57 protein-coding genes (1 of these 57 running past the window's edge) are annotated in these 54,194 nt (G+C 71.3%); 24 read left to right on the top strand and 33 right to left on the bottom strand.

What is annotated here, in order from left to right; all coding sequences use genetic code 11:
- The 4 genes from V6M57_RS15505 to apbC all read right to left on the bottom strand — a co-directional run.
- Positions 1-1,923 carry the 5' portion of a 4Fe-4S binding protein gene (locus V6M57_RS15505; protein WP_332815900.1) on the bottom strand. 168 nt of this gene lie to the left of the window's left edge, so only the first 1,923 of its 2,091 coding nucleotides appear in the window; it begins with the start codon at positions 1,921-1,923; its stop codon lies off the left edge, out of view.
- On the bottom strand, positions 1,850-2,488 hold the full coding sequence (locus tag V6M57_RS15500; protein ID WP_332815899.1) for a DUF3306 domain-containing protein: 639 nt from the start codon (positions 2,486-2,488) through the stop codon (positions 1,850-1,852). The genes V6M57_RS15505 and V6M57_RS15500 overlap by 74 nt, the downstream gene beginning before the upstream one ends.
- Positions 2,481-3,026: a DUF3305 domain-containing protein gene (locus V6M57_RS15495; protein WP_332815898.1), complete on the bottom strand. Its 546-nt coding sequence runs from the start codon at positions 3,024-3,026 to the stop codon at positions 2,481-2,483. Before V6M57_RS15495 ends, V6M57_RS15500 begins: the two co-directional genes overlap by 8 nt.
- Before the next feature lie 202 nt (positions 3,027-3,228).
- The gene (apbC, locus tag V6M57_RS15490) at positions 3,229-4,317 is read right to left on the bottom strand and encodes an iron-sulfur cluster carrier protein ApbC (RefSeq protein WP_332815897.1); all 1,089 of its coding nucleotides are present in this window, start codon (positions 4,315-4,317) and stop codon (positions 3,229-3,231) included.
- A 158-nt stretch (positions 4,318-4,475) separates the two neighbouring features.
- Here apbC and metG point away from each other — a divergent pair, with 158 nt between their 5' ends.
- A complete protein-coding gene (gene metG / locus V6M57_RS15485; protein WP_332815896.1) occupies positions 4,476-6,587 on the top strand; it encodes a methionine--tRNA ligase in 2,112 nt (703 codons plus the stop codon).
- Positions 6,588-6,597: 10 nt separating this feature from the next.
- On the opposite strand, the gene V6M57_RS15480 is transcribed toward metG, so the two are convergent.
- Positions 6,598-7,509 carry a LysR substrate-binding domain-containing protein gene (locus tag V6M57_RS15480; RefSeq protein WP_332815895.1) on the bottom strand — a complete coding sequence of 304 codons (912 nt, stop codon included), beginning with the start codon at positions 7,507-7,509 and terminating at the stop codon, positions 6,598-6,600.
- 104 nt (positions 7,510-7,613) lie between these two features.
- On the opposite strand from V6M57_RS15480, the gene V6M57_RS15475 reads away from it, so the two are divergent.
- The 3 genes from V6M57_RS15475 (at position 7,614) to V6M57_RS15465 (ending at position 11,232) form a co-directional block, all read left to right on the top strand.
- The gene (locus V6M57_RS15475) at positions 7,614-8,594 is read left to right on the top strand and encodes a tripartite tricarboxylate transporter substrate binding protein BugE (protein ID WP_332815894.1); all 981 of its coding nucleotides are present in this window, start codon (positions 7,614-7,616) and stop codon (positions 8,592-8,594) included.
- A gap of 8 nt (positions 8,595-8,602) precedes the next feature.
- Positions 8,603-9,451, top strand: a complete 849-nt coding sequence (locus V6M57_RS15470) for an N-formylglutamate amidohydrolase (protein WP_332815893.1) — start codon at positions 8,603-8,605, stop codon at positions 9,449-9,451.
- A gap of 149 nt (positions 9,452-9,600) precedes the next feature.
- Complete coding sequence (locus tag V6M57_RS15465) at positions 9,601-11,232, top strand: SulP family inorganic anion transporter (protein WP_332815892.1); 1,632 nt, start codon at positions 9,601-9,603, stop codon at positions 11,230-11,232.
- Positions 11,233-11,366: 134 nt separating this feature from the next.
- Here the strand turns inward: V6M57_RS15465 and bamE are convergent, their stop codons facing one another.
- Positions 11,367-11,864 carry an outer membrane protein assembly factor BamE domain-containing protein gene (gene bamE / locus V6M57_RS15460; RefSeq protein ID WP_332816127.1) on the bottom strand — a complete coding sequence of 166 codons (498 nt, stop codon included), beginning with the start codon at positions 11,862-11,864 and terminating at the stop codon, positions 11,367-11,369.
- A 42-nt stretch (positions 11,865-11,906) separates the two neighbouring features.
- Between bamE and V6M57_RS15455 the strand changes: the two genes are divergently transcribed.
- From V6M57_RS15455 to V6M57_RS15440, 4 genes are all read left to right on the top strand, one after another.
- A complete protein-coding gene (locus V6M57_RS15455; RefSeq protein ID WP_332815891.1) occupies positions 11,907-12,131 on the top strand; it encodes a DUF3460 family protein in 225 nt (74 codons plus the stop codon).
- 55 nt (positions 12,132-12,186) lie between these two features.
- Positions 12,187-12,984 (top strand): segregation and condensation protein A, encoded by a 798-nt coding sequence (locus V6M57_RS15450; protein WP_332816126.1) that lies wholly within the window; start codon positions 12,187-12,189, stop codon positions 12,982-12,984.
- A gap of 36 nt (positions 12,985-13,020) precedes the next feature.
- Complete coding sequence (nadB, locus tag V6M57_RS15445; RefSeq protein WP_332815890.1) at positions 13,021-14,589, top strand: L-aspartate oxidase; 1,569 nt, start codon at positions 13,021-13,023, stop codon at positions 14,587-14,589.
- Between the two features lie 237 nt (positions 14,590-14,826).
- Positions 14,827-16,269: an MFS transporter gene (locus V6M57_RS15440; RefSeq protein ID WP_332815889.1), complete on the top strand. Its 1,443-nt coding sequence runs from the start codon at positions 14,827-14,829 to the stop codon at positions 16,267-16,269.
- A 36-nt stretch (positions 16,270-16,305) separates the two neighbouring features.
- Here the strand turns inward: V6M57_RS15440 and V6M57_RS15435 are convergent, their stop codons facing one another.
- From V6M57_RS15435 to nadC, 3 genes are all read right to left on the bottom strand, one after another.
- Complete coding sequence (locus V6M57_RS15435; RefSeq protein ID WP_332815888.1) at positions 16,306-16,536, bottom strand: hexameric tyrosine-coordinated heme protein; 231 nt, start codon at positions 16,534-16,536, stop codon at positions 16,306-16,308.
- Positions 16,537-16,640: 104 nt separating this feature from the next.
- The gene (nadA, locus tag V6M57_RS15430; protein ID WP_332815887.1) at positions 16,641-17,759 is read right to left on the bottom strand and encodes a quinolinate synthase NadA; all 1,119 of its coding nucleotides are present in this window, start codon (positions 17,757-17,759) and stop codon (positions 16,641-16,643) included.
- The gene (gene nadC, locus V6M57_RS15425) at positions 17,756-18,619 is read right to left on the bottom strand and encodes a carboxylating nicotinate-nucleotide diphosphorylase (RefSeq protein WP_332815886.1); all 864 of its coding nucleotides are present in this window, start codon (positions 18,617-18,619) and stop codon (positions 17,756-17,758) included. Before nadC ends, nadA begins: the two co-directional genes overlap by 4 nt.
- Before the next feature lie 84 nt (positions 18,620-18,703).
- Between nadC and V6M57_RS15420 the strand changes: the two genes are divergently transcribed.
- Positions 18,704-19,021: a thioredoxin family protein gene (locus V6M57_RS15420; protein ID WP_332815885.1), complete on the top strand. Its 318-nt coding sequence runs from the start codon at positions 18,704-18,706 to the stop codon at positions 19,019-19,021.
- Positions 19,022-19,026: 5 nt separating this feature from the next.
- Here V6M57_RS15420 and V6M57_RS15415 read toward each other — a convergent pair whose 3' ends face one another.
- From V6M57_RS15415 to V6M57_RS15395, 5 genes are all read right to left on the bottom strand, one after another.
- The gene (locus V6M57_RS15415; RefSeq protein ID WP_332815884.1) at positions 19,027-19,698 is read right to left on the bottom strand and encodes a hypothetical protein; all 672 of its coding nucleotides are present in this window, start codon (positions 19,696-19,698) and stop codon (positions 19,027-19,029) included.
- An 87-nt stretch (positions 19,699-19,785) separates the two neighbouring features.
- Positions 19,786-20,778 (bottom strand): NAD(P)H-dependent glycerol-3-phosphate dehydrogenase, encoded by a 993-nt coding sequence (locus V6M57_RS15410; protein ID WP_332815883.1) that lies wholly within the window; start codon positions 20,776-20,778, stop codon positions 19,786-19,788.
- A 16-nt stretch (positions 20,779-20,794) separates the two neighbouring features.
- Positions 20,795-21,259 carry a protein-export chaperone SecB gene (gene secB / locus V6M57_RS15405; RefSeq protein WP_332815882.1) on the bottom strand — a complete coding sequence of 155 codons (465 nt, stop codon included), beginning with the start codon at positions 21,257-21,259 and terminating at the stop codon, positions 20,795-20,797.
- A gap of 88 nt (positions 21,260-21,347) precedes the next feature.
- Positions 21,348-21,614 (bottom strand): glutaredoxin 3, encoded by a 267-nt coding sequence (gene grxC / locus V6M57_RS15400; RefSeq protein ID WP_332815881.1) that lies wholly within the window; start codon positions 21,612-21,614, stop codon positions 21,348-21,350.
- 27 nt (positions 21,615-21,641) lie between these two features.
- Entirely contained in the window at positions 21,642-22,049 is a 408-nt protein-coding gene (locus V6M57_RS15395; protein ID WP_332815880.1) for a rhodanese-like domain-containing protein, read from the bottom strand.
- A gap of 80 nt (positions 22,050-22,129) precedes the next feature.
- Here V6M57_RS15395 and gpmA point away from each other — a divergent pair, with 80 nt between their 5' ends.
- The 3 genes from gpmA (at position 22,130) to V6M57_RS15380 (ending at position 25,417) form a co-directional block, all read left to right on the top strand.
- Positions 22,130-22,873 (top strand): 2,3-diphosphoglycerate-dependent phosphoglycerate mutase, encoded by a 744-nt coding sequence (gene gpmA / locus V6M57_RS15390; protein WP_332815879.1) that lies wholly within the window; start codon positions 22,130-22,132, stop codon positions 22,871-22,873.
- A 224-nt stretch (positions 22,874-23,097) separates the two neighbouring features.
- Positions 23,098-24,540, top strand: a complete 1,443-nt coding sequence (locus tag V6M57_RS15385; RefSeq protein ID WP_332815878.1) for a S41 family peptidase — start codon at positions 23,098-23,100, stop codon at positions 24,538-24,540.
- A 124-nt stretch (positions 24,541-24,664) separates the two neighbouring features.
- Positions 24,665-25,417: a HesA/MoeB/ThiF family protein gene (locus tag V6M57_RS15380; protein WP_332815877.1), complete on the top strand. Its 753-nt coding sequence runs from the start codon at positions 24,665-24,667 to the stop codon at positions 25,415-25,417.
- Positions 25,418-25,455: 38 nt separating this feature from the next.
- Here V6M57_RS15380 and V6M57_RS15375 read toward each other — a convergent pair whose 3' ends face one another.
- Entirely contained in the window at positions 25,456-27,663 is a 2,208-nt protein-coding gene (locus V6M57_RS15375; RefSeq protein ID WP_332815876.1) for an AsmA family protein, read from the bottom strand.
- 12 nt (positions 27,664-27,675) lie between these two features.
- Positions 27,676-27,816: a hypothetical protein gene (locus V6M57_RS15370; RefSeq protein WP_332815875.1), complete on the bottom strand. Its 141-nt coding sequence runs from the start codon at positions 27,814-27,816 to the stop codon at positions 27,676-27,678.
- Between the two features lie 233 nt (positions 27,817-28,049).
- Here V6M57_RS15370 and V6M57_RS15365 point away from each other — a divergent pair, with 233 nt between their 5' ends.
- Complete coding sequence (locus V6M57_RS15365; protein ID WP_332815874.1) at positions 28,050-28,430, top strand: response regulator; 381 nt, start codon at positions 28,050-28,052, stop codon at positions 28,428-28,430.
- 6 nt (positions 28,431-28,436) lie between these two features.
- Here V6M57_RS15365 and V6M57_RS15360 read toward each other — a convergent pair whose 3' ends face one another.
- Positions 28,437-29,069 (bottom strand): response regulator, encoded by a 633-nt coding sequence (locus V6M57_RS15360; RefSeq protein WP_013902425.1) that lies wholly within the window; start codon positions 29,067-29,069, stop codon positions 28,437-28,439.
- Positions 29,070-29,187: 118 nt separating this feature from the next.
- On the opposite strand from V6M57_RS15360, the gene V6M57_RS15355 reads away from it, so the two are divergent.
- From V6M57_RS15355 to V6M57_RS15335, 5 genes are all read left to right on the top strand, one after another.
- Positions 29,188-30,546, top strand: a complete 1,359-nt coding sequence (locus tag V6M57_RS15355; RefSeq protein ID WP_332815873.1) for a CHASE3 domain-containing protein — start codon at positions 29,188-29,190, stop codon at positions 30,544-30,546.
- A 195-nt stretch (positions 30,547-30,741) separates the two neighbouring features.
- Complete coding sequence (locus V6M57_RS15350; protein ID WP_332815872.1) at positions 30,742-31,044, top strand: hypothetical protein; 303 nt, start codon at positions 30,742-30,744, stop codon at positions 31,042-31,044.
- Positions 31,045-31,053: 9 nt separating this feature from the next.
- Positions 31,054-31,434, top strand: coding sequence for a phage holin family protein (locus V6M57_RS15345; RefSeq protein WP_332815871.1), 381 nt, complete (start codon positions 31,054-31,056; stop codon positions 31,432-31,434).
- Positions 31,431-31,892, top strand: a complete 462-nt coding sequence (locus V6M57_RS15340; RefSeq protein WP_332815870.1) for a hypothetical protein — start codon at positions 31,431-31,433, stop codon at positions 31,890-31,892. The genes V6M57_RS15345 and V6M57_RS15340 overlap by 4 nt, the downstream gene beginning before the upstream one ends.
- 83 nt (positions 31,893-31,975) lie before the next feature.
- Positions 31,976-32,299 carry a BON domain-containing protein gene (locus V6M57_RS15335; protein WP_332815869.1) on the top strand — a complete coding sequence of 108 codons (324 nt, stop codon included), beginning with the start codon at positions 31,976-31,978 and terminating at the stop codon, positions 32,297-32,299.
- 6 nt (positions 32,300-32,305) lie between these two features.
- On the opposite strand, the gene V6M57_RS15330 is transcribed toward V6M57_RS15335, so the two are convergent.
- From V6M57_RS15330 to V6M57_RS15320, 3 genes are all read right to left on the bottom strand, one after another.
- Positions 32,306-32,800 (bottom strand): BON domain-containing protein, encoded by a 495-nt coding sequence (locus V6M57_RS15330; protein WP_332815868.1) that lies wholly within the window; start codon positions 32,798-32,800, stop codon positions 32,306-32,308.
- Between the two features lie 117 nt (positions 32,801-32,917).
- Entirely contained in the window at positions 32,918-35,362 is a 2,445-nt protein-coding gene (locus V6M57_RS15325) for a ligase-associated DNA damage response DEXH box helicase (protein ID WP_332815867.1), read from the bottom strand.
- Complete coding sequence (locus V6M57_RS15320) at positions 35,359-35,880, bottom strand: MarR family winged helix-turn-helix transcriptional regulator (protein ID WP_332815866.1); 522 nt, start codon at positions 35,878-35,880, stop codon at positions 35,359-35,361. The genes V6M57_RS15325 and V6M57_RS15320 overlap by 4 nt, the downstream gene beginning before the upstream one ends.
- A gap of 90 nt (positions 35,881-35,970) precedes the next feature.
- Here V6M57_RS15320 and V6M57_RS15315 point away from each other — a divergent pair, with 90 nt between their 5' ends.
- The 6 genes from V6M57_RS15315 to V6M57_RS15290 all read left to right on the top strand — a co-directional run bounded on the left by V6M57_RS15315 (position 35,971) and on the right by V6M57_RS15290 (position 42,019).
- Positions 35,971-36,936: a Bug family tripartite tricarboxylate transporter substrate binding protein gene (locus V6M57_RS15315; RefSeq protein WP_332815865.1), complete on the top strand. Its 966-nt coding sequence runs from the start codon at positions 35,971-35,973 to the stop codon at positions 36,934-36,936.
- Between the two features lie 27 nt (positions 36,937-36,963).
- Complete coding sequence (locus tag V6M57_RS15310) at positions 36,964-37,953, top strand: Bug family tripartite tricarboxylate transporter substrate binding protein (protein WP_332815864.1); 990 nt, start codon at positions 36,964-36,966, stop codon at positions 37,951-37,953.
- 76 nt (positions 37,954-38,029) lie between these two features.
- A complete protein-coding gene (locus tag V6M57_RS15305; RefSeq protein ID WP_332815863.1) occupies positions 38,030-38,554 on the top strand; it encodes a Bug family tripartite tricarboxylate transporter substrate binding protein in 525 nt (174 codons plus the stop codon).
- Positions 38,551-38,994: a Bug family tripartite tricarboxylate transporter substrate binding protein gene (locus V6M57_RS15300; RefSeq protein ID WP_332815862.1), complete on the top strand. Its 444-nt coding sequence runs from the start codon at positions 38,551-38,553 to the stop codon at positions 38,992-38,994. Before V6M57_RS15305 ends, V6M57_RS15300 begins: the two co-directional genes overlap by 4 nt.
- Entirely contained in the window at positions 38,991-40,334 is a 1,344-nt protein-coding gene (locus tag V6M57_RS15295) for a sulfatase family protein (protein ID WP_332815861.1), read from the top strand. Before V6M57_RS15300 ends, V6M57_RS15295 begins: the two co-directional genes overlap by 4 nt.
- Positions 40,335-40,366: 32 nt before the next feature.
- Positions 40,367-42,019: a SulP family inorganic anion transporter gene (locus V6M57_RS15290; protein WP_332815860.1), complete on the top strand. Its 1,653-nt coding sequence runs from the start codon at positions 40,367-40,369 to the stop codon at positions 42,017-42,019.
- Here the strand turns inward: V6M57_RS15290 and V6M57_RS15285 are convergent.
- The 13 genes from V6M57_RS15285 to aspS all read right to left on the bottom strand — a co-directional run.
- Positions 42,000-42,416, bottom strand: a complete 417-nt coding sequence (locus V6M57_RS15285) for a GtrA family protein (protein ID WP_332815859.1) — start codon at positions 42,414-42,416, stop codon at positions 42,000-42,002. The genes V6M57_RS15290 and V6M57_RS15285 overlap by 20 nt on opposite strands.
- Positions 42,413-43,882, bottom strand: a complete 1,470-nt coding sequence (locus V6M57_RS15280; RefSeq protein ID WP_332815858.1) for a hypothetical protein — start codon at positions 43,880-43,882, stop codon at positions 42,413-42,415. Before V6M57_RS15280 ends, V6M57_RS15285 begins: the two co-directional genes overlap by 4 nt.
- Before the next feature lie 8 nt (positions 43,883-43,890).
- Positions 43,891-44,937: a glycosyltransferase family 2 protein gene (locus V6M57_RS15275; protein WP_332815857.1), complete on the bottom strand. Its 1,047-nt coding sequence runs from the start codon at positions 44,935-44,937 to the stop codon at positions 43,891-43,893.
- Between the two features lie 135 nt (positions 44,938-45,072).
- Positions 45,073-45,903 (bottom strand): DUF429 domain-containing protein, encoded by an 831-nt coding sequence (locus tag V6M57_RS15270; RefSeq protein WP_332815856.1) that lies wholly within the window; start codon positions 45,901-45,903, stop codon positions 45,073-45,075.
- A complete protein-coding gene (locus V6M57_RS15265; RefSeq protein WP_332815855.1) occupies positions 45,900-46,331 on the bottom strand; it encodes an acyl-CoA thioesterase in 432 nt (143 codons plus the stop codon). The genes V6M57_RS15270 and V6M57_RS15265 overlap by 4 nt, the downstream gene beginning before the upstream one ends.
- A 20-nt stretch (positions 46,332-46,351) precedes the next feature.
- Positions 46,352-46,774, bottom strand: coding sequence for a BLUF domain-containing protein (locus V6M57_RS15260; protein ID WP_332815854.1), 423 nt, complete (start codon positions 46,772-46,774; stop codon positions 46,352-46,354).
- A gap of 2 nt (positions 46,775-46,776) precedes the next feature.
- Entirely contained in the window at positions 46,777-47,511 is a 735-nt protein-coding gene (gene folE / locus V6M57_RS15255; RefSeq protein WP_332815853.1) for a GTP cyclohydrolase I, read from the bottom strand.
- A gap of 48 nt (positions 47,512-47,559) precedes the next feature.
- Positions 47,560-49,305: an ATP-dependent DNA ligase gene (locus V6M57_RS15250; protein ID WP_332815852.1), complete on the bottom strand. Its 1,746-nt coding sequence runs from the start codon at positions 49,303-49,305 to the stop codon at positions 47,560-47,562.
- Positions 49,302-50,333 (bottom strand): ligase-associated DNA damage response exonuclease, encoded by a 1,032-nt coding sequence (locus tag V6M57_RS15245; RefSeq protein WP_332815851.1) that lies wholly within the window; start codon positions 50,331-50,333, stop codon positions 49,302-49,304. The genes V6M57_RS15250 and V6M57_RS15245 overlap by 4 nt, the downstream gene beginning before the upstream one ends.
- A gap of 3 nt (positions 50,334-50,336) precedes the next feature.
- Complete coding sequence (gene clsB / locus V6M57_RS15240) at positions 50,337-51,554, bottom strand: cardiolipin synthase ClsB (protein ID WP_332815850.1); 1,218 nt, start codon at positions 51,552-51,554, stop codon at positions 50,337-50,339.
- Between the two features lie 5 nt (positions 51,555-51,559).
- Complete coding sequence (locus tag V6M57_RS15235; protein WP_332815849.1) at positions 51,560-52,288, bottom strand: endonuclease/exonuclease/phosphatase family protein; 729 nt, start codon at positions 52,286-52,288, stop codon at positions 51,560-51,562.
- Positions 52,285-52,731: a dihydroneopterin triphosphate diphosphatase gene (gene nudB, locus V6M57_RS15230; RefSeq protein ID WP_332815848.1), complete on the bottom strand. Its 447-nt coding sequence runs from the start codon at positions 52,729-52,731 to the stop codon at positions 52,285-52,287. Before nudB ends, V6M57_RS15235 begins: the two co-directional genes overlap by 4 nt.
- Before the next feature lie 49 nt (positions 52,732-52,780).
- A partial coding sequence (gene aspS / locus V6M57_RS15225; protein ID WP_332815847.1) for an aspartate--tRNA ligase occupies positions 52,781-54,194 on the bottom strand: 1,414 nt, incomplete at its 5' end.

The raw sequence follows: 54,194 nt of genomic DNA, 5'->3' as shown, positions 1-54,194 counted from the left end.
GCGGATGCAGGCATAGGGCTGGGCCTCGTTGAGCACGCGCGGCTGCTTGCGTTCCGGGGAGGCCAGCAGCCGCGGCTGCAGGACGATCGCCTTCTCGGGGCAGGTGCCGGCGCACAGCCCGCACTGCACGCAGTTCTTCTCGATGAAGCGCAGTTGCGGCTGCTGCGGGTTGTCCAGCAGCGCGCTGGACGGGCATGCCCCCACGCAGCTCATGCACAGCGTGCACTTGTCGGCGTCGACCGCCACCGCGCCGATCGGAGCACCGGCCGGCAGGACGATGGCCTCGGGCTGCGCCGGCGCCTGCTCGATCAGGTGGTCGATCGCGAGATCCAGCGTCACGCGCTTGTCGGCTGCAGCGGCGAACCGGGCCCGCTGCTGCGGCACCGCGCCCGTTCGCCGGGCGAGCAACTGCAGGTCCTGGTCCAGGTCGGTGGGATTGCGGCTTTGCACCAGGCTCAGGTGGCTGCCGGCGTAACCCAGCCCCTCGAGCATGGCCTGCGCCACCTGCATCTGCTGCTGCAGGGCCTCGAGGTACTGCGGGGCTTCTTCCCCCGTGGCCAGCACCGCCACGTGCGCGGCGCCCTGGGCCACGGCCGCCAGCCACAGCTCGATGCCCGTGCTGGCCGCGTGCCACAGCGGCACCGGGATCACGTTCGCCGGCACGCCTGCGGCCGCGCCCACACCTGCGGCGCGGCCCAGTTCCTCGACCAGCTCGCGCCCGCGCTCCTGCGAGTGCAGCAGCAGGATGGGCGCGCGGCCACCCGCCTTCTCGTAGGCGGACAGCAGCGTGCGGATCTTCGCGCCCTGGTCCTCCGGCCGTGGATAGGCATAGGTCAGGGCCCCGGTCGGGCAGACGGTGGTGCAGGCGCCGCAGCCCACGCAGAGGTGGAAGTTGACCTTGACCTGCTGGTGCGTCCGGTCGCTGCCGATCGCCTCGGCCGAGCAGACGTCCACGCAGGCCGTGCAGCCGGTGCGCCCGTTGCGCGAGTGCGCGCACAGCTTCTGCTTGTAGGCGACGAACCTCGGCTTGTCGAACTCGCCCACCAGGTCGCGCAGGCGCAGCAGCGTATCCAGTGCCGCGGCCCCGGCGGCCTTGGCCGGGGGCAGGTGGAAGTAGCCCTGGGGCGGCGCATGCTGCAGGAAGCCGGGCTGCTCGCGCAGGTCCAGCACCAGGTCGAAGGCATCGGTGTGCGATTGCGGTTCGCGCCCGAAATCGATGGCACCGGCGGCCTGGCACACCTTCACGCACTCGCGATGGCTCCGGCAGGCCTGCAGGTCGACCTGGTAGTCCAGCCCGATGGCGCTTTCCGGGCAGGCGGCGATGCAGGCATTGCAGCGCGTGCACAGGTCGAGGTCGATCGGGTTGTCCTGCGTCCACGCCAGCTGGAACGCGCCGAGCCAGCCGCGCAGGCTGTCGATGCGCCCGGCCAGCACCGGCCAGCGGCGCTCCTGCGAGCCGCTGCCGCCGGTGGACAGGAGGGTCGGCCGCAGGCCCTCGCCGGCCAACGCCGCGAACCGCTCGGCCTGCTCCAGCGGGCCGATCACCAGCAGGCGCGCGGCGCTGCTGTCGTAGCCGACGGTGGGGACCGGGTCCGGCTCGGGCAGGCGGGCGGCGGCCAGCAGGGCGGCGATCTTGGGGCCTGCCGCCTTCGCGTCACGGCTCCAGCCGCCGGTTTCGCGGATGTTGACGAAGCGGACCGGCGAGACCGCCCCTTCGGTCTCGCGGCCGAGTTCGCCGAACAGGCGCTTCTCCTGCGTACAGGCGACCACCACTTCCTCGCCGCTGCGGATGGCCTGCTGGAAGGCGGCGGCCTCGCGGCGGCACAGGGTGGAGTGAAGCGTCAGCTTCTCATCCAGAGCCCGCCCCAGGGCCTGGGGGTCCAGGGGCATCGTCCGGTTGCAATCGCAGATCAGCGTGGCCATGGTCGGGTCCTGCTTGTGGCGGCGGCCTGCTGGACTCATCGGCCGCCTGGTCTTCGCCCGACTGTGCCACGGATGCGCGGGTCGCGCCGTCCTCGTCTTCCCTTGGGCCGCCGGCCGGCTCGTCCTTGCGCTCCTCCTCGCGGAACAGGCCGAGGAATTGCACGCTGGCGAGTTGCCGCACGACCGACTCGGGAAGCGGATCGGGCTTGCCGTAGTCGTCGATGTAGACGTCGAGGCCGTCCATCACATTGAAGTGCGGGTCGGCGAAGAGCTTCTTCAGCGCCGCGTTCTTCACCTCGGGCGCGACATCGGGGCGCACGAAGCGCGAGAAGTCGGACGCGGGCGTCAGGAACTCGGTGTCGGCGACGGTGGGAGGCGGCCGTTGCTCGGGAGCGACTCCGGACTCCGGCAGGGGGGAAGCCTCATCCGGCCGCGCTCCGCCCAGGGGTTGAGGGACGGGCTCGGATGCGGGCACGGCGGCCGCGACCTTCTCCGGCTCTACCGGCTCGCCCTTGCGCACCGCCTCCTTGCGCCTGGACCAGCGGCCCAGGAACCCGTCAGCCATGGCCGCCGCCCCCGTACTTCTTCTCGGTGGTCACCGAAGCCGGGTTGCCGAAGCGGTCTTCCAGCCGACGGAAGCTTTCCGGGCGCTTGCGCTTGCGCGGTTCCGGCACGTAGTGCTCGCCGACGAACGCGCCCATCCATTCGACGACCTCGGCCGGGGCCAGTACCTGCTCCACGATCTCCTGCGAATCCAGCCAGCGGGCGCCCTCGTTGTAGCTCAGCGTCACGATGAAGGGCCGCGCCAGCGGTTCGGGCGCGACGCTCGCCTGCTCCTCCATGCGCCACAGCACGAACCAGCAGGGCGCCGGCGAGGTGATGTTCAGGAAATAGCCCTCGGCCTCGTCGCGGTAGAGCTCCACGCGCAGCCCCGGGTGCAGCCAGGTCTCGCCGCCCTCGTCCTGGTGGAGCCGGCGCGGCCCGGTTCCGAAGGCCTGCTCGTTGAGCACGACGTCGGCCAGCTCCCAGCGCCAGGGCTGCCACTGGCTGGCCTGGCGCACCTTGCGCATGACCACGGCGACGTCGATGTGGGGGCACTCCATGGCCCCATTCTGACCTGCCTGCCAGCCAGCGGAATGGGGGAATCCGCGGGGTCTCGCGCGTACGGCCCGGGCTCGATCGACCCGTGTGCCGCGCACCGCGGCCGCTCGCCCCTTCTGCCCAGGGCCTGCGGGCGGCTCCACGGAGGTCGGCCCGCGGCTGACCTCGCCCCGCCGGCGGGCTGCCGGGCACCGGCAGGCTTCCTCAGGTGGACTTCGAGACGGAGATGGTCGGGAACTTCGAGGAGAAGTCCTTCGAGCGGGCCGCGATCTTCACCGCCACCTGCCGGGCCACGTCCTTGTAGATGCCCGCCAGCCGGCCGTCCGGGTCGGACACCACGGTCGGCTTGCCGCCATCGGCCTGCAGCCGGATGCTGATGTCCAGCGGCAGCGCGCCCAGGTAGTCGAGGCCGCGCTCGGCCGCGTAGCGCTTGCCGCCGCCCTCGCCGAAGATGTGCTCGACGTGGCCGCAGTTGCTGCACACGTGCATGGCCATGTTCTCCACCAGCCCCAGGATGGGCACGCCCACCTTCTCGAACATGGTGACCGCCTTCTTGGCGTCGAGCAGCGCGATGTCCTGCGGCGTGGTGACGATCACCGCGCCGGTCATGGGCACGCGCTGCGACAGCGTCAGCTGGATGTCGCCGGTGCCGGGCGGCAGGTCGACCACCAGGTAGTCGAGCTCGCGCCAGTTGGTCTGGCGCAACAGCTGCTCCAGCGCCTGGGTGGCCATGGGGCCGCGCCAGATCATGGCCTCGTCCTGGTTGACCAGGAAGCCGATCGACATGACCTGCACCCCGTAGTTCTCCATCGGGTCCATGGTCTTGCCGTCCGCGCTGGACGGGCGCCCTTCGATGCCCATCATCATGGGCTGGCTGGGTCCGTAGATGTCGGCGTCGAGCACGCCCACCGCCGCACCCTCGGCCGCCAGGGCCAGCGCCAGGTTGACCGCCGTGGTGCTCTTGCCCACGCCGCCCTTGCCGGAGGCCACCGCGATGATGTTCTTGACGTTGGGCATCAGCTGCACGCCACGCTGCACGGCATGGGCCACCACCCGGGTCGCGACGTTGACGGAGACGTTGGACACGCCCGGCACCGATCGGGCCGCAGCCACCAGCGCCTGCCGCAGCGCCGGCACCTGGCTTTTCGCCGGGTAGCCGAGCTCGACGTCGAACGCCACGTCGCCGCCGTCGACCTGCAGGTTCTTCACCGCCTTGGCCGAGACGAAATCGGAGCCCGTGTTGGGGTCCTTCACGGCCGCGAGCGCGGCCAGCACTTGATCGGATGTCGCCATGGCCCCATTGTTGCAGGCCGCGGAAATGTCCCGGCCGGCAGCCCTTTGCGACGAGGGGACTACGCAAGAGCAGGCGAGGCCGCGGCGGGCCGGGGCGGCCGGGGGGTCGCGCGGGGCGGCCCGCCTAAAATCGCTGGTTCCCTCCGCACAGGCAACCCATGCGCCAGCGCAAGCTTTTCGTCACCACCGCCCTGCCCTACGCCAACGGCAAGTTCCACATCGGCCACATCATGGAGTACATCCAGGCCGACATCTGGGTGCGCCACCAGCGCATGGGCGGGCACATGGTGCATTTCGTGGGCGCCGACGACGCGCACGGCGCGCCGATCATGATCGCGGCGGAAAAGGCCGGCCAGACGCCGCAGCAGTTCGTGGCGGGCATCGCCGCCGGCCGCAAGGAATACCTGGACGGCTTCCACGTCCGCTTCGACAACTGGCATTCCACCGACAGCCCGGAGAACACCGAGCTGGCCCAGGGCATCTACAAGGCGCTCAAGGCCAACGGGATGGTGACCACGCGCACCATCGAGCAGTTCTACGACCCGGTCAAGGGCATGTTCCTGCCGGACCGCTACATCAAGGGCGAGTGCCCCAACTGCCATGCCAAGGACCAGTACGGCGACAGCTGCGAGGTCTGCAGCAGCGTCTATTCGCCCACCGACCTGATCGAGCCCTACTCCACCCTCAGCGGCGCGCGCCCCGAGCTGCGCAGCTCGGAGCACTGCTTCTTCAAGCTGTCCGACCCGCGGGTGGTCGACTTCCTCAAGGCCTGGACCCAGGACGGCAAGCTGCAGCCGGAAATGGCGAAGAAGGCCAGCGAGTGGTTCGAAGCCGGCCTGGCCGACTGGGACATCAGCCGCGACGCACCCTACTTCGGTATCGGGATCCCGGACGCGCCGGGCAAGTACTTCTACGTCTGGCTGGACGCACCGATCGGCTACCTGGCCAGCCTGAAGAACCACTTCGACAAGGGCCAGGCCAAGGATCACTGGCACGCCCCGTCCCGCACCGACGCCGGCTTCGAGCAGTTCGTGGCCGACCCCGCCGTGGAGCAGGTGCACTTCATCGGCAAGGACATCGTCTATTTCCACACCCTCTTCTGGCCGGCCGTGCTGCGCTTTTCCGGCCGCAAGTTGCCCAGCCAGATCAACGTGCACGGCTTCATCACCGTCAGCGGCGAGAAGATGAGCAAGAGCCGCGGCACCGGCATCGACCCGCTGCGCTACCTGTCCATCGGCATGAACCCCGAGTGGCTGCGCTACTACATCGCCGCCAAGCTCAATGGCAAGGTGGAGGACGTCGACTTCAATCCCGACGACTTCATCGCCCGCGTCAACGCCGACCTGATCGGCAAGTACGTGAACATCGCCAGCCGGGCCGCGAAGTTCGTGCCGGGCGGGGCGCTGGTGGGTTCGTTCGGCGGCGAGGAAACGCGCGCCACGCGGCTGGTCGACGAGGTGCGCAACCTGTACGAAGGGCGCGAGTACGGCAAGGCGGTGCGCGAGATCATGGCGTTCGCCGACGAGGTGAACCTGCGCTTCGACGCGGCGGCGCCCTGGAAGCTGGTCAAGGAAGGCAAGGCCGACGAGGCCGCGCTGGTGTGCTCGGAATGCCTGGAATCGTTCAAGGTCATGACGGCCTGCCTCAAGCCCATCCTGCCGGCGCTGGCGCAACAGGCGGAGGCGTTCCTGCAATGCGACCCGCTGGATTGGTCCAATGCGGCGACGCCGCTGGGTGCCGGACACCAGGTCGGGGCGTACAGGCACCTGATGCAACGCGTCGAGGGCAAGCAGCTGGATGCGTTGTTCGAGTTGCCGGAAGAAGCGAAGGCGGCAGCACCGGCGCCGCGGCCTTCCGCTACCGGCGCAGGCCGTGCAAAGCCTCCTGCCGCGGTCGGAGCGCACGAGCCGGGCGGCGAGGCGCTGGCGGCCGAAATCACGATCGACGACTTCGCCAAGGTGGACTTGCGCATCGCGAAGATCGTCGATTGCCAGCCGGTGCAAGGCTCGACCAAGCTGCTGCAGCTGACGCTGGACGTGGGCGAAGGCCGGCTGCGCAAGGTGTTCTCCGGCATTGCCTCGGCCTACCAGCCCGGGCAGCTGGCCGGCAAGCTCACCGTGGTGGTGGCCAACCTGGCGCCGCGCAAGATGAAGTTCGGCGTGAGCGAGGGCATGGTGCTGGCCGCCAGCCACGCCGACGAGAAGGCCCATCCCGGCATCTTCGTGCTGGAGCCGTGGGAAGGCGCCCTGCCCGGCATGCGGGTGCGCTGAAGCGCCGGCATCACGCCGGCGCCGTACCCTCACTCACCGCTGCCTGCTCCAGCACCCACTCGGAGAACCGCTCCGCAGCCGGGTGCGCGCCCAGCGCGCGGCGCCGGCACAAGTAGTAGCCGCGGCCGGTCGAGGCGGCGCCCGGCACCGGCATGGCCAGCCGGCCCGCCGCCAGATCGCCTTCCACCATGCACTTCTGCACCACCGCCACCCCCATGCCGCTGCGCGCGGCCTCGATCAGGTTCATCACCAGGTCGAAGCCGGTGCCGCGCCAGCCGGCGGGCAGTTGCACGCCCGCCGCCTGCGCCCACAGCAGCCAGTTGTCCGGGTAGTTCGAGTGGTAGAGCAAGGGTTGCCGCACCAGGTCCGCCGCCGAGCGGATGCGGGCGCCCACCGGCGGCGCGCACACCGCCACGATCTCGCGGCCGACCAGGTACTGCGCCGCGATCTGGCGCGGCCAGGCCTGGCCGCGCTGCGGCTTGAGCGCGATCCACAGGTCCACGTCCTCGCGCTGGAAGTCCTCGTCGTGGTGGTACTGGCGGAACTCCAGCTCCACTTCGGGATGGCGCGCACGGAAATCCTCCAGTCGCGGCATCAGCCACAGGTTGCCCAGGCTGGTCACGACCGACAGACGCAGCCGCAGGCGGTCGGGCTTGCGCCGCAGGTCCGCCGCGGCCTGCTCCAGCGCGGCCAGCGGTTTCTCGATCCGGCGCAGCAGTTGCGTGCCCGCTTCGGTCAGGCGCACGCCGGCGCCCGAGCGCGCAAGCACGTCCACGCCGAGCTGCTCCTCCAGCCTCAGCACGGCGCGGCTGACCGCCGCCTGGGTGACGAACAGGCGATCGGCTGCCTTGCGGAAACTGCCGGTTCGCGCCACCGCCACGAAGGCGTGCAGCTCCACCAGCGAAGGACTGCGAAGGGCCATGCTGCGATTACAGCATGTCATCACCCGGAGCCCAAAAGTCGTTTGCCCGCCGGAGCCCGTGCGCCTACCCTGCCGCGCAGTTCCAACCACCCCGAACCCCATCCATGAAGACCCGGCACTTCCTCAAGACCCTGGCCTGCGCGGCCGCCCTCGCGGCCGCCGGCGGCGTGCAGGCGCAGGCGAACTACCCCTCGCAGCCGATCAAGCTGATCGTGCCGTTCGCCCCGGGCGGCTCCACCGACCTGGCCGCTCGCCTGATCGCCGAATACGGCGGCCGTGAACTGGGCCAGAGCATCGTGGTGGAGAACAAGGCCGGCGCCGGCGGCTCGCTGGGCATGGAGTTCGTCTCCAAGGCCAGGCCGGACGGCTACACCCTGGGCATGGCCACCGTCAGCACCCACGGCAGCAACCCGGCGGTGTACGGCAGCAAGCTCAAGTACGACCCGGTCAAGGACTTCGCCCCCATCACCAACGTGGCCACCACGCCCAGCGTGTTCGCGGTCAACCCCAAGGTGCCGGCGCAGGACATGAAGCAGTTCATCGCGGCGGCCAAGGCCAACCCCGAGAAGCTGAGCTTCGCCTCGCCGGGCACCGGTTCGCTGGGCCACGCCAACATCGAGCACTTCATGGCGCTGGCGCAGATGAAGATGCTGCACGTGCCCTACAAGGGCGCGGGGCTGGCGATGAACGACGCGCTCGGCGGCCAGGTCGATGCGATCACCGACAACCTGCCCTCGGCGCTGCCGCACATCAAGTCCGGCAAGCTGCGCGCGCTGGCGGTGCTGTCGGAAAAGCGCTCGCCCGCGCTGCCCGACGTGCCCACCTACGGCGAGCTGGGCTTCCCGCAGATGGGCGGCGGCGGCTGGTTCGGCGTGGTGGCGCCGCAGGGCACGCCGCCGGAGATCGTCGCCAGGCTGAACCAGGCCTTCCACAAGGCCATGAAGAACCCCGAGTTCATTCGCAAGATGGACGAGTCGGGCGCGACGCTGATCCCCAACACGCCCGAGCAGTTCGGCCAGCAGATCCGCCAGGCGATGGAGCGCTACGCCCGGGTGGCGCAAATGGCGAAGATCACCATCGACTGAGCACGCCTTTGAGTCCCTTCACCCTGCGGCGGCCGACCGGCCCCGCGGTGCCGCTGGTGTGCGACTCGCCGCACAGCGGCACCTGGTACCCCGACGACTACCGACCCGCCGTGCCGCTGCCGCAGCTGCGCGGCGGCGAGGACACGCACGTGGATGCGCTCTGGGGCGCGGTACCGGCGGTCGGCGGCACGCTGCTGGCCGCGCACTTCCCGCGCACCTACATCGATCCCAATCGCAGCGAGGACGATCTCGACCCCGGGCTGCTGGACGCCCCCTGGCCGACCCCGCTGGCGCCCGGCGAGAAGACCCGGCTCGGCTTCGGGCTGGTCTGGCGCAACATCCGCGCCGGCGTCCCGATCTACGACCGCAAGCTCTCCGTGGCCGAGGTGCAGGCTCGCATCGAGCGCTGCTGGCGCCCCTACCACCAGGCGCTGGCCGGCTGCATCGAGCAGGCCCGGCGCGATTCCGGCGCCGTGTGGCACCTGAACCTGCATTCCATGCCCAACGACGCCTACCAGCGGCTGCAGATCGACAGCCCGCGCCCGCTGGCCGACTTCGTGCTCGGCGACCGTGACGGCCGCACCTGCGAGCCGGCCTTCGTCGACCTGGTCGAGCGCGAGCTGCGCGGCTTCGGCTACTCGGTGGCGCGCAACGACCCGTACAAGGGCGTGCAGCTGATCGAGCGCATCGGCCAGCCGCAACTGCGCCGGCACAGCCTGCAGGTGGAGATCCGCCGGCCGCTGTACATGGACGAGGCCACGCGCGAGCCGAACGAGGGCTTCGCGCCGCTGCAGGCCGATCTCACCCGGCTGCTGCACACGCTGGCCGGCTACGTGCGCGCGCAGCTTGCGCCTTGAGGGCGGGGGGCGCCCCTTAGAATCCGGCCCCATGGCGCCAGCGCCCATCCTGCCCCTGACGCGCCGCAGGCGCTTCATCACCCGGCTGCACCACTGCGGCCCTCCGGCCACGAGCTGAACACCCGTTCGTTCGACTTCCGGAGCCTTCCTTGCCCTTTTCCTTCGCCTTTCGCCCGCGCATCGCGGATGCGCTGCGCGGCTACGACCGCGACCGTGCCGTGCGCGACCTCGGCGCGGGTGCCACCGTCGGCATCGTCGCCCTGCCCCTGGCCATGGCCTTCGCCATCGCCTCCGGCCTGACGCCCCAGGCCGGCCTGTGGACGGCCATCATCGCGGGCCTGCTGATCTCGCTGCTGGGCGGCTCGCACGTGCAGATCGGCGGCCCGGCCGGCGCCTTCATCGTCATCGTCTACGGCATCGTCGAGCGCTACGGCGTGGCCAACCTGCTGATCGCCACCGCCGGCGCCGGCGTGCTGCTGTTCGCCATGGGCCTGCTGCGCCTGGGGCGGCTGGTGCGCTACGTGCCGGTGAGCATCGTGATCGGCTTCACCAACGGCATCGCCCTGCTGATCGCCGCGTCGCAGATCAAGGACTGGCTGGGCCTGGAAATCGAGAAGATGCCGGCCGACTTCTTCGCCCAGCTCAGGACGCTGGGCGCGCACATCGACAGCTTCAACCCCTATGCCTTCGGCCTGGGCATCGCCTGCTTCGCCGGCCTGCTGCTCTGGCCGCGGCTGTGGAGCGCCCGCTCGCCGGTGCAGCGGGCGCTGGACCTGCCCGGCCTGGACCGTGCCAGCGAGGTCGGCGCCCGCATCCCGGGCCCGATCGTCGCGCTGGTCACGCTGACGGCGCTGGCCTCCCTGCTGCAGTTCCCGGTGGAGACCATCGGCAGCCGGTTCGGCAGCATCCCGCGGGGGGTGCCGCCCTTCGCCCTGCCGGAGTTCAGCTGGGAGACGGTCAAGCTGCTGTTCTCGCCCATGCTCACCATCGCGGCGCTGGGCGCGATCGAGTCGCTGCTGTGCGCGCGGGTGGCCGACCAGGTGTCCGGCCTGCCGCGCCACGACCCCAACCAGGAATTGATGGCGCAGGGGGTGGCCAACTTCGTGGTGCCTTTCTTCGGCGGCATGCCGGCCACCGGCACCATCGCCCGCACGGTGACCAACATCCGCGCCGGCGGCACGACCCCGGTGGCCGGCGTGGTGCATGCACTCACCCTGGCCCTGATCGTGCTGCTGGCCGCTCCGCTGGCGCTGCTGGTGCCGTTGTCGGTGCTGGCCGGCATCCTGTTCTTCGTGGCCTGGAACATGGGCGAGTGGCGCGAGTTCGCGCACCTGCGCCGCCACCCCACGGACTACCGGCTCAAGCTGCTGGGCACCTTCGCGCTGACCGTGGTGTTCGACCTCACGGTCGCGGTGCAGGTGGGGCTGCTGGCGGCTTGCCTGATGTTCATCCACAAGATGAGCGCGCTGTTCAACGTGGAGCGCACTGGACCGGACGATGGCCGCATGCACTACAGCCTGTACGGCTCGCTGTTCTTCGGCGCGACGGCCAGGATCGATCCCATCCTCGACGCGGTGGAGCACGGCCCCGACGGGCCGCAGGTGGTGCTGGATGCGCAGCACCTGGTGCACATGGACTCCTCCGGGCTGGACACGCTGCGCCAGCTGCACAAGGCCGTGGCGCAGAAAGGCGGCACGCTGCGGCTGGACAACCTGCACGAGCAGCCGCGGGAACTGATCGAGCAGGCGGGATTTGCGCAGGAACTGGGCATCGCCGGCTGACTCGCGCCGGGAGGCGCCACCCCACCAGGCATGTCATTGCGGCCTCGGGCCGCAATCCATCACCGGCACCCTGGACGCGTGCAACCGCTCGCAAGCCGCAGGAGACGGATCCCCGGCGTCGCCGGGATGGCCCGTCAGCGGCTCGGCCCGCCGCGGTTCTCCGGCGCCTCCGGATCCGGCCCGGTGGTCGTCCGCACCACCCGGTAGTCCCGGTCGAACCACACCGTGAACACCATGGACGTGTTGGGCATCTGCATCCAGCGCCAGTCCCAGGCCTCTTCTGCCTTGAGGGCGTAGGGTGTCTTCTTCGCCGGCTTGCCCAGCATGCGGCGCACCTGCTCCATGGCCATGCCCGGCTGCACTTTCGCGAACGTGGCCGGGTTCAGCACCTGCCGCAGCGCACTCATCTTCCCGTCCGGGGCTATGGTGATCATGTAGTTCTCGTGCCCCGCCGGGTTGCGGTTGTATTCCAGGGTGCGGGCGCCGCCCGGCTCGTCCCAGACGTTCTCGGGGGCGCCGAACTGCGCGCGCACGTCGGCCTCGGTGGACACGCCCTCCTCGAGCTTTTCGATGCGGCGCTGGTCGCAGCCGGCCAGTGGCAACAGGGCGAGCAGGGCGGCGAGGAATCCCATGGAGGCGCGCAGGTAAAATCGGGCGTTCACCGCGCACAGTCTATGTCCAAGTTGCTCCGCATCTTCCGCCGGCCGGACTACCAGTCCGACGTCACCCAGTTCATCGAAGGGCTCAAGGAGCAGCGGCCGCACATCGAGGCGCAGCAGCGCGCCGGCCGCGCGCTGCTGTGGGACAAGCACATCGACCGGGACGCGCTCGCCGAATGGAAGCAGGCGCGCGTGCGGCCCAACCCCTACGTCTACTACGGCAGGGCCGGCAAGTTCTGAAGTGGCAAACAGCAGCGAGGCCCTGCCGCAACCCGCTGCGCCGGAGGTGCCCGGCATGCCCGAGGTGGTCGACCAGGTCGCGCTCGCGCGCCTGTACGGCGAGCCGCTGTTCGCCCTGCCCACCGACCTGTACATCCCGCCCGACGCACTGGAGGTGTTCCTCGAGGCCTTCGAGGGCCCGCTGGACCTGCTGCTGTACCTGATCCGCAAGCAGAACTTCAACATCCTCGACATCCCGATGGCGGCGGTGACCCGCCAGTACCTGCAGTACGTCGAGGAGATCCGCTCGCGCAACCTGGAGCTGGCCGCCGAGTACCTGCTGATGGCGGCCATGCTGATCGAGATCAAGTCGCGCATGCTGCTGCCGCCGCGCAAGGCGGCGGAAGGGCAGGAGCCGGAGGATCCCCGTGCCGAGCTGGTGCGTCGCCTGCTGGAGTACGAGCAGATGAAGCTCGCCGCGGCGCGCCTGAACGAGCTGCCGCAGGCCGGGCGCGACGTGCTGCGCGCGCAGGTGTACATCGAGCAGTCGCTGCAGCCGCGCTTCCCGGACGTCCAGGTCGCCGACCTGCAGGAGGCCTGGCACGACATCCTCAGGCGCGCGAAGCTGGTGCAGCACCACCGGATCTCGCGCGAGGAGCTCTCGGTCCGCGAGCACATGAGCATCGTGTTGCGCAAGCTGCAGGGCCGCCGCTTCGTGCCGTTCGAGGACCTGTTCGACCCCGCTCGCGGCGTGCCGGTGCTGGTGGTCACTTTCATCGCGACGCTGGAACTGGCCAAGGAGACGCTGATCGAGCTGACCCAGGCCGAGGCCTTCGCGCCGATCTACGTGCGGCTCGCGTACCAGGCGGCATGAGATGCTGCTGGACCCCGCCCGCCTGACACCGAACGCATGAACTCCCTCGACTTCGACGTCGTCATCGTCGGCAGCGGCCTGGCCGGGCTGTCGGCGGCGCTGCACCTGGCGCCCACGCACCGGGTTGCCGTGATCACCAAGCGCGCCCTGGCCGACGGCTCCAGCGGCTGGGCCCAGGGCGGCATCGCCGCCGTGCTGGCCGAGGGCGACAGCTTCGACTCGCACGTGGACGACACGCTGGTGGCCGGCGCCGGCCTGTCCGATCCGGCGGCCACCCGCTTCGTGGTCGAGCACGCGCCGGAGAGCATTTCCTGGCTGCGCGAGCTGGGCGTGCCCTTCTCCCAGGAGAACGGCCAGCTGCACCTGACGCGCGAGGGCGGCCACAGTGCGCGCCGCATCGTGCACGTGACCGATGCCACCGGCGCCGCCGTGCAGCAGACGCTGATCGAGCACGTGCGCCGTACCCCCAACATCAGCCTGTTCGAGCACCACACGCTGGTGGACCTGATCACCAGCCGGCGCATCGGCCAGGCGCCGCCGCGCTGCCTGGGTGCGTACGCGCTGGACGAACGGGCCGACCGGGTGCTCACCTTCCGCGCCCCGCACACCATCCTGGCCACCGGCGGGGCCGGCAAGGTCTACCTGTACACCACCAACCCCGACACCGCCACCGGCGACGGCATCGCGGCGGCGTGGCGGGCCGGCTGCCGGGTGACGAACATGGAGTTCATCCAGTTCCACCCGACCTGCCTGTACCACCCGCTGGTCAAGAGCTTCCTGATCACCGAGGCGGTGCGCGGCGAAGGCGGCCGCCTGCTGCTGCCGGACGGCACCCGCTTCATGCCGCAGCACGATGCGCGCGCCGAACTGGCGCCGCGCGACATCGTGGCCCGCGCCATCGACTTCGAGATGAAGAAGCACGGCCTGGACTGCGTCTACCTGGACATCTCGCACCAGCCGCCCGAATTCGTGCGCGAGCACTTCCCCACCATCCACGCGCGCTGCCTGGAGCTGGGCATCGACATCACGCGCGAGCCGATCCCGGTGGTGCCGGCGGCGCACTACACCTGCGGCGGTGTGCACGGCGACCTGGCCGGCCGCACCGACCTGCCCGGCCTGCATGCCATCGGCGAGACCGCCTACACCGGCCTGCACGGCGCCAACCGGCTGGCCAGCAACTCGCTGGTCGAGTGCATGGTGTTCGCCCGGGCCGCCACGCGCGACATCCAGGCCACGCCGCTGCCGCCCGTGCCGCAGCTGCCGGCCTGGGACGTCAGCCAGGTCACCGACCCCGACGAGTCGGTGGTGATCTCGCACAACTGGGACGAGCTGCGCCGCTTCATGTGGGACTACGTGGGCATCGTCCGCACCAACAAGCGGCTGGAGCGCGCGGCCCACCGCATCCGGCTGCTGCAGGAAGAGATCCAGGAGTTCTACGCCAACTTCCACGTCAGCCGCGACCTGCTGGAGTTGCGCAACCTGGTGACCGTGGCCGACCTGATCGTGCGCTCGGCCCAGTCCCGCCACGAGAGCCGCGGCCTGCATTTCAGCCGCGACTACCCGCAAACGGCGCCGGTGGCCCGGCCGACCACGCTGGTGCCCTGAGGGCCCGCCGGCGCGCGGGGCATATGCCCAGCCCTGTCATTGCGGCCTCGAGCCGCAATCCATCACCCGGGCGCTGAACACGCGCTCGCGTTCGCCGGGGGTGGGAGGTCGATTCCGGCTTTCGCCGGAATGACTCTGGAATCCGGCGGACGACACCTGCGCCTGTCGTTGCGGCCTCGAGCCGGCCACCCCTCCTGCCTGGACCCATCCAGCCGGCTTTTCCGACATAGTGGCGGCGTGCTCCGCAGCGACATCCCCGCCCGCCTCGATCGCCTGCCCTGGTCGCGCTGGCACTGGAAGCTGGTTCTGGCGCTGGGCGTGGCCTGGGTGCTGGACGGGCTCGAGGTCACCATCGTCGGCTCGCTCGGCGGCGTGCTGGAGCGGCCCGATACGCTGGCCATGACCGCCGCCCAGATCGGCTGGAGCGGCTCGCTGTACGTCGGCGGCGCGGTGATCGGCGCCCTCGTGTTCGGCCGGTTGGCCGACCGGGTCGGGCGCAAGCGCCTGTTCCTGGTCACGCTGGCGGTGTACATGCTCGCGACGGTGGCGACGGCGTTCTCCACCGGCTTCGCCAGCTTCGCCGCCTGCCGCTTCGCCACGGGCCTGGGCATAGGCGGCGAGTACGCCGCCATCAACTCGGCGATCGACGAGCTGATCCCGGCCCGGGTGCGCGGCCGCGTCAACCTGGCCATCAACGGCAGCTTCTGGATCGGTGCGGCACTGGGCGCCCTGCTGAGCCTGGTGCTGCTGGATGCGCGCGTGCTGGGCCCGGAACTGGGCTGGCGCGCCGCCTTCCTGCTGGGCGCCGTGATGGCCGTGGCCATCCTGCTGGTGCGCCGGCACGTGCCCGAGAGCCCGCGCTGGCTGCTCGCGCACGGCCACCCGCAGGAAGCCGAACGCGTCGTCGCCGGCATCGAGGCGGCGGTGCACGGCGGCAGCGCCGCCACGGCGCCGGCCCGGACCTTGCCGCCGCCGGCGCGGCGCGCCACCGTGCCCAGCCTGGGCGAGATCGCGCACGTGCTGCTGCGCCGCTACCCGCAGCGCAGCGCCGTGGTGCTGGCGCTGATGGTGTCGCAGGCCTTCTTCTACAACGCCATCTTCTTCACCTACGCGCTGGTGCTCACCCGCTTCTACGACGTGGACGCGGCGCGCGTGGGCCTGTTCATCTTCCCGTTCGCCGCCGGCAACGTGCTGGGGCCGCTGCTGCTGGGGCCGCTGTTCGACCACGTCGGCCGGCGCCGCATGATCGCAGCGACGTATGCGCTGTCGGGCATCGGCCTGGCGCTCACCGACATCGGCTTCGTCGCCGGCACGCTGGACGCCGTGGGCCAGACGCTGGCCTGGTCGGCGGTGTTCTTCCTCGCTTCGGCCGCCGCCAGTTCGGCCTACCTCACGGTCAGCGAGGTCTTCCCGCTGGAGATGCGGGCGATCGCGATCTCGATCTTCTATGCCGTGGGCACCGCGGTCGGCGGCTTTGCCGCTCCGGCGCTGTTCGGCGCCCTGATCGAGACCGGGAGCCGCGCCAACGTCTTCGTCGGCTACGTGATCGGCGCCGCGCTGGTGCTGGTGGCGGCCGTCATCGCCCTGCGCTGGGGCGTGGACGCCGAGCGCAGGCCGCTGGAGGAAGTGGCGCCGCCGCTGGGGCTGCGCCCCCGGGAGCGGCCGCCGCCCAGCGACTGAACCGCCACACCGTCCCGGCGCGACGAGCCCGGTTCGTCAGGCGCGCCAGTAGTTGTTCGCAGCCGCGACGGTCTGGAAATTGATCGCCACCACCTGCGAGGCGGCGGTCAGCCCCTCGGCCGACTCGGCGTACTCGGCGCGCAGCCGCTTGAGCGTGTCCGTGTCCGGCTGGGTATAGCGCACCCCACGGCGGCTCAACGTGAGCGCCAGCTCGAAGCCCTCCTGGGGGGTGGCGGTGATCAGGGCAGCAAGCCAGACGTCGGCCATGTCGCAAGTCCTTTCGTTGACGGAAGGGACAAGGTAGCACCGACGGTGCCGGCAGCCGCCGTCGCCTCGCCAAAGGCCCGACAGCGGCCGGGTTGATCGGCGGCTCAGGCCGCGCCGATCTCCGGTACCAGCGCACCCGCCGGCTGGCCGTTCTTCAGCGCCGCGGTGAAGGTCAGCATGCGGTCGATCGGCAGCCGGGCGCGCACGCCGATGGCAGGGTCGACCAACACCTCGTTGGCGCCGGTCTCCAGCACGCGGGCGACGCCGGCCAGCCCGTTCATCGCCATCCAGGGGCAGTGCGCGCAGCTCTTGCAGGTGGCGCTGTTGCCCGCCGTGGGCGCTTCGTAGAACACCTTGCCGGGATTGAGGGTGCGCAGCTTGTGCATCATCCCCTTGTCGGTGGCGACGATGAATTCCCTGGCGTCCATCTCGCGCGCGGCCTTCAGGATGGCGGAGGTGGACCCCACGGCATGGGCCAGGGCCACCACGTCGGCGGGCGATTCGGGATGCACCAGCACCTTGGCGCCGGGATGCTCCTTGAGCATCGCCTCCAGCTCGAAGGCCTTGAACTCGTCGTGCACGATGCACGAGCCGTTCCAGAACACCATGTCGGCGCCGGTCTGGCGCTGGATGTAGCCGCCCAGGTGGCGGTCGGGCGCCCACAGGATCCTGTGGCCCTTGTCCTTGAGCGCGGACACGATGTCCAGCGCGCAACTGGACGTGACCAGCCAGTCCGAGCGCGCCTTCACGGCGGCGCTGGTGTTGGCATAGACGACCACCGTGCGGCCGGGGTGCTGGTCGCAGAAGGCGCTGAATTCCGTGATCGGGCAGCCCAGGTCGAGCGAACAGGTGGCGTCCAGGTCGGGCATCAGCACGCGCTTTTCCGGCGACAGGATCTTGGCCGTCTCGCCCATGAAGCGCACGCCGGACACCACCAGCGTCTGGGCGGGGTGGTCGCGGCCGAAGCGGGCCATCTCCAGCGAGTCGCTGACGATGCCGCCGGTTTCCTCCGCCAGGTCCTGCAGGTCCGGGTGCACGTAGTAGTGCGACACCATGACCGCGTTGCGCTCCTTCAGCAGGCGCTTGATGCGGGCCCTGAGATCCACCCGCTCGGCCGGGGTGGGCTCCGGCGGCACGCGCGCCCAGGCGTGCCGGGTGTCGCACGTGTCGCCGACCGGCTGCTCGTACTCGACGTCCTTGATGGGAATCACGACCGGGTTCATCCGATTTCCTGCAGGCGCATGGAATAGTCCGTGGCCTTCACGTCCTTGGTCAGCGCCCCGATGGAGATGCGGTCGACCCCGGTTTCTGCAAGCTCGCGCACCCGCTCCAGTGTCACGCCACCGGAGATTTCCAGCACCGCACGGCCGGCATTCAGGCGCACCGCCTCGCGCAGCATGGGCAGGTCCATGTTGTCGAGAAGGACCATCTTCGCGCCGGCTTGCAGCGCCTCCTGCAGCTGGGCCAGGGTCTCGACCTCGATCTCGACGAATGCGGCGGCGGCCGCCAGCCCGGCCGCCGCGCGCAGCACGGGCCCGACCCCGCCGGCCGCCGCGATGTGGTTTTCCTTGATCAGCACGGCGTCGTGCAGGCCGATGCGGTGGTTGGTGCCGCCGCCGGTGCGCACCGCGTATTTCTGGGCCAGCCGCAGGCCCGGCAGGGTCTTGCGGGTGTCCACGATGCGCGCGCGGGTGCCGCGCACGGCTTCGACGTAGGTGGCGGTGCGGGTGGCCACGGCGCTGAGCAGTTGCAGGAAGTTCAGCGCCGTGCGCTCGGCCGTGAGCAGCGCACGCGCGCTGCCCTCGATCTCGGCCACCACCTGGCCGGCCGCGCTGCACTGCCCTTCGCCGACGTGCCAGCGGATCGCCGCACCCGGCTCGAGCTGGTGGACGGCCGCGTCCACCCAGGGGGCGCCGCACACCACGGCGGCCTCGCGCGCGAGGATGCGGGCCCGGGCCCGGCCCTGCGCCGGCACCAGCGCCGCGGTGAGGTCGCCCGCACCGACGTCCTCGGCGAGCGCGCGCGCCGCATCCTGGCGCGCCAGCTCGGCCACTGCGGCGGGGCTGAAATCGAATCGATGCATGCGGTCGAGCATAGCCGGATCGCCATGCCTGGGTCGGCACCGAGGCTGACGCCGGTCAAGCGCGCCGCACAGGACAATCGTGGCATGGAAACGAGCTATTCGGAGCAGGCGCCGACCCGGGCCGAAGTGGACGCCTGGCAGGGTCCGGCGCTGCTGGATTTCGGCACCGACTGGTGCGGCTGGTGCCGCGGTGCGCAGCCGAAGATCGCACAGGCCATGGCCGCGCATCCGGGCGTGCGCCACGTCAAGGTGGAAGACGGCAGCGGCCGCCGGCTCGGCCGTTCGTTCGGCGTGAAGCTGTGGCCCACGCTGGTGTTCCTGCGCGACGGGCAGGAAGTGACCCGGCTGGTGCGGCCGGCGGACGCCGAGGCGATCCGCCGGGCCCTGGAGCAGATCGCCTGAGCCCGTCAGTCGGCCGCGAAGCAGTACATCAGCCCCGCTCCGCCCGTGCTGTTCAGGGCCGGCAGGCTGCAGCCGGACGTGCCGTGCGAGGAATTCCAGGACACGTTCGCCACCGGGTCCGGGTTGGTGCCGTCGCGGTCGTGGTGCCCGACGATGGCCGAGCCGGTGTCGCCGCTGGTCCAGTTGCGGCAGGTGGTGTCATTGGCCGCGGTCGACGCGCGGCCATCGGGCGTGGAGCCGGTCAGGATGTCGTGCATGTTGGGCGTGTCGCCGCGGCCGTTCACCACCGTGCCCTTCTCCGTCAGCGAAGTCTGCTTGCCCAGCCGGTTGCCGCTGCCGTGCAGGTCGGCCACGCTGGAGGCGACCTGCACGCCCTTGGCGTTGAGCCACGGTCCGGAGCCGATGCGGTCGCGCGCGTTCACCACGGCGCCGCCGCCGGCGGCGGTCGTGCTCAGGTAGGCGCGCCAGGTGCGCTGGCCCGCCCCCGCCGCGGTGGCCAGCGCCTGGCAATGCCGGTCGGCGCCGGCCAGCCCCCCCAGGTTCGCCCCCTGGCCCGGGTTCGCGCTGGTGATGAAGAAGCCCATCGGATTGGCGGACCGGGTCGGGTCGGACGTGCAGGCGACCAGCAGGCCCGAAGCCAATGCGGCGAGCGCCAGCGTGGGGACGGTGCGGTTCATGGGCGAACTCCTGGAAGTTGGTCTTGGACTTCCAAGCTAACCGAGGGTGCATGACCGTTCAAGCTGGGCCGTTGGCGCCGGCCTGGGCTACTGCCAGGGCATTTCGGCTGCGGGATCGCGCCCCATCAGGCGCGACACGGCCTGGTCCGGCGCCAGGCGGCCGTCCAGCAATTCCACCACGCTCTCCGCGATCGGCATTTCGACCTGCAACTGCCGCGCGCGTGCCACCACCGTGCGGGCGCTGTACACGCCTTCGGCCACGTGCCCGAGCGAATCCAGCGCCTGCTGCAGGCCGTGGCCCCGGCCCAGCATCAGGCCGACCTGGCGATTGCGGCTGAGGTCGCCGGTGGCCGTGAGGACCAGGTCGCCCAGCCCGGACAGGCCCATGAAGGTCTGCGCGCGCGCGCCCAGCGCGACACCCAGCCGCGTCATTTCGGCCAGGCCGCGCGTGACCAGCGCCGCGCGGGCATTGAAGCCCAGCGACAGGCCGTCGCACAGGCCGGTGGCAATGGCCAGCACGTTCTTGACTGCGCCGCCGACCTCGGCGCCGGCGATGTCGTCGTTGCCGTAGACGCGCAGCGCGGGGCCATGGAAGGCCGCGACCAGGGCGTCGCGCACCGCCCCGTGGGCGCTGGCGGCGACCAGCGCCGTGGGCTGCCCGCGGGCCACTTCCAGGGCGAAGCTGGGGCCGGTCAGCACGCCGCCCGCCAGGCGGGGGGCGACCTCGGCCTGGATCTCATGCCCGAGCAGGCCGCCGGCCGCCTCGAAGCCCTTGCAGAGCCAGATGACGGGGACGCTGCAGCCCGCCAGGGCCTGCAGCATCGACCGCAGCCCGGCCATCGGCGTCGCCACGACCACCAGCTCCTGGCTGGCCGCCAGTTCAGCCGGTGCGGGCCCGCAGACGACCCGCAACGGCGCCGGAAGCGGCACCCCCGGCAGGTAGCGGCGGTTCTCGCGCTGCTGCTGCAAGGCCTGCACCTGGGCCGCGTCGCGCGCCCACAGGGTGACCTGGTGCCGGTCGCACACGCTCGCGGCCAGCGCGGTGCCCCAGGCGCCGGCGCCGAGCACGAGCAGCTTCACGGCCGCGGCTCCGCGCTCACGCGGTGGTGATGATGGAAGGGGTCTGTTCCTGCTGCAGCTGGGCCTGCTGCTGCTCGTACATGGCCTGGAAGTTGATTTCGGCCAGGTGCACCGGCGGGAAGCCGGCCCGGTTGACGATGTCGGCCACGTTGCCGCGCAGGTAGGGATACACGATCTGCGGGCAGGCGATGCCCAGGATGGCGCTCATCTGCTCGCCCGGCACGTTGCGGATCTCGAAGATGCCGCCCTGCTTGACCTCGACCAGGAACACCGTGCGGTCCTTGATCTTGGTGGTCACCGTGGCGGTGACGCAGACTTCGTAGATGCCTTCCACCGCCTGTGCGGCCTCCACGCCGAGCTGGATGTCGACCGAGGGCTGCTCCTGCTCGAGCAGGATGGCGGGCGAATTGGGCTGTTCGAGCGAGGCCTCCTTGAGGTACACGCGCTGGATCTGGAAGACGGGGTCCTGGGTGTCGGCCATGGTGTGTGCTTTCGTTTCGTGCAAAGGAAAGGCCCGCCGGGTGCAACCGAAGCGGGCCGATGCGGGTGATGGGGCGGATTATCTCAGGTCAGTCCGCCGCGCCATTGAGCAGGGGCACGAGGCCGCCGCGGCCGTCCAGTGCCATCAGGTCGTCGCAGCCGCCCACGTGGGTGTCGCCGATGAAGATCTGCGGCACGGTGCGCCGCCCGGTGATCTCCATCATGCGCAGCCGCTCCTGCGGCTGGGCGTCCACGCGGATCTCGTTGATGCTCTCCACCCCGCGCGCCTTGAGGATCTGCTTGGCCCGGATGCAGTACGGGCAGACGGCGGTGGTGTACATGGTGACGGGTTGCATGCGGTGGTCTGGGTGCACTCGGTCGGATCAGGCCTTTTCGAGGGGCAGGTTAGCGTCTTTCCACGCCTTCAGTCCGCCGGCCAGCACTTGGGCCTTGTCGTAGCCGAGTTTTTTCGCCACGCCCAGTGCGCGGTTGGCGCGCGCACCGCTGGCACACACCAGCAGCACCGGCAGCGCCTTGTTCTTCACCGCATCGGGCAGGCGCTGCTCGAGCTGGTTCAGCGGGATGTGCCGCGCACCGCCGATGTGGCCCTGGGCGAACTCGTCCGCCTCGCACACGTCCACCACCACCGCCTTTTCGCGGTTGATCAGCTGCACCGCCTGGGTGGCCGACAGGCCGCCCCGCGCGCCGCCCTGCACCATGGGCCACAGCAGCAGGGCGCCGGAGGCGAACGCCACCGCAAACAGCACCCAGTTGTTGATTACGAAGTCCATCTGTTCCTTGCCTGCGCCCCCCGCGGGCGCAAACCAGGGATTCTAGAATCCCGCCTTTTGCCCGGACCCTGGAACCCGCCATGTACAAGCTCGTGCTGGTTCGCCACGGCGAATCGACCTGGAACCTCGAAAACCGCTTCACCGGCTGGACCGACGTGGACCTCACGCCCGCCGGGGTGGAGCAGGCCAAGGCGGCCGGCCGCCTGCTGCGCGCCGAGGGCTACGAGTTCGACATCTGCCACACCAGCGTGCTCAAGCGCGCCATCCACACGCTCTGGCACTGCCTGGACGAGATGGACCGGCAGTGGCTGCCCACGGTCAAGTCCTGGCGCCTGAACGAGCGCCACTACGGCGCCCTGCAGGGCCTGAACAAGGCCGAGACGGCGAAGAAGTTCGGCGACGAGCAGGTGCTGGTCTGGCGCCGCAGCTACGACGTGCCGCCGCCGGCGCTGGAGCCGGGCGACCCGCGCAGCGAGCGCAGCGACCCGCGCTATGCCCGCCTGGCCGCGGGAGAGGTGCCCCTGACCGAGTGCCTGAAGGACACGGTGGCGCGCGTGCTGCCGTTCTGGAACGAGGCCATGGCGCCGGCCATCCGGTCCGGCAAGCGGCTGCTGGTGTCGGCCCACGGCAACTCGATCCGGGCGCTGGTCAAGTACCTGGACGGCATCCCGGACGCGGACATCGTGGGCCTGAACATCCCGAACGGGATTCCGCTGGTGTACGAGCTCGGTGGCGACCTGCGGCCGATCCGGCACTACTACCTGGGGGACGCCGAGGCCGCCGAGAAGGCCGCCGCGGCGGTGGCGCGGCAAGGCAAGGCCTGAACGAGCGCCATCCCGGCGAAGATCCATCTCCCGTCCGTCCGATGCAATGGCCAGGCGGCCGTTCCGGGCGCAGGGGATGGATGGCGGCTCGAGGCGCCCGGCTGGCTCAGCCGTTAGGGCTTTTTGCACGGGTGGCGGCGCTCTTCCGGAACCCGGGGGTAAGCGCGGCGTCATAGTGTCTTCTCAGGTGTATATTGAATCGTCGAGAGGACTTCAGGTTTCGCATGCGACACAAACTCAAGATTGCCGGCTGGGTCTCCGTGGGGGCATTGGCCGGCGCCCTGACCACGGTTTCGCTGCAGACCGTCGCCCGCGGCTCGCTGGCCCCCCTGCCGCTGGAGGAGCTGCAGCAGCTCGCCGCCGTCTTCGGCATGGTCAAGAGCGACTACGTCGAGCCGGTCGATGACGGCAAGCTGATCACCGACGCCATCTCCGGCATGGTGGCGAGCCTCGACCCGCACTCGCAGTACTTCGACAAGAAGTCGTTCAAGGAATTCCGCGAAGGCACCTCCGGGCGCTTCGTCGGCGTGGGCATCGAGATCACCCAGGAGGACGGGCTGGTCAAGGTGGTCTCGCCGATCGAGGGCTCCCCGGCCTTCCGCGCCGGCCTCAAGACCAACGACCTGATCACCAAGATCGACGACACCATGGTCAAGGGCCTGACCCTGTCCGAGGCCGTCAAGCGCATGCGCGGCGAGCCCGGCGCCAAGGTCACGCTGACCATCTTCCGCAAGGACGAGAACCGCAGCTTCCCGGTCACCATCACCCGCGAGGAGATCAAGACGGTCTCCGTCAAGGGCAAGGTGGTCGAGCCGGGCTACGGCTGGATCCGGCTGTCGCAGTTCCAGGAGCGCACGGTCGAGGACTTCGTGCGCAAGGTCGAAGAGATCTACAAGGCCGACCCGAACCTCAAGGGCCTGGTGCTGGACCTGCGCAACGACCCCGGCGGCCTGCTGGACGCCGCGGTGGCGGTCTCCGCAGCCTTCCTGCCGGAGGACGTGACCGTGGTCTCCACCAACGGCCAGTTGCCCGAGAGCAAGTTCGTCTACAAGGCCTCGCCGGAGTTCTACCAGCGCCGCGCCGGCCCCGATCCGCTGCGCCGCCTGCCGGCCGCGATCAAGAACGTGCCGCTGGTGGTGCTGGTCAACGAAGGCTCGGCCTCGGCCAGCGAGATCGTCGCCGGCGCCCTGCAGGACCACAGGCGCGCCATGATCCTGGGCAGCCAGACCTTCGGCAAGGGCTCGGTGCAGACCGTGCGCCCGCTCGGCCCCGACACCGGCCTGAAGCTGACCACGGCGCGCTACTACACGCCCAGCGGCAAGTCGATCCAGGCGCGCGGCATCGTGCCGGACGTGCTGATCGACGAAAGCGAGGAGGGCAACCTGTTCTCGCTGCTGCGCACCCGCGAGGCCGACCTCGAGAAGCACCTGGGCAACGGCCAGGGTCCCGAGGTGAAGGATCCAGCCCTGGAAAAGCGCCGGGAGGAGGCGCGCAAGCGCGCCGAAGAGGAAGCCCGCAAGCCGGTGTCGGAGCGCAAGCTGCCCGAGTACGGCGTGCTGGACAAGGACTTCCAGCTCGTGCAGGCGCTCAACCAGCTCAAGGGCCGCCCGGTGCTGGTGAGCAAGACGCAGGTGATCGAGAGCAAGGACGAGAAGAAGGCGCAGTGAGGGTGGCGAGGCAGGCTCCTGCCTCCGCTGCCGCGCGCTGCCGCACGCGAGCCGCCAGGGATGGAATCCCGGCTTCCGCCGGGAAGACATCGGGCGGCTTTTCTCTCGCGGCCACAATCCGCCCATGACCGACGACGAGCTGCTTCGCTATTCCCGGCACATCCTGCTGGAGGAAATCGGCGTCGAGGGCCAGGAGAAGCTGGCGCGCAGCCATGCGCTCGTGATCGGAGCGGGCGGCCTGGGCTCGCCGGCCGTGCTGTACCTCGGCACTGCGGGGGTCGGCCGCATCACGCTGGTGGACCACGACCACGTGGACCTGACCAACCTGCAGCGCCAGGTCGCGCATGCGATGGACCGGCTCGGCCAGCCCAAGGCCCGGTCGGCCCGGGTGGCGGTGGCGTCGCTGAACCCGCACGTGCGGGTCGAGCCCGTGGTCGCACACGCCGACGCCGCGCTGCTCGACCAGCTGGTGCCGCAGGCCGACGTGGTGCTGGACTGCTGCGACAACTTCGCCACCCGCCAGGCCGTCAACGCCGCCTGCGCGCGCCACCGCAAGCCGCTGGTCTCGGGCGCCGCCATCCGCTTCGACGGCCAGGTGGCGGTGTACGACACGCGCGACGCGGCGTCGCCCTGCTACGCCTGCCTGTTCCCGCCCGACAGCGCGCCGGAGGAAACCCGCTGCGCCACGCTGGGCGTGTTCGCGCCGCTGGTGGGCATCGTCGGCTCCACCCAGGCGGCCGAGGCCCTGAAGCTGCTGTGCGGCATCGGCCCCTCGCCGGCCGGCCAGTTGCTGATGCTGGATGCGCGCAGCATGGAATGGAGCCGCATGCGCACGCCGCGCCGCCCGGGCTGTCCGGTGTGCGGGGGAAGGGGCTAGGGGCTAGGGGCTAGGGGCTAGGGGCTAGGGGCTAGGGGCTAGGGAACGACCGGCTTGCCGGGGCTGCCGATCCCGGCCGCATCGGCGGCCTGGGACGGCGTGCGTGCCGCCGGCCGGCCGGCTGGCTGTGCGCCGGTTTCGGCCGATGGCTTGCCATTGCCGGCATTCGCCGGGCCCGCGCCCATCCTCCGCCCCTCGTCCCCTGCCTTGCCTGCGGCCGTCGGGCCCTTGTCCAGCCGGGCCTCGGCGCGCGGCGCGGCAACCGAGCGCAGCGTGGCCGCGCAGTTCGCGTCCTGGCCCGGCCCGGTCTCGATGGTGGCCGCCAGCGCCAGCAGCGGGTTGATCGCGCCCAGCGCGATGGCCAGCCCGGCACGCCCGGCCAGCGCCCCCTTGTCCAGGCCCACGTCGGGCGAGCCGAAAGCCCCCTCGATGTGCAGCGGCGAGCGCAGGCTCAGGATGCTGGTGTCCTTGGGAGAGGGCCGGATCACGATGTCCATGCGCTCGCGCGCCAGGTCGATGCTGCCGCCGCCGTGGAAGATCGTGTCGTCGGTGTCCAGGATGAACGCGCGGGCGGTCATGAGCCCGTCCTCCACGTCGAACGAGGTGGCCGCGCAGCGCAGCTGCACCCGGTCGTCGCCCCGGACCAGGAACTTCATGATCTCGGCGCCATCGAGGCCGGCGAATTCCAGCAGGAGGTTGCTGATCTGGCCCTTGCCCATCAGCAGCGCCAGGTGGCCGTCGGCGCTGGCCAGCAGCTGCGCCACCGAGCGGCCGCGCGCCGTCAGGTCGAGCTGGCCCTGGATCTTGCCGAAGCTGTTGCGCACCGATTCCGACCGCGGGACCAGCCGGCTCAACTCGAGCGATCGGGCATCCAGCCGGGTCTGCACCGCCACCGGCTGCGCATTGGCGTCGATGCGCAGGGTGCCGGCCAGCCGCCCGCCCGCCACCCCCAGGTCCAGCGGGTCCAGCACCAGCACGCCGTCCTGCAGCCGCACCTGCACGCCCATGCGGTCCAGTGGCAGGCCCTTCGCATTGACCACCCGGGCGGCGTCGACGCGCACGTTCGCGTTCATGGCTTGCAGGCGGCTGGCGTCCAGCGGTGCGGCCGGCAGGATCTTGCGGCCGCGATCCTGCGGCGCGTTGCCGTTCCCGCGGCGGTCGGCCCCGGCCCCTTGCTGCGCCTTCGGCTGCGCGGGCGCACCGCGCTCGCGCTCGTCCAGCCCGATCACCGGCGCCAGGTCCTCGAAGTCCAGGGTGTGCGACTGCAGCCGGCCGGCCAGCAGGGGCCTGGCACCGGAGCGGTCGAAGGACAGGTCCCCCTTCATGTCGGTCCGGCCGAGCGTGGCGTCGATCCCGCGCACGTGCCAGGTCCCGCCCTCCTTGGACAGCCGACCCGCGACGGCGTAGCGCGGCGTGTCGGGCAGGGTCACGCCCACCAGCCGGTAGATCTCCGCGAGGTTGGGACCCTGCAGCCGGAAATCCACGTTGGCGCCATCCAGGCTGGCCACGCTGCCGCTGGCCTGCAGCCGGGTGTTGCCGGTGCTGGCCTGCACCTGCGCCGGAAACGGCTGCTGCAGCGGCTCGCTCAGGTACAGCACGTCCCCGGTGCGGCCGACCGCGCGGAAGGGCTGGTCGCGCCAGCGGCCCTGCGCCTCGAAGCGCAGCGGCATGGGCGGGCCCGCCCGCGCACCAGCCGCGCCTTGCCCCGGCTCGATCGCAAAGGTGGTGCGGATGTCGGCGCCGTGCTGCCGCGCCACGTAGTGCAGCGAGCCCTCGTCCACCAGCAGCGCGCCGATCGCCGGCACGTTCTTCTCGTCCGAGGTATCGCCCCCCAGCGCCCACGTCCGTCGGCCATCCGGCTCGATCTGCAGCCCCAGTTGCGGCCGGGTGAGGCGCACCGAAGGCAGGATGATCTCGCGGCGAAAGAGCAAGGGGAGCAGCCGCACGGCGACTTCGGCGCGCTCCGCCCTGACCAGGTAGGGGTCCTGCGCCCAATCCGGATTGGCGAATTCGACCCCCTCCATCAGCACGCGCGTGGTGCGGCCGACCTTCACGTCCAGGTGCTGCGTGATCGCGAAGTGGCGGCCGGTCTTCTCGCTCACGTAGCGGTTGATCGGGCCGCGCAGCAGGTCCCAGGGGAACAGTGCCACCCCGATCGCCAGCGCGGCGAGGACCACGCCGGCCACCCCGAGCAGCTTCGACCAGCGCCGCGAGCGCAAGGGATGCGGGCGCGCGGCGGTGCCCATGGCATCAGGCCGTCATCGCCCGCCGCCCGTGGGAGTCGCCACTGCGGGCGCGATCAGGGAATGCCCGGCGTCGACCGGCTCGCCGAGCGCGACCAGCGCAGCCGCGGCCAGGGTGCCGAAGAAGATCATGAGGGTGTCGAGGACCAGCTTCATGGCCTTGGATGGGTCGTACTGCGTGCGATGCGGGCTTGAACCGCGAGCAGTGTGGTGGCTGAGGATGGCCGCCACGGTCAGCACCCTGCGTGAGGTCCTGTCGTCCGGTGCCTACACCGACACCGGTAGGAGCGCTCCTACGGCCGTGCTTGCCGCGCGGCCCCACAATCGACAGGGCCGGCGGGCCATGGCGCGGCGGCACCGCTGTCCGGCCGAGCCGATGCCTGTCGCCTGTGGAACTGAAAGCCTTCATCGTCGAAGACAACGCCACCATCCGCGAGAACCTGATCGGCGCGCTGGAGGAGCTGGCCGCCATCAAGGTGCTCGGGTGGGCGGAGGCGGAGAACGACGCCCGGGCCTGGCTCACGCAGCCGGGCGCGACATGGGATCTGGCCATCGTGGACCTGTTCCTCAAGCAGGGCAGCGGGCTGGGCATCCTGGATGCGCTGCGCGGGCGGCGCCCCGGCCAGCGGGTGGTGGTGCTCTCGAACTACGCGACCACCGACATGCGCAAGCGCTGCTCGCAACTGGGAGCCGACGCCGTGTTCGACAAGTCCAACGAAATCGATGCGCTGATCGACTACTGCATGCAGCAGTCGCATGCGCGCGCGTGAGGCGCTTCAGTCGATCAACTTGTTCTTCAGCGCGTAGTACGTGAGGTCGCTGTTGGAGGCCAGGCTCATCTTCTCCATCAGGCGCGTGCGGTAGGTGCTGACGGTCTTGACACTGAGCGACAGTGCCTTGGCGATGTCGCCCGCGGTCTCGCCCTTGGCGAGCTTGAGGAACACCTGGAACTCGCGCTCGGAGAGCTGCTCGTGCGGTGCCCCGCCTTCCTTGCGATTGAGCTGCTGCGCGAGCAGCTCCGCCACCGCGGGCGAGATGTAGCGGCGGCCCAGCGCGATGGTGCGGATCGCGTTGACGATCTCCATCGGCTCGCACTCCTTGTTCAGGTAGCCGCTGGCGCCCTGGCGGATCAGGTTCATCGCGTAGTGCTCCTCCGGATAACCCGAGAGGATCAGGATGCCGACGTCCGGTGCCTTCGCGCGGATCATGCCGAGCGCGTCGATGCCGCTCTGGCCCGGCATCGACAGGTCCATCACCAGCACGTCGAGCTCGGTGGTGCGCACCAGGTCGATGGCTTCGCGGCCGCTGGCGGCTTCGCCGACCACACGCAGGTCGACTTGCTCGGAGAAGAACTGCTTCAGTCCCGAGCGGACGATCGCGTGGTCATCCACAATGCCGACTTTGATCATGTGTGTTCACTTTCCCGTGCCAGTTCGCTTGCGCCATTGTGGCCCAAGGCGGAAATGAAATGGCCTACCCTTCAGCCATGATTATTCCGGGGATCATTGTTACCGGGTGCGCGCGCACGTGAAAGTCAAGCACTCGAAAAGACTACCCGCCACCGCGATCAGCCTGCTTCTCGCGCTGCTCGCGGCCGTGGCGCTGATCGGCATCAACGAGGCCGGCTACAGCCGCTCGCACGCCGAGCTGGACAGCATGGCGCGCGAGGTGCAGGCGCGCACGGCCATCAACCGGCTGCTGCAGCTGGTGGTCGACGCCGAGACCGGGTCGCGCGGCTTCCTGCTGACCGGCGACCCGCGTTACCTGGAGCCCTACAACGCCGCCGTGGCCGAGATCGGCCAGGGGCTCGAGCGGCTGCGCCAGGCGTATGCGGTCGCGCCGGAGGAGTCGGTGATCATCGGCCAGCTCACCCGCAACGTGCAGCGCAAGCTGGCCGAGATGGACCTGACGGTGCGCATGCGCAAGGAGGGCAAGGAGGACACCTGGAAGTTCGTGCTGCTCAGCGACGTGGGCAAGGAGCAGATGGACGCCATCCGCGAGCAGGCCGGCCGGCTGATCCAGTCGACCGGGCTGCGCATCGAAGCCAGCCGCGACCAGGTGGGCGCGTCGCTGCTGTATGCGCGCATCGGCGTCGCCCTGGCCGCCGTGGCGGCACTGCTCGCGTTCTGGCTCTACCTGCGCCAGACCACCGCACTCCAGGCCGCCGACGAGAAGCAGCAGCGCGCCCTGGAGCAGGAGCGCGACCTGCTGGAGCGCCAGGTGCGCGAGCGCACCGCCACCCTGGCCGAACTGGCCACCCACCTGCAGCAGGTTCGCGAGGAAGAGCGCGGCCACCTGGCGCGCGAGCTGCACGACGAGCTGGGCGCCCTGCTCACCGCCGCCAAGCTGGACGTCGCGCGGCTGAAGTCGCGGCTGGAGGGCCAGCCGCCGGAGGTGGGGCAGCGCCTGAAGCACCTGACCGAGACGCTCAACAGCGGCATCGCGCTGAAGCGCCGCATCATCGAGGACCTGCGCCCCTCGGCGCTGTCCAACCTGGGGCTCACCGCGTCGCTGGAAATCCTGACGCGCGAATTCGCCGAGCGTTCCGGCGTCGACGTGGCCGCGAGCCTCGAGCCGGTGGAGCTGGACGAGTCGGACCAGCTCACGGTCTACCGGCTCGTGCAGGAATCGCTCACCAACATGGCCAAGTACGCGCAGGCCCGGCACGCCGAGGTGAGCGTGCATGGCTACGAGGGCCATGTCGAAGTCGCGGTCAAGGACGACGGCCGGGGCTTCGACCCGGCGCAGGCGCGCCCTTCCACCCATGGGCTGGCCGGCATGCGGCACCGGGTCGAGGCCGCCGGCGGGCGGCTGACCGTCAGCACGCGCCCGGGCGAAGGCACCCGGGTGGCCGCCGTGCTGCCGCGCCGGCCGCGGCACGCCTGAAAAGCGCCCGAACGGCCGTAGTCCCATTCCTACGGGCCGCCGCCTTGCCTGCCGACAGCCGGTCACGCTCGCGGCTGATCAGCCATGGCTGACTTGGCCGCTTACGCTCTGTTCTCGCCGGCGCTCTCCGCAGCAGCGCACGCGACGGCGCCGCGTCCGGCCGCGGCGGACAACCACGAACGAGAGGACACTTTCATGGCCTACAGCAGCAGATCGCTCCATGCCGGAGCCGCCCAGCCATCCTTTGCCGACGATGCGCGGGAGAAGATGCGCGAGATGCGCTACGGCGCGCAGGACCTCGCCAGCCGCGGCATGACGGCCGTGGGCGAGACGGCCAGCGCCGCCCAGGAACGCCTCGGGCGCTATGCCGGCGCCACCGGCCGCTACGTGACGGAGCAGCCGGTCAAGTCGGCGCTGATCGCCGCTGCCGTCGGCGCGGCGGTCGCCGCGATCGTGATGGTCGCGCGCAGCCGCCGTCACAGCCGCTACTACTACTGACGCGGCCGCATGAGCCTGGTGCATCCGCTCTTCTCGGTGCTGGTGAGCCGGCCCGAGCTGGTCATGGACCACGTGGCCGGCTATGCGGCGCTGGCGCAGGAGGAGGCCACCTCCATGGGCACCGAGGTGGGCAAGCGCGCGATCGCCTGGGCCGCCTGCGGCGTCTGCGCCGTGGTGTTCGTGCTGCTCGCCGGGGTGGCGGTCATGCTCGGCGCGGTGACCGAAAGCTTTCATTGGGCGCTGCTGCTGGTGCCCGCCGTGCCGCTGGCCGGCGCGGGGGTGGCCTGGGTCGTCGCGCGCAGGCAGTTGCCGGCGCGCGCCTTCGCCGAACTGCGCGCGCAGCTCGATGCGGACGTGCAGGCGCTGCGCACGCTCGGGGGGCGCCCGTGAGCGCCGGCAGCGACCGCCTGGAACGCAGCCGGCTCGCCATCCTCGAACACATCCACCGCAAGGAGGTGCGCCGCCACGGCCCACCCCCGGACGATCGCGCCCCCCCGGCTGCGGCGGCTGCCGAAGGCACCGGGACGCCGCGGGCGCGCCGCGCCGGACCGGGCTGGTACCGGGCGGCCCAGGACGTCGCGGACGGCTGGTGGCGCTACCACCCCGCCCACATGGCGCTGGACCTGGCGCGCCCGGCGCTCGCGGCCTATGCGCGCCGCAAGCCGGTGCAGTACCTCGGCGTGGCCGCGCTCGCCGGGGCGGCGCTGTTCTTCCTGCGCCCCTGGAAGCTGATTTCGGTCACGGGCGTGCTGCTGGCGATCGTGAAGTCGCCGCAGCTGGCGTCGGTCGTGATGCAGGCCCTGTCGGTCTCGCACGACCCGCGCGACGAGGAACCGGTGCCCGAATGAACGCGCGCGGGCCGGCAGGGTGCGGCCGGCCCGCGGCGAGCAGCAAGCGTCGCACCGGACCACCAGGACAAGGGGAAAACAGGATGAAGCAGTATGCACGGGCCCTGGCCATCGCCGCGCTGGCCGGCGCCACCCTCGTGGCCAGCGGCTGCGCGGTGGTGCGCGGCCAGGAAAGCGCCGGCGCCTACGTCGACGATGCCGCCACGACCACGGCCGTGAAGGCGCGCTTCGTGGAGGACAAGACGGTCGATGCCGGGGCCATCAAGGTCGAGACCCTCAAGGGCACGGTGCAGCTGTCGGGTTTCGCCAAGTCCAACGCGGAGAAGGCGCAGGCCGAATACCTGGCACGCAACACCAAGGGCGTGCGCGCGGTCCGCAACGACATCATCGTGCGCCCGGGCGGCTGAACGCCGTCAGCCGGTCGCCAGCGTCAGCTGGTCGTTGACGCGCCGCACGCCCTTGACGGCGTGCGCGATCTCGCCGGCGCGCGCCCGCATGGCCGCGGTCGGCACCGCGCCACTGAGCGTGACGATGCCGTCGCGCGTGTCCACGTCGATGCGCACGCCGCGCAGCTCGCCATCCGCGGCCAGCTGCGCCTTGACGCTCGCCGTGATCTCCGGGTCCGGGGTGCGGCCGCCGGCAGGCGGCGGCACGGCGCCGGGCGTGGCCGGCGGCAAGGCAGCGGGCGCAGCGCCCATGGCGGCGGTGCGGGTGTCGACGGCATCGCGTCCCGCAACGGCGGCCGCGTCGCCCGTGCGGGCCGGGGAAGCTGCGGAGTCGGAACGTTGCGAAGGCGCGTCGGCCCGGTCGCCCGAGCCCCCGGGATAAGGCGCCGGCTTGCAGCCCGCCAGCGACAGCGCAAGGACGGCCGATGCAGCCGCCAGGATCTTGTTCGTCACGAATGCCATGCTGGGTTCTCCGTCGGAATCGGGCGGCCGGGCCGCACCGGCCCAATCTAGGAACAGCCGCGCGCCGTGTCCCGCCGCCGAGGCCGCAAGCGGCTGTAGGACCACTCGCGCAGGCGCTCAGCCGCGGTCGCGCGCCGCCTGCCGCAGGATGCGATCGAGCCGCGCCGACAGCTGCTCGGTGGTGAGCTGCTCGCGGAAGCGCTCCACCATCAGCGGCAGGCTCAGCGGGCTCGGGTGGCGCAAGGGCACGTGCTCGATGCGCAAGGTGCGGATCTTCTCGAGCGTGGCGCGCAGGCGCGCGATCTCCAGCTCCTGGCCCAGCACCTCCTGCTCGGCCTGCGACAGCAGCAGGTTGCCGCGGTCGTACTTGCGGAACACCTCGTAGAACAGCCCGCTGGAGGCCTGCAGCTGGCGCAGGCTGCGCGGCTGGCCCGGGTAGCCGGCGAACACCAGGCCGGCCACGCGGGCGATCTCGCGGAAGCGCCGCTGCGCCAGCTCCGAGGCGTTGAGCGATGCCAGCACGTCGTGCAGCAGCTCGCCGGTGGCAAAAAGGCGGCCGTCGAGCGCCGGCGCGAGGTCGAACGGCTCGGCGCTCACCAGCTCGAAGCCGTAGTCGTTGACCGACAGGCTGAAGGTATTGGGGCGATCGCGCGCCAGCCGCCACGCCAGCAGGCTGGCCAGCCCGAGGTGCACGTGGCGGCCGGCGAACGCGTGCACGTACAGGTGCTGGCCCTCGCGCGACTGCAGGCTCTCCAGCAGCAGCATGCCGGGCGTGGGGATGCGCGACAGGCGCGCCTGCAGCTCCAGCAGCGGTCGCGCGGCGCGCAGCTCGGGATGCGGATAGCGGCCTTCGGCAGCGACCTGCAGCATCTCCAGCACGGCGTCGGCGAGCTCGGCGCTCAGGGCCATCTTGCTGCCCATCCAGGTCGGCACGGTGCCACGGCTGCGCTCGGCCTTGCGCACGTAGGCGACCATCTCGCGCACGCGCACGAATTCCAGCAGCCGGCCGGCGAAGTAGAAGCAGTCGCCCTTGCGCAGCCGGGCGATGAAGCCTTCCTCGATCGTTCCCAGCGTGCCGCCGGAGAGGTACTTCACCTGCATCGCGGCGTCGCTGACGATGGTGCCCACCGACAGGCGGTGCCGGCGCGCGATGCCGGCGTCGGGCACCCGCCACAGGCCCTGTTCGTCCTGGCGGATGCGGTGGTAGTCGGGATAGGCGGACAGGCTCTCGCCGCCGCGCGAACAGAAGGCCAGCGCCCAGTCGAACTCCGCGCGGGTGAGCTCGCGATAGGCCCAGGCACTGCGCACTTCGGCGTACAGGTCGTCGGCCTCGAAGCCGCCGCCCAGGGCGACGGTGACGAGGTGCTGCACCAGCACGTCGAGCGGCCTGGACGGCGACTCGCGGCTTTCCACCCGGCCTTCGTAGGCGGCGCAGCGCGCGGCGGCGGCTTCCACGATCTCCAGCGTGTGGGTGGGCACCAGGGTCAGGCGGCTGGCCCGGCCCGGCGCATGGCCGCTGCGGCCCGCCCGCTGCAGGATGCGCGCCACGCCCTTGGCGGACCCGATCTGCAGCACCCGCTCCACCGGCAGGAAGTCCACGCCCAGGTCCAGCGAGGACGTGGCCACCACCGCGCGCAGGGTCCCCTGCTTGAGCCCGGCCTCCACCCACTCGCGCGTGGCCCGGTCCAGCGAGCCGTGGTGCAGGGCGATCTCGCCGGCCCAGTCCGGCCGCGCCTGCAGCAGCAGCTGGTACCAGGTCTCGGCCTGCGAGCGCACGTTGGTGAACACCAGCGTGCTGCCGCCGGCCCGGGCGATCTCCTCGGCGACCGGCTGCTGCATCTGCGCGCCCAGGTGCCCCGCCCAGGAGTACTGACCCGGCTCGCGCGGGATCAGGGTGTCGATCACCAGCTGCTTGTCGAGCCGGCCGCGCACCAGCACCGGTTCCGGCCGGGCCGGTTCCCCGCACAGCACGGCCATGGCCTGGTCCAGGTTGCCCAGCGTGGCGCTCAGGCCCCAGGTCACGAGCGCGGGGTTCCAGCGGCGCAGGCGGGCCAGCGCCAGCTGCACCTGCACGCCCCGCTTGCTGCCGATCAGCTCGTGCCACTCGTCCACGATCACGAAGCCGACCGACTGCAGCTCGGCGCGCGCCTGCTCGCGCGTGAGCATCAGGCTCAGCGACTCGGGCGTGGTCACCAGCGCAGTCGGCCAGCGGCGGTCCTGGCGGGCGCGCTCGGCGGCGGCGGTGTCGCCCGTGCGCTGGCCCAGTGTCCAGGCGGGCGCGAGATCCTGCAGCGGCTCGCCGAGCGCGCGCGTGGTGTCGGCCGCCAGCGCGCGCATCGGCGTGATCCACAGCGCGCGCAGGGGCTCGGCGCCACGCCCGGGCGGATGGCGCCGCAGCAACTCGTCCAGCACCCCCAGCCAGACCGCGTAGGTCTTGCCGGCGCCGGTGCTCGCGTGCAGCAGGCCGCTGCGGCCCTGGGCGATCGCCCGCCACACCTGCTGCTGGAAGGCAAAGGGCTTCCAGCCGCGCCCGGCCAGCCAGGCGCCGCCGGGCCGGCTCATCCCGGGGTCCGGCGCGAGCGGCCGCCGCGGCGGTCCGCCTTGGGCAGCACCGCCGACGACGCCGCCACCATGGCTTCCGAGCGGGCCTGCAGCGCCGCCAGCGAGACATCCAGCGCCTCGAGGTGCTCCGGATCCAGCACCTCCAGCATCTCGCGGTTGATGGCCGCCACCAGCGGGAACAGCTCGGCGTACACCTGCTGGCCGCGTGCGGTCAGCGCCAGCCGCGCCTCGCGCCGGTCGGCCGGGCCGGGCTGGCGCAGCAGCAGCCCCTTGTCCACCAGCGAGGTGACCGCGCGCGAGGTGCGCGCGCGGTCGAGCTGCGCGCGGTCGGCCAGTTGCGAGGACATCAGTCCCGGCTGGCGCGCCAGGATCGCCAGCAGCCGCCACTCGCGCCGGGTGATGCCGAAGCGGCCCTCGCACAGCCGGATCACCATGCTGCCGGCGGTGGCCAGCAGCCGGGCGATGCGATACAGCAGCAGGTCGTCGAGCTCCGCGGGCTGACCCAGGCGTGGCGGCACGGATGCGGGTTTCCGAGAGGGAAGGTTGATTAGATCAATCGATTGTGCGTCACCTAGAGTGAGCGCTACCCGCGCAATCGAGGAGCCGACATGGGCCTGAGAAAGTTGATCCTTCCGGGCCTGCTGCTCGCCGCAGCGGCCGCCTGGATGCCCGCCGCCAGCGCGCAGGACAAGCCGCCGCTGAAGATCCTGGTGGGCTTTCCGCCCGGCGGCTCCGCCGACGTGATCGCCCGGCTGGTGGCCGACGCGATCCGCGACGACTTCGGCCCCGTCGTGGTGGAGAACCGACCCGGCGCCGGCGGGCGCATCGCCCTCAACGCCGTCAAGGCCGCCAGGCCGGACGGGCAGACCGTGATCATCCTGCCGAGCGGCCCGATGGTGCTGTACCCGCACGTCTACCGCAAGCTCGATTACGACCCGGTGAAGGACTTCAGCCCGGTGTCGCAGCTGGCGGTGTTCCAGTTCGGCGTGGTGTCCGGCCCGGCCAGCGGCGCCAAGTCGGTGGCCGAGATGCTGGCCAAGGCCAAGGCCGATCCGAAGAGCGCCAGCTACGGCTCGCCCGGCCTGGGCACGCTGCCGCACTTCATGGGCGTGCTGGTGGAGCAGAGCACCGGCGTCGCCTTCACCCACGTGCCCTTCCAGGGCGGCGCACCCGCCAACAACGCGCTGGTGGGCGGCCACATCGGCTACAAGTTCGACGTGGTCTCGGAGACGGCCGAACTGCACCGCAGCGGCAAGGTGCGCATCATCGCCGTCACCGGCGCGCAGCGCGACCCGCAGGTGCCCGAAGTGCCCACGCTCAAGGAGTCCGGCGTGGACATGGTCGCCACCGCCTGGTTCGCCATGTACGCGCCGGCCGGCATCCCGCCGCAGGCCCTGGCCCACCTGGAGCGCTCGGTGGCGAAAGCGGTGCGGACCCCGGCCCTGCGCGAGCGCTTCCTCAAGCTCGGCTACGAGCCGGTCGGCTCCACCTCGGCCGAACTCGCGGCGGCGCAGCGGGCCGACCTGGCGCGCTGGGAAAAGCCGATCAAGGCCACCGGCGTCCAGCTCGACTGATCCACCTTGTCCCTTTCGGAGAAACGCATGCGCATCGCCCGCTCCTTCCGACTGGCGCCGGTCCTCGCCGCCGCCGCTGCCGCATCGGCCCTGGTCGCGCCGGTCGCCGCGCAGACCGCCGCCTGGCCGAGCAAGGCCGTCAAGGTGCTGGTCGGCTCGCCCCCCGGGGGGCCCTCGGACATCACCGCCCGCAGCTTTGCCGAGCAGCTGGGCAAGCGCACCAGCCACCCGGTGGTGGTCGAGAACCGCCCGGGCGCCGGCAACAACATCGCCGCCGGCCTGGCCGCCAAGGCGGAACCGGACGGCCACACGCTGGTGCTCAGCCCGGACACCGTGCTGACGGTGAACCCGCTGGTCTATCGCAACACCGGCTTCGACGCGCGCACCGACCTGGTCTCGGTGTCCATCCTGTCCAGCTTCACCCAGATGCTGGTGTGCAACCCGGCCACCGGCGTGAACACGCTGGCCGAACTGGTCGCCAAGGCCAAGGCCGGTCCGCTCACCTATGCCTCGGGCGGGCCCGGCGTGCCCGGTCACCTGGCGGCCGAGATGTTCGTGCAGGCGGCCGGCGTGAAGATGCAGCACGTACCCTACCGCGGACCCGCTCCCGCCACCCAGGGCGTCCTGGCCGGCGAAGTGAACTGCGGTTTCCTGGCCACGCCCACGGTGATCCAGCACGTGAAGGCCGACAAGCTCAAGGCGCTGGCGGTGTCCTCGTCCACGCCCTCGCCGCTGGCGCCGGAGGTGCCCACGCTGGCCAGGGCGCTGAACCAGCCCGACCTGGATGCCAGCTTCCGGCTGGTGCTGCAGACCGCCAGCGGCACCCCGCCGGCCGTGGTCGCCGAGATCGAGCGCGCGGCCATGGCGATCATGAAGGAGCCCCAGGTGCGCCAGCGCCTGCTGCAGTCCGACGTGGTGGCGCAGGGCTCCTCCGCCGCCGAGGCGCAGCAGGTGATGAAGGCCGAGATGGCGCGCTGGGAGCCGGTGGTCAACCGGCTCGGCCTGAAGACCGACTGAGCACCCTCCCCCGTTTTTCGCCGGTGCAGCCGCTGCGGCAGCACCCGGCCCCTCTCTCCCCGAAAGGAAAGGTCCCATGCAACGCCGCACCCTCCTCGCCGCCTCGCTGGCGCTGTCGGCCAGCGCCGCCGCGCCCGCCCTGGCCCAGGACGCGTGGCCCTCGCGCACCGTCAAGATCGTCTGCAACTTCCCGCCCGGCGGGCCGCTGGACGTGCTGGCGCGCGCGGTGGCCGATGTCCTGCAGCGCGAGTTCAGGCAGCCCTTCGTGGTGGAGAACAAGGCCGGCGCCGGCGGCAACATCGGCCCCGACGCCGTGGCCAAGGCCGAACCGGACGGCTACACGATGCTGTTCGGCATCGACTCCACCTTCACCGTCAACCCGCACATCTACAAGAGCATGGCGTTCAAGCCGGCCGACCTGCGGCCGCTGGTGATCGTGAGTTCGTCGGGCCTGCTGGTGGGCACCCACCCGTCCAACGGCTTCAAGGCGATGGCCGACCTGGTCGCGGCCGGCAAGGCCAGGAGCGTGGCCTTCAGCAGCGCCGGCAGCGGCAGCCCGGGCCACCTGGCCGCCGAGATGGCGACCGAAGCCCCGGCATGAAGATCACGCACGTGCCCTACAAGGGCAACGCCCCGGCCGTCACCGCCGTGCTGTCCGGCGAGGTCACGGGCGGCGTGCTGGCGACGCCCGGCATGCTGCCGCACGTCAAGGCCGGCAGGGTCACGGCGCTGGCGGTCACCAGCAGCAAGCGCTCGCAGCTCGCGCCGGACGTGCCCACCGTGGCCGAGGCCGGGCTGCCGCAACTGGAGCAGGAGGTGCTGTACATGGCGATGGTGCCGGCCGGCACGCCGGCGGCCGTGGCGCAGGCCCTGCAGAAGGCCGTCGCCGATGCCATCCTCAAGCCCGAGGTCAAGACCCGGCTCGCCGCCCTGGACATGCACTACGAAGGCACCGCCGGCGATGCCGCGGCCCAGCGCCTGGCCGGCCTGTCCGAGCGCTACGGCAAGGTGATCCGCAACACCGGCATGAAAGTCGAATGACGGCAGCCGCGCAAGAGGGCCGCGGGCGGCGGCCCAACGTCGTCTTCATCGTCGCCGACGACCTGGGGTTCGCCGACCTGGGCTGCTACGGCGGGCGCGAAGCCCAGTTCGGCCCGGTGTCGCCGGTGCTGGACGGCCTGGCCGCCAACGGCCTGAAGCTCACCCAGGGCTATGCCAACTCGCCGGTCTGCTCGCCCACCCGCTTCGCGCTGATCACGGCGCGCTACCAGTACCGGCTGCGCGGCGCCGCCGAGGAGCCGATCAACAGCCGCAGCCGCGGCAGCACCACGCTGGGACTGCCGCCGGAAGTGCCGACGGTGCCGTCGCTGCTGCGCGCGGCCGGCTACCGCACGGCCCTGGTCGGCAAGTGGCACCTCGGCTATCCGCCCGCCTTCGGGCCCTTGCGATCGGGCTACGAGGAGTACTTCGGGCCGATGTCCGGCGGAGTGGACTACTTCACCCACTGCAGCAGCAACGGCTCGCACGACCTCTTCTTCGGCGAGGAGGAGCAGCACGAGGAGGGCTACCTCACCGACCTGCTGTCGCGCCGTGCCGTCGACTACGTCGAACGCATGGCGAAGCAGGACGCGCCCTTCTTCCTCAGCCTGCACTACACGGCGCCGCACTGGCCCTGGGAGACGCGCGACGACCAGGTCCTCGCGGCCGAGGTCAGGGACAACCTGTTCCACCTGCACGGCGGCAACATCCACACCTACCGCCGCATGATCCACCACATGGACGAAGGCATCGGCTGGGTGATGGACGCGCTGCGCCGCACCGGGCAGGCCGACGACACCCTGGTGGTCTTCACCAGCGACAACGGCGGCGAGCGCTTCTCCGACAACTGGCCGCTGGTGGGCGGCAAGATGGACCTGACCGAAGGCGGCATCCGCGTGCCCTGGATCGCGCACTGGCCGCGCGTGATCGCGCCCGGGCGCGTGAGCGAGCAGCACTGCATGACCATGGACTGGTCGGCCACCGTGCTGGACGCCGCTGGCGCGGCCGCGCATCCGGACCACCCGCTGGACGGCGTGTCGCTGCTGCCGGTGCTGCGCGAGGAGGGGCGCGAGTTCGAGCGGCCGCTGTACTGGCGCATGAACCACCGCGGCCAGCGCGCGCTGCGCGCGGGCCCCTGGAAGTACCTGCGGGTGGACGGCCACGACTACCTGTTCGACATCCCGGCCGACGAGCGCGAGCGCGCCAACCTGGCCGCGCGCGACCCGCAGCGGCTGGCGCGGATGCGCGCGGACTGGGAGGCCTGGAACGCCACCCTGCCGCCGATCCCGGCCGACGCGACCATCAGCCTGGGCTACGGCTACAAGGACATGCCGCAACGATGAAGCCGCGGGCGCGCCTCGCGTAAGCTCGACGGATGCGCCGCTTGTCCCGTTGGCTTCCCTTCCTGAACTGGCCACGGCCCACCCTGGGCCTGATGCGCGGCGAGGTGGCCGCCGCGCTGACCGTGGCCGTCGTCATGGTCCCGCAGTCGGTGGCCTATGCCAGCCTGGCCGGCATGCCGCTGGTCGCGGGCCTGTACGCCACCTTCCTGCCGATGCTGGCCGCGGTGCTGTTCAGCGCCTCGACGCGGCTGTCGGTCGGCCCCTCGGCCCTCAGCAGCGTGCTGGTGGGCGCTTCCCTCATCGGCCTGGCCGAGCCCGGCAGCGGGCAGTGGGTGGCGCTGGCCGTCTGGCTGGCCCTGCTGGCCGGCACCCTGCAGCTGGTGGTGGGCGGCACCGGTTCGGCCTGGGTGCTGAACCTGGTCAGCTCGCCGGTGCTCACCGGCTTCAGCCAGGCCGCCGCCGTGCTGATCATCGCGTCACAGCTGCCGCGCCTGCTCGGCCTGCAGGGCCCGCTGTCCTCCCTGCTGGACGGGCCGCGGTTCGACATGGAAGGCATGGCCTACGGCCTGGTCAGCGTGGCCCTGTTCGAGCTGGGCAAGCGGCGCTTCCCCAAGGTCCCGATGGTGCTGCTGGTGCTGGCGGCAGCGGCCGCCCTGAGCGCCTGGACCGGCTACGACGCCCGCGGCAGCGTGGTCGGCCGGCTGCCCGCCGGGCTGCCCGCGCCGTACTGGCCCGGCTGGCCGGGGCTGGAATCGCTGCGCGACCTGGTGGCGCCCGCCTTCGTGCTCGCGCTGGTCAGTTCGCTCGAGATGGCGGCCAGCGCCAAGATCGAGAACCAGAAGGAAGGAAGGCGCTGGGACGCCAACCAGGACCTGATCGGCCAGGGCATGGGCAAGCTGGTGTCGGGCCTGTCCGGGAGCTTCCCCACCAGCACCTCCTTCTCGCGATCGGCCATCACCCTGTATGCGGGCGCGAAGACGGGCTGGGCCACGGTCGCCGCCACCGTGATCGTGGGAGTGGTGCTGGTGGCGCTGACGCCGGCGCTCTACCACGTGCCCTCGGCCGCCCTCGCCGCGGTGGTCGTGGCCGCCGTGATGGGCATGATCAAGCCGCGCGTGTTCAGGGCCCTGTGGCAGGTCAACCGGGTGGAGGCGGTCACGGCCGGCGTCACCGTGCTGGTCACCGTGCTGTCGGCCCCGCGCATCTACTGGGGGGTGCTGACCGGCGTGCTGGTGGGCCTGGCGCACTTCCTCTACCTGCGGCTGCATCCGCGCATCGTCGAGGTCGGGCTGCACCCGGACGGCAGCCTGCGCGACCGCCACCTGTGGGGCCTGGCGCCGCTGGCACCGCAGGCGTACGCGCTGCGCATGGACGCCGAGCTGGACTTCGCCTCCGCCAGTGCCCTGGAGCGCGCCCTGGTCGAGCACCTCGCCGCGCACCCGGACACGCGCCACGTGTGCGTGTTCGCCCAGCCGATCAACCGCATCGACGCCACCGGCGTGGAGGTGTTCGGCGCGCTGCGCAAGCTGCTGCAGGGGCGCGGCATCACGCTGCACATCAGCGGCATGAAGCTGCCGGTGGAGCGCGTGCTGCGCAAGGCGGGCGAGCTGCAGGAGGGCCCGCAGCTGCGCCTGTACCGCACGGACGCCGAGGCGCTGCAGGCCTTCAGCCGTCCTGGCGCCTGAAGGCGAAGTGCTTGCTGCCCAGGTAGTTGAAGGCCAGGGCGACGACGGACGCGATCGCGAAGGGCACGATGGGTTGGGCCGCCATGGCGGCCGAAGCCAGCACCAGGGCGGTGTAAAGCCCGAAATTGACACCGGTCCCGAGCACGCTCACGGCCAGGTAGCGGGCCAGGCTGCGCAGCAGGCTGCCGCCCGGTTCCGGGAAGGTGATGCCGCGGTGCAGCCACCAGGTCACCAGCACCGCCGCAGGGAAGGACACCGCGCGCGCGGCGATCGGGCCCCAGCCGGCGGCGGACACCAGCAGCTGCAGCAAGCCGCCGTCGACCACGAAGCCGACGCCGCCCACCAGGCTGAACCGCAGCAGCGGCGGCAAGCGGGCGATGCGCGCGGCCGGCGTCACACGAACCCCCGGTAATCGAGCAGCCGGGTGGCCACGCCGACGCCCACCACCGCCGCGACGACGGCCACGCCCGCCAGCAGCTCCCGCGGCCGCCGCCGCCACTGCTCGCCCAGCAGCGGCAGCACAGCCAGAGTGCTCAGCATCACCGCCAGCAGCGACCAGTAGTGGTAGCGCATGTCGGTGGCCACGCCGATCAGCAGGTAGGCACCCGAGTAGCCCAGGGCCGAGACCGACAGCGCGCGCGCGAAGCCGACCGCCGGCCCGGGCGGCTCGCGCCGCAGCAGCACCAGCAGGCAGGCGGCCCAGGTGAGCCAGGTCACCGGCCACACGCCCGGGTTCTTGCGCACGATGTCCAGCTTCACGTCGCGCGCGGTCACCACCTCCAGCGGCGGATGGGCCGGATCGCCGGTGCGGTACTCGGGGGTCAGCCGGATGTGCTTGGGCGGGACCGCGAACAGCAGCGCCGAGTTGAAGTGCTTGAGCCGGTGCTCGAGGTAGGCCGCCGGGTGCGCCGCGATGCTGCGCAGCCACTGGGCCACCAGGCCGTCGGGCAGCGTCGGCATGTCGGCGCCGGCCGGCCGGTGCACCCGGCCCGCGCAACGGCCCCAGGGGCTGAGGCTGTCCCACCAGTAGGGCGAATAGCAGTCGCGCAGTTCTTCGCGGGTGAAGGTCGCGCGCGGTTCGATCACGGCCGGCTCGCCGGTGTGCACCGCAATGCCCATCAGGTCGTACAGGAACAGCGACTGCACCGCATGCTCGGCCCGGGGCTGGAACAGCAGGCGGTTGGCCAGCTGGCTGGCGGGCAGCGCCAGCAGGGCCACGACCACCGCCGCCGCCATCAACCGGGTGCTGCGCAGCCAGCGGGCGGGCGCCAGCGCGTACAGCAGCAGCGGGCCCAGGCCGAACAGCGCATTGGTGCGCACCATCGCGCCGTAGAACAGCAGCAGCCCCGCTGCGACGGCCAGCGCCATTGGCATGCGGCGCTGCTGCACCCGGAACCCGTGGATCAGGCCGACGGCGGCGAGCCACGCCACCGCCATGCCCACGTCCTTGACCACCTGCGCATTCACGTACAGGAAAGGCGGGAAGGCGCCGGCCAGCAGCACCGCCCACGCCAGGCGCGGATGGCCGCCGCGCCGCACGGCATCGGCCACCAGGCCGAACCCCAGCCAGTACAGCGCCAGGTGCAGCACCAGGAAGGGCGCGGGCCCGTCGCCGAACAGGCGCAGCCAGGACCACAGCCAGGCCATGATCGGCGGGTGCCAGTCGCCGTACTCACCGGCCAGCGCCTGCCGGTACTGGCCGATCGAGTCGTTGTTCATCACGCCCGGGTAGTGCAGCGCCAGGTTGGCGGCGAACAGGCCGACCCCGAGGGCCACCAACGCCCGGGCGGCCATCGATCCGCCGGCGCGGTCGCCGTCGCCGTGCCGCTCCCAGCCGAACAGGAGGTCGGAGTCGGTCTGCATGCCGGTCGTCAGGACAGCGCCACTCGGGCGGCAGGCAGGGCGGCCGGCTCCGGATCCGGAGCGCGCCGCGCGACCGCCGCCGACCCGCCTCCGGTCCGGGCGGCGGCCACTTCGGCCGGCCAGCGCGGCGCGGGGATCTCCAGGTAGGCCAGGCGCTTGATCTCGCGCCGCGAGTGCGTCACGGTGTCCAGGATCAGGCCGCAGACCAGCGACAACACGGCCACCACCATGATCCCCACCGACAGGATGGCGGTCGGGAACCTCGGCACCAGGCCGGTGTGCAACCACTCCAGCACGATGGGGACCGACAGCCCGATCGACAGGAGGGCCAGCACCGCGAACACGGTGCTGAAGAAGGCCAGCGGCCGCTCCTCCTTCACCAGCAGGCCGATCATGCGCAGGATGCGCAGGCCGTCGCCGACGGTGTTGAGCTTGGAGCACGAGCCCTCGGGACGCTCCTTGTAGCGGGTCGCGACCTCGGCGGTCTTCATGCGCAGTTCCAGCGCGTGCACCGTCAGCTCGGTCTCGATCTCGAATCCGCTGGACGTCGCCGGGAAGGACTTGACGAAGCGCCGCGAAAACACCCGGTAGCCGGACAGCATGTCCTCGAACTGCTTGCCGAAGATCACCTGCACCAGCCCGGTGAGCAGGCGATTGCCGAACCGGTGGCCGAAGCGGTAGGCCTGCCGGACGTCGGTGACGCGGGCGCCGTTGACCATGTCCAGCTGGTTGTCCAGCAGCGTGCGCACCATCGCCGGCGCGTCGGCCGCACAGTAGGTGTCGTCGCCGTCCACCAGCACGTAGACGTCGGCGTCGACGTCGCTGAACATGCGCCGCATCACGTTGCCCTTGCCCGGGAAGGGCTCGTGGCCGACGGTCGCGCCGGCCCGTTCGGCCACCTGCGCCGTGCGGTCGGTCGACGCGTTGTCGTACACGTGGATGCGCGCCGACGGCAGCGCGCGGCGGAAATCCGCCACCACCCGCCCGATCGCCACCTCTTCGTTGTAGCAGGGGATGATGACGGCGAGGTCGACGGTGTCCAGGTCGTGGGGCATGCTCGGCTCTCCGGTGGACGGCAGCCGTGCGGCCACCGTGCGGTGCAGTCGGGCCATGCTAGGGTCTGCGCAGGGCGCACGGGGTGGCTTTGGCTCCTTCGGGCCATGCCGCGGCGGACCGGTCGCGGGGTGCTCCTACGCGGTGACGATCCAGCCTTCCAGCGGGTCCAGCTCGTCCGGCAAGCCGTAGCGCGGCGGTCCCTGCCGCTGGCCCCACGCGGCCTGCAGCAGGCACAGCACCGCGTCGAGGCAGTCGCCGCTGGCGTCCTGGAGCAGCGCGTCGCGCTGCTCGTGGCCGAGCCCCAGGCGCAAGCCCAGGCGCGTACGCCCTGCCTCCAGCGCGGCCACGATGTCCTGGCGCGCGATCAGGCGCTCCGGCGTCTGCTTGTTGCGCTCGTCGCTCTTGTAGCTGCGCCGGCCGACCAGCTCGCGCGCCAGCAGGCCGGGGTAGGCCTCCAGCGCGACCCGGTCGCGGTCGCCCTCGCGCAGGCCGGGGATGTGCACGTCCGCGCCGATCAGCAGCGGGATCGCTGCATGCAGCATGTAGGCGACCGGCGGATTGACCCATTTCATCGACGGGCTGGAGCCGGCGCGCCGGTCGAACGCGCGGTGCGCGAACTTGCCGCCCACCGGGCGGGCGGCGCACCAGGCGGAGAAGGTGGCGCGGATCCGGGCCCGGTCCAGGCCCGCGTAGTGGACCATGCAGGCCTCCCACTCCCGCGGCCAGCCCAGCTCCTGGACCAGCGCGCGCGGCAGGCCGAACGGGAAATCGAAACCGGCCAGCCAGGGCCCGGGCCGGGCCAGCCACCGGGCGAAGCCGTCCAGCGTGGGGATGCGGTGCAGGCCCTCGAGGGTGACGCACTCGCCCTGCGCATGGCCGAAGGCCAGCACGATGGGCTTGCGGGGGGTCGGGCTGCTGGAGAAATCGCAGCCCACCAGCGGCGGGCGGCCGCCGGCTGCGGTCACGCGGCGGGCGGTTCGCCCATGGCCTCGCGCAACGCCGCCGGAATCGGCATGCTGCGCAGCGGCGAGCCGGGGCCCGCCTCGTAGCGGCACCACACCCGGGCCTCGGTGCCGCGCGCCAGCGGCTCGTCCTGGCCCAGCAGGAAGAACTCGTGCTGCAGCGTGAAGGAACTGCGGCCCCAGCGGGCCACCGAGGTGCGCACCTCGCACTCGTCGCCGAAGGTGGGCGAACTCATGAAGGCGCACTGCGAATCGACCAGCGGCACGGCCAGGTGCTCCTCGCGCATGCGCTGCGCCGGCCAGCCGCAGCGGGCCAGCAGGGTCCAGCTGGCGGCGTCCATCCAGCGGTAGTAGGTGGGATAGAAGATGATGCCGGCGGGGTCGCAGTCGCCCCAGCTCAGCAGCCGGGGCAGTCGGAAGATCGTGGCCATTTGTCCGGTGGGCGTGCGCGTCAGGTGCGGCCGCAGATGGAGGCCGAGGCCATCAGGTCCTCCAGCAGGGCGAGCGACACCTTGCCGGACGAGGCGTAGGGGTCCAGCCCGGGCTTCTCGGAGTACTTGAGCAGGATGTTCGGGTTGACCTTCTCGAGATTCACCATGCCCATGGTCCAGCCGCCGAAGTGGCGCTCGGTGATCTCCTCGTAGTGCAGCAGCACCACGTCCTTGTGGCGCGGGTCCTTCTGGAGCTCGCCGAACAGGCGCGACACCGGCATGCGGCCGCCCTCGATCGCCTGCAGGAAGATGCCGCCGCCGTAGCAGAGGATGCCGGTGATGCCGGTGGCCGGGTTCTGCTCGCGGGCCTGGACCAGGATGGCCTCGACGGCCGCGGGCGAGGTGTCCACGACCCGGCTGCAGTACAGCAGGCGAACCAGCATGATCAGTTCCCGTTGCGCCGGGGGATCAGCGACAGGAATTCGCGCCGCAGGGCGGAATCCTTCAGGAACACGCCGCGCATGACCGAGTTGATCATCTTGCTGTCCATGTCCTTCACCCCGCGCCAGGCCATGCAGTAGTGGCTGGCTTCCATGACGATGGCCAGCCCGTCGGGCTGGGTCTTTTCCATGATGAGGTCGGCCAGCTGCACCACCGCCTCCTCCTGGATCTGCGGGCGGTCCATCACCCACTCGGCCAGCCGCGCGTACTTGGACAGGCCGATCACGTTGGTGTGCTCGTTGGGCATGATGCCGATCCACAGCTTGCCGATCACCGGGCAGAAGTGGTGGCTGCAGGCCGAGCGGACCGTGATCGGCCCGACGATCATCAGTTCGTTGAGGTGCTCGGCGTTCGGGAACTCGGTGACGGTGGGGCTCTTGATGTAGCGGCCGCGGAACACCTCGGTCAGGTACATGCGGGCGACCCGCCGGGCCGTCGCGGCCGTGTTGTGGTCGCTGTCGGTGTCGATCACCATGCTGTCGAGGACGCCCTGCATCTTGTCCTCGACCTCGCGCAGCAGCGCATCGAGCTCGCCGGGCTCGATGTAGTCGGCGATGTTGTCGTTGGAATGAAAGCGCTTGCGCGCGGCCTTCAGCCGCTCGCGAATCTTCACCGACACGGGCGTGCCCTCGTCGGCGGCCGCGGGGATCAGCGGAGTCGATTCGGCTTTCATGAGCATGGGCAATGCTAACACCCGGGGGGTGCCCGGCCACCCCGCAGGGAAACCTCAGCCGGAGCCGCCCGCGGCCCCCAGCAGCGCCTCCAGGTCGGCCAGGGTGTTGGCCTCCCGCAGCGGCTTGTCGCGGCGGATGCGCAGCATGCGGGGGAAGCGCACCGCGATGCCGCTCCTGTGGCGGGCGCTGCGGTTGATGCCCTCGAAGCCCAGTTCGAACACCAGCGAGGGCCGCACGCTGCGCACCGGCCCGAACTTCTCCACCGTGCTGCGGCGGATCAGGGCGTCGACCTCGCGGAACTCCTCGTCGGTGAGGCCGGAGTAGGCCTTGGCGAAGGGCACCAGCTGCAGGGCGCCGGGCAGCGGCGGCTCCCTGCGGGCGATGGCGTCCAGCACCCCCTCCACCTCGGCCTGGTCGCGCGGCTCGCGGCTCCAGACCGCGAAGGTGTAGTCGGTGTAGACGGAGGCGCGCCGCCCGTGCCCGGCCTGGGCGTAGACCAGCACGCAGTCGACGCTCATGGGATCGATCTTCCACTTCCACCAGAGGCCGTCGGCCTTGGTGCGGCCGGTCCCGTAGGCCGCGTCCAGGCGCTTGAGCATGAAACCCTCGACGCCCAGCTCGCGCGACCGCAGGCGCCGGCGTGCGAAATCGGGCCAGGACGGCGCCGTCTCGACCGGCGAGAGCTTGAAGCCGGTGCCGGCCAGCAGGCCTTCCAGCCGCGCGCGCCGCTCCCGCTGGGGCAGCGCCCGGATGTCCATGCCGCCCTGCTCCAGCAGGTCGTACGCGATGAAGCTCACCGGCGCGTCGGCCAGCACCTTTCGCGTGAGATTCTTGCGGCCGATGCGCTGCTGCAGCAGCGCGAACGCCGCCGGGCGGCCCGGCGCCGCGCCGCCCGGGCCTTCGGCCGGCCCTTCGCTCCAGACCAGGATCTCGCCGTCCAGCACCGTGCCGTCGGGCAAGGCCCGGGCCAGCGCCACGATCTCGGGGAAGCGTTCGGTCACCAGTTCCTCGCCGCGCGACCACAGCCAGACCTGCCCCTGCCGCTTGACCACCTGGCCGCGGATGCCGTCGTACTTCCATTCGACCTGCCAGTGCGCCACCGGCCCCAGGCGCGAGGCGAACACCTCCGCGGGGGCATCGAGCGGGTGGGCCAGGAAGAAGGGGTAGGGCTGCCCGGCGTCCGCCGGCGACGGCTCGCCGCCCTCCTCCGCCTGCGCCAGCAGCGCGGAAAATCGCTCCGCCGAAGGCATCGCCCTGCCGTCGGTGTAGCCCATCATGCGTTGGGCGACCCGCCTGGGATCCACGCCCGCGTACCCCGCCAGGGCGCGCTGCACCAGCAGCCGGCTCACGCCCACCCGGAAGCCGCCGCCCACCAGCTTGGTCAGCAGGAAGCGCCCCGGGTCGTCCAGTTCGCGCCACCAGCGGCGCACCCGCTCGCCGGTCTCGGCGGGCGGCAGGCCGCGCAGCGGCAGCAGCCGCTCCTCGACCCACTCGGCCAGGCCCACCTCGGACGTGGTGCCGCCATCGGGCAGCACGTGGGCGATGGTCTCGGCCAGGTCGCCCACCGCCTGGTAGCACTCGTCGAACAGCCAGGGCGCGATGCCGGCCTCCTCGCAGGCCAGTTGCGCCAGCAGCGCCATGGGCATGACCTGGCGCGGCTTGCCGCCGGCCAGGAAGTAGACGGCCCAGGCCGCATCGGCGGCCGGCACTGCGGCGAAATAGCGCTGCAGCGCGTCGACCTTGGCGTTGGTGGAGGTGGTGGCGTCCAGCTCGGCGAACAGCTGCGAGAAGCGCTTCATGGCCGCTCCTGCACCGGCGCATCGGCGGCCTGGTCCGCCTCGATGCGGTCGTCGCCGTATTCGGTGGCGAAGGAGGAGGCCTCCAGCCCCTGCTCGCACAGGTGGCGCACCATCGCCGCGGCGCTGCCATGGGTGACGATGACGCGGCGGGCGCCGGTGGCGGCGATCGCCCCCAGCAGGCCGGGCCAGTCGGCGTGGTCCGACAGGACGAATCCGCGGTCGTAGCCGCCGCGCCGGCGCGCGCCGCGCAGCCGCATCCAGCCGCTGGCGAAGGCGGTGCCGGCGTCGCCGAAGCGCCGCATCCAGGGGCTGGCCATGGCGGCGGGCGGGCACAGCACCAGCGCGCGCCGCAGCTCGGCCCGGTCCTTCACCGCGGTGGCCAGCCGCGTGTCCGGAAGGGCCACCCCGGCGGCCCGGTAGGCCTCGTTGAGCGGCTGCAGCGCGCCGTGCACCAGGATCGGGCCGAGCGCCGGATCGACGCCGGCCAGGATGCGCTGCGCCTTGCCGAAGCTGTAGCAGCCCAGCACGCTGGCGCGCCCGGCCAGCTGGTTGCGCGCCCACCAGTCGTTGACCGACGCGAACAGTTCGGCGTCGGGCCGCCAGCGGTAGATCGGCAGGCCGAAGGTGGACTCGGTGATGAAGACGTCGCAGCGCAGCGGCTCGAAGGGGGCGCAGGTGCGGTCGGGCGCCACCTTGTAGTCGCCGCTGGCCACCCACACGCGGCCCAGGTGCGCCAGCCGCACCTGGGCCGATCCGAGCACGTGTCCGGCCGGATGCAGCGAAACGCGCACCCCGCGGTGCGTGACGGCCTCGCCGTAACCCAGCAGCTGCAGGTCGATCCCGCCCAGCCGGGCGCGCAGCACGCCCGCCGACGGCGCCGCCGCCAGGTAGTGGCCGTGGCCGGCGCGCGCGTGGTCGGCGTGCGCATGCGTGATCACGGCCCGGTCCACCGGGCGCCAGGGGTCGATGTAGAAGTCCCCGGGCGGGCAGTACAGCCCTTCGGGCCGCTGGACAACCAGGTCCTGCATGGCTCACCAGTAGGTGCGCTTGTCCTGGATGGCCAGCGCGATCCGCATCAGCGCCAGCGCGACGCGTTCCAGCACGCGCTCGCGCAGCGGCCGCTGCGCGTATTGCGCGGCGTCCATGCGCTGGCCCGCGTGCGCCACGGCATCCAGCAGGCGCGCGCGCAGCGATTGCGCGAATTTGCGGTCCTCGATCAGCACGTTGGCCTCGCGCGCCAGCAGCAGGCTGAGCGGATCGATGTTCGACGAACCCACCGTCGACCAGCGCCCGTCGACCACCGCCACCTTGGCGTGCAGGAAACCGGGCGAGTACTCGTGGATGTCCACGCCGGCGCGCAGCAGCACGCCATAGACCGGCCGGGCCGCGTAGTACTGCATGAAGTACTCGTAGCGGCCCTGCAGCAGCAGGACCACCCGGACGCCGCGGCGGGCCGCGCTCACCAGCGCCTGGCGCATCTTGCGCCCCGGCACGAAGTACGCGTTGGCGATGATCACTTCGGATTGCGCCCGGCCGATGGCGCGGCGGTAGGCCCGCTCGATGTCGGTGCGATGCCGAACGTTGTCGCGCAGCGCCAGCGCGGCGCGGCTGCCGCGCCGGTGGGCCGGCGGCGCGATCGCCGCCCGGGGCGGCCTGCGCTGCCCGCGCAGCGAGGTCAGCGCGCCCGCCAGCCCGCCGTGCTTGAGCTCGTCGAAGGCGCGCATGCGCTGCCACAACTGCAGCATGGCCGCGCGCGCCTGGGCCACCAGGGGCCCGGTCACCTGCACCGCGAAGTCCAGCCGCGGGGCCTCCAGCGCGCCGTGGTTGGGATCGTGCAGGTCGTCCAGGATGTTGATGCCGCCGCAGAACGCGACCTGCCCATCGACCACGCACAGCTTGCGGTGCAGCCGCCGCCAGCTGGCCGGCCGCAGCACGCCGAAGCGGCCCGGCGGCGCGTAGGTGCGCCAGTCCACGCCGGCGGCCAGCAGGCGCACGCGCCAGGCCGGCGGCAGTTCGCCGGTGCCGAAGCCGTCGGCGACCACGCGGACGTTGACGCCGCGGCGGGCGGCGCGCTCCAGCGCCCAGGCCACCTCGGCGCTGTCGCCGTTGAAATCGAAGATGTAGGTCTCCAGCCAGGCTTCCTGGTGCGCGCCGTCGATGGCCGCCACCAGTGCCGGGAAGTACTGCGCACTGCCCTCCAGCAGCCGCAGGGTGTGGCCGGTGCGCAGCGGCGGGATCCGTTGCGCCATCGCAGCTAGGCCCTGAAGGTCGCGATCAGCGGCAGGTGGTCGGACATCTGCCCCCACACCCGTCCGCGCGGGATTTCCAGGCCGTGCGGCTTGAGGCCGCGCGCGTAGATGTAGTCGAGCTGGGCCAGCGGCAGGCGCGAGGGATAGGTGCGGGCCCGCTCGTCGCGGAAGTCCTGCAGCCCGATCTGCCGCAGCGCCGGGCGCAGCTTGCCGCCCCAGTCGTTGAGGTCGCCGCCGACGACCAGCGGTGCCTTGCGCGGCACCTCGCGCTCGATGAAGCGCGCCAGCTGTTCGACCTGGCGGGTGCGGCTGCCCGCGATCAGGCCCAGGTGCAGCACGATCACGTGCACGTCGAGCCGGTCGACCTGGACCTGCACGTGCAGCAGGCCGCGCTGCTCGAAGCGGTGGTCCGACATGTCCTCGTGCCCGTGCGAGACCACCGGCCAGCGCGACAGCAGCGCGTTGCCGTGCTCGCCGTGGCGGGTCGTCGCATTGGTCTGGTAGACGGCGGCGTAGCCCTCCGGACAGAGGAACTCGGCCTGGGGCAGCTCGGGCCAGCGGGTGAAGTAGCGCTCTTCGCGCCGGTGCAGCTTGCGCACTTCCTGCAGGCAGACGATGTCGGCGTCGAGCTGCTCGACCGCATGGCCGAGGTTGTGGATCTCCAGCCGCCGCGCCGGGCCGATCCCCTGCACGCCCTTGTGGATGTTGTAGGTGGCGATGCGCAACACCGTCATTCGGCAAATTGTGGCAGCAGCAGGATGGCTTCGGCGTTGGACGGCGAGAAGCAGGCATCGGCCGCGGCCCGCCACGGCAGCCACTGGAAGCCGGTGTGCTCGCGCGGATCCAGCCGGACTTCGGTGCCGGCGGGCACCTGCAGGCCGAACACGTGCTCGGTGTTGTGGGTCACGCCTTCGGCGTAGCGATGCCGCCAGCGCGGGTAGATCTGGTAGACGTTCTCGAGCCCCCAGTCGCGCAGCACGCCGGCGCGGGCGGCAATGCCGGTTTCCTCGAAGACCTCCCGCACCGCGGTCTCCTCCAGCGGCTCGTCGTCGCGGGCCCGGGAACCGGTGACCGACTGCCAGAAGCCGGGGGCATCGGCGCGGTTGATCAGCAGCACCTCCAGCGCCGGGGTGTGGATCACCACCAGCACGGATTGGGGGATCTTGAAGCGAACCAAGGAGCTGGAGGCGGGTCCGCCGGGGAAGACCTGGTCTCGCGGCGCCCGCTCAGGTCGCCTGCGGATTGCGCAGCCGGATGTGCAGCTCGCGCAGCTGCTTCTCGTCGACCGGCCCCGGCGCCTGGGTGAGCAGGTCCTGGGCGCGCTGCGTCTTGGGGAAGGCGATCACGTCGCGCAGGCTCTCGGCGCCGGCCATCAGCATGACGAAGCGGTCCAGGCCGATGGCGATGCCGCCGTGCGGCGGCGCACCGTACTGCAGCGCGTCGAGCAGGAATCCGAACTTGACCTTGGCCTCCTCGGCGTCGATCTTCAGCGCGCGGAACACCTTGCTCTGCACGTCCTCGCGGTGGATCCGCACCGAGCCGCCACCCAGCTCGATGCCGTTGAGGACGGCGTCGTAGGCCTTGGCCATGCAGCGGCCGGGATCGGTCTCCAGCCAGTCCTCGTGGCCGTCCTTGGGCGACGTGAAGGGGTGGTGCACCGCGTTCCAGCGCTGGGCGTCGTCGTCGAACTCGAACATCGGGAAGTCCACCACCCACAGCGGCTTCCACTCGCCCGCCAGCAGGCCGTGCGACTTGCCGAAATCGCTGTGCCCGATCTTGACCCGCAGGGCGCCGATCGCGTCGTTGACCACCTTGGCCTTGTCGGCACCGAAGAAGACCAGATCGCCGTCCTGCGCGCCGGTGCGCTCCAGGATCGCGGCGATCGCCCGGTCGTGCAGGTTCTTGACGATCGGCGACTGCAGGCCCTCGCGGCCGGCCGCCGCGTCGTTGACCTTGATCCAGGCCAGCCCCTTGGCGCCGTAGATCTTGACGAACTCGGTGTAGCCGTCGATCTCGCCGCGGCTCATCGCGCCGCCGGCGGGAACGCGCAGGCCGACCACGCGGCCGTCGGCCTGGCTGGCCGGGCCGGAGAAGACCTTGAAGTCCACGTCCTTCATCACGTCGGTGAGCTCGGTGAATTCGAGCTGCACGCGCAGGTCGGGCTTGTCCGAACCGTACAGGCGCATGGCGTCCACGTGCTTCATCACGGGGAAGGCGCCGATGTCGACGCCCAGCACGTTGCGGAAGGTGCTGCGGATCATGCCTTCGAACATGGTGCGGATCTCCTCCTCCGTCAGGAACGAGGTCTCCACGTCGATCTGGGTGAACTCCGGCTGGCGGTCGGCGCGCAGGTCCTCGTCGCGGAAGCACTTGGTGATCTGGTAGTAGCGGTCGAAGCCCGCCACCATCAGCAGCTGCTTGAACAGCTGGGGCGACTGTGGCAGCGCGAAGAACATGCCGTCGTGCACCCGGCTGGGCACCAGGTAGTCGCGCGCGCCTTCCGGCGTGCTCTTGGTGAGCATCGGCGTCTCGATGTCGATGAAGCCGTTGGCGTCGAGGAACTTGCGCACCTCCATCGTCACCTTGTAGCGCAGCATCAGGTTCTTCTGCATGTACGGCCGGCGCAGGTCCAGCACGCGG

Source organism: Ramlibacter sp., from assembly GCF_036676645.1.
Lineage (GTDB): Bacteria > Pseudomonadota > Gammaproteobacteria > Burkholderiales > Burkholderiaceae_C > Ramlibacter.
This window is presented reverse-complemented; position numbering and strand designations above follow the sequence as displayed.

Bases quoted from the DNA above. Each gene is read 5' to 3' on its own strand.
- V6M57_RS15310 (WP_332815864.1), top strand. From the start codon at position 36,964: ATGCGCATCGCCCGCTCCTTCCGACTGGCGCCGGTCCTCGCCGCCGCC.
- V6M57_RS15415 (WP_332815884.1), bottom strand. From the start codon at position 19,698: ATGAACCGCACCGTCCCCACGCTGGCGCTCGCCGCATTGGCTTCGGGC.
- V6M57_RS15385 (WP_332815878.1), top strand. From the start codon at position 23,098: ATGCGACACAAACTCAAGATTGCCGGCTGGGTCTCCGTGGGGGCATTG.
- grxC (WP_332815881.1), bottom strand. From the start codon at position 21,614: ATGCAACCCGTCACCATGTACACCACCGCCGTCTGCCCGTACTGCATC.
- V6M57_RS15325 (WP_332815867.1), bottom strand. From the start codon at position 35,362: ATGAGCCGGCCCGGCGGCGCCTGGCTGGCCGGGCGCGGCTGGAAGCCC.
- V6M57_RS15420 (WP_332815885.1), top strand. From the start codon at position 18,704: ATGGAAACGAGCTATTCGGAGCAGGCGCCGACCCGGGCCGAAGTGGAC.
- metG (WP_332815896.1), top strand. From the start codon at position 4,476: ATGCGCCAGCGCAAGCTTTTCGTCACCACCGCCCTGCCCTACGCCAAC.
- nadC (WP_332815886.1), bottom strand. From the start codon at position 18,619: ATGCATCGATTCGATTTCAGCCCCGCCGCAGTGGCCGAGCTGGCGCGC.
- V6M57_RS15290 (WP_332815860.1), top strand. From the start codon at position 40,367: ATGCGCCGCTTGTCCCGTTGGCTTCCCTTCCTGAACTGGCCACGGCCC.
- V6M57_RS15455 (WP_332815891.1), top strand. From the start codon at position 11,907: ATGTCCAAGTTGCTCCGCATCTTCCGCCGGCCGGACTACCAGTCCGAC.
- V6M57_RS15235 (WP_332815849.1), bottom strand. From the start codon at position 52,288: ATGACGGTGTTGCGCATCGCCACCTACAACATCCACAAGGGCGTGCAG.
- V6M57_RS15300 (WP_332815862.1), top strand. From the start codon at position 38,551: ATGAAGATCACGCACGTGCCCTACAAGGGCAACGCCCCGGCCGTCACC.
- secB (WP_332815882.1), bottom strand. From the start codon at position 21,259: ATGGCCGACACCCAGGACCCCGTCTTCCAGATCCAGCGCGTGTACCTC.
- apbC (WP_332815897.1), bottom strand. From the start codon at position 4,317: ATGGCGACATCCGATCAAGTGCTGGCCGCGCTCGCGGCCGTGAAGGAC.
- V6M57_RS15395 (WP_332815880.1), bottom strand. From the start codon at position 22,049: ATGGACTTCGTAATCAACAACTGGGTGCTGTTTGCGGTGGCGTTCGCC.
- V6M57_RS15335 (WP_332815869.1), top strand. From the start codon at position 31,976: ATGAAGCAGTATGCACGGGCCCTGGCCATCGCCGCGCTGGCCGGCGCC.
- folE (WP_332815853.1), bottom strand. From the start codon at position 47,511: ATGCTCATGAAAGCCGAATCGACTCCGCTGATCCCCGCGGCCGCCGAC.
- nadB (WP_332815890.1), top strand. From the start codon at position 13,021: ATGAACTCCCTCGACTTCGACGTCGTCATCGTCGGCAGCGGCCTGGCC.
- V6M57_RS15480 (WP_332815895.1), bottom strand. From the start codon at position 7,509: ATGGCCCTTCGCAGTCCTTCGCTGGTGGAGCTGCACGCCTTCGTGGCG.
- V6M57_RS15315 (WP_332815865.1), top strand. From the start codon at position 35,971: ATGGGCCTGAGAAAGTTGATCCTTCCGGGCCTGCTGCTCGCCGCAGCG.
- V6M57_RS15375 (WP_332815876.1), bottom strand. From the start codon at position 27,663: ATGGGCACCGCCGCGCGCCCGCATCCCTTGCGCTCGCGGCGCTGGTCG.
- V6M57_RS15330 (WP_332815868.1), bottom strand. From the start codon at position 32,800: ATGGCATTCGTGACGAACAAGATCCTGGCGGCTGCATCGGCCGTCCTT.
- V6M57_RS15260 (WP_332815854.1), bottom strand. From the start codon at position 46,774: ATGCTGGTTCGCCTGCTGTACTGCAGCCGGGTCGTGGACACCTCGCCC.
- nadA (WP_332815887.1), bottom strand. From the start codon at position 17,759: ATGAACCCGGTCGTGATTCCCATCAAGGACGTCGAGTACGAGCAGCCG.
- V6M57_RS15295 (WP_332815861.1), top strand. From the start codon at position 38,991: ATGACGGCAGCCGCGCAAGAGGGCCGCGGGCGGCGGCCCAACGTCGTC.
- V6M57_RS15450 (WP_332816126.1), top strand. From the start codon at position 12,187: ATGCCCGAGGTGGTCGACCAGGTCGCGCTCGCGCGCCTGTACGGCGAG.
- V6M57_RS15435 (WP_332815888.1), bottom strand. From the start codon at position 16,536: ATGGCCGACGTCTGGCTTGCTGCCCTGATCACCGCCACCCCCCAGGAG.
- bamE (WP_332816127.1), bottom strand. From the start codon at position 11,864: ATGGGATTCCTCGCCGCCCTGCTCGCCCTGTTGCCACTGGCCGGCTGC.
- V6M57_RS15280 (WP_332815858.1), bottom strand. From the start codon at position 43,882: ATGCAGACCGACTCCGACCTCCTGTTCGGCTGGGAGCGGCACGGCGAC.
- V6M57_RS15500 (WP_332815899.1), bottom strand. From the start codon at position 2,488: ATGGCTGACGGGTTCCTGGGCCGCTGGTCCAGGCGCAAGGAGGCGGTG.
- V6M57_RS15265 (WP_332815855.1), bottom strand. From the start codon at position 46,331: ATGGCCACGATCTTCCGACTGCCCCGGCTGCTGAGCTGGGGCGACTGC.
- V6M57_RS15475 (WP_332815894.1), top strand. From the start codon at position 7,614: ATGAAGACCCGGCACTTCCTCAAGACCCTGGCCTGCGCGGCCGCCCTC.
- V6M57_RS15305 (WP_332815863.1), top strand. From the start codon at position 38,030: ATGCAACGCCGCACCCTCCTCGCCGCCTCGCTGGCGCTGTCGGCCAGC.
- V6M57_RS15360 (WP_013902425.1), bottom strand. From the start codon at position 29,069: ATGATCAAAGTCGGCATTGTGGATGACCACGCGATCGTCCGCTCGGGA.
- V6M57_RS15250 (WP_332815852.1), bottom strand. From the start codon at position 49,305: ATGAAGCGCTTCTCGCAGCTGTTCGCCGAGCTGGACGCCACCACCTCC.
- V6M57_RS15275 (WP_332815857.1), bottom strand. From the start codon at position 44,937: ATGCCCCACGACCTGGACACCGTCGACCTCGCCGTCATCATCCCCTGC.
- clsB (WP_332815850.1), bottom strand. From the start codon at position 51,554: ATGGCGCAACGGATCCCGCCGCTGCGCACCGGCCACACCCTGCGGCTG.
- V6M57_RS15370 (WP_332815875.1), bottom strand. From the start codon at position 27,816: ATGAAGCTGGTCCTCGACACCCTCATGATCTTCTTCGGCACCCTGGCC.
- V6M57_RS15350 (WP_332815872.1), top strand. From the start codon at position 30,742: ATGGCCTACAGCAGCAGATCGCTCCATGCCGGAGCCGCCCAGCCATCC.
- V6M57_RS15345 (WP_332815871.1), top strand. From the start codon at position 31,054: ATGAGCCTGGTGCATCCGCTCTTCTCGGTGCTGGTGAGCCGGCCCGAG.
- gpmA (WP_332815879.1), top strand. From the start codon at position 22,130: ATGTACAAGCTCGTGCTGGTTCGCCACGGCGAATCGACCTGGAACCTC.
- V6M57_RS15380 (WP_332815877.1), top strand. From the start codon at position 24,665: ATGACCGACGACGAGCTGCTTCGCTATTCCCGGCACATCCTGCTGGAG.
- V6M57_RS15245 (WP_332815851.1), bottom strand. From the start codon at position 50,333: ATGCAGGACCTGGTTGTCCAGCGGCCCGAAGGGCTGTACTGCCCGCCC.
- V6M57_RS15495 (WP_332815898.1), bottom strand. From the start codon at position 3,026: ATGGAGTGCCCCCACATCGACGTCGCCGTGGTCATGCGCAAGGTGCGC.